The sequence below is a fragment of the uncultured Actinomyces sp. genome (genome assembly GCF_963542285.1).
In the GTDB taxonomy this organism is placed as follows: Bacteria; Actinomycetota; Actinomycetes; order Actinomycetales; family Actinomycetaceae; genus Pauljensenia.
The window spans coordinates 1-57671 of record NZ_CAUTWQ010000011.1 but is presented as its reverse complement, the minus strand read 5'-3'; the positions used below and the strand labels follow the sequence as shown (position 1 = coordinate 57671).

General features: G+C 55.8%; 45 protein-coding genes, 2 tRNA genes and 1 riboswitch (1 of these 48 running past the window's edge). Of the genes, 13 read left to right on the top strand and 34 right to left on the bottom strand.

Going from position 1 to position 57671, the window contains the following annotated elements; translation table 11 throughout:
* Positions 1-1465 carry the beginning of a prevent-host-death family protein gene (locus tag RW023_RS05950; protein WP_315580332.1) on the bottom strand. It extends 2609 nt beyond the left edge of the window, so 1465 of the gene's 4074 nt are visible here — the first part of the coding sequence; its start codon is at positions 1463-1465; its stop codon lies off the left edge, out of view.
* A 115-nt stretch (positions 1466-1580) separates the two neighbouring features.
* Between RW023_RS05950 and RW023_RS05945 the strand changes: the two genes are divergently transcribed.
* A complete protein-coding gene (locus RW023_RS05945) occupies positions 1581-3269 on the top strand; it encodes a formate--tetrahydrofolate ligase (RefSeq protein ID WP_315580331.1) in 1689 nt (562 codons plus the stop codon).
* A gap of 91 nt (positions 3270-3360) precedes the next feature.
* Here RW023_RS05945 and RW023_RS05940 read toward each other — a convergent pair whose 3' ends face one another.
* The 4 genes from RW023_RS05940 to RW023_RS05925 all read right to left on the bottom strand — a co-directional run bounded on the left by RW023_RS05940 (position 3361) and on the right by RW023_RS05925 (position 6599).
* Positions 3361-3612: a hypothetical protein gene (locus RW023_RS05940; protein WP_315580330.1), complete on the bottom strand. Its 252-nt coding sequence runs from the start codon at positions 3610-3612 to the stop codon at positions 3361-3363.
* Complete coding sequence (locus RW023_RS05935) at positions 3612-5642, bottom strand: ferrous iron transporter B (protein ID WP_315580329.1); 2031 nt, start codon at positions 5640-5642, stop codon at positions 3612-3614. Before RW023_RS05935 ends, RW023_RS05940 begins: the two co-directional genes overlap by 1 nt.
* Positions 5639-5863, bottom strand: a complete 225-nt coding sequence (locus RW023_RS05930) for a FeoA family protein (protein ID WP_081581514.1) — start codon at positions 5861-5863, stop codon at positions 5639-5641. The genes RW023_RS05935 and RW023_RS05930 overlap by 4 nt, the downstream gene beginning before the upstream one ends.
* Before the next feature lie 298 nt (positions 5864-6161).
* A complete protein-coding gene (locus tag RW023_RS05925; protein WP_315580328.1) occupies positions 6162-6599 on the bottom strand; it encodes an Ohr family peroxiredoxin in 438 nt (145 codons plus the stop codon).
* A 102-nt stretch (positions 6600-6701) separates the two neighbouring features.
* Between RW023_RS05925 and RW023_RS05920 the strand changes: the two genes are divergently transcribed.
* The 5 genes from RW023_RS05920 (at position 6702) to RW023_RS05900 (ending at position 16364) form a co-directional block, all read left to right on the top strand.
* Complete coding sequence (locus RW023_RS05920) at positions 6702-7670, top strand: DMT family transporter (RefSeq protein WP_315580327.1); 969 nt, start codon at positions 6702-6704, stop codon at positions 7668-7670.
* Complete coding sequence (locus tag RW023_RS05915) at positions 7671-9464, top strand: HSP90 family protein (RefSeq protein ID WP_315580326.1); 1794 nt, start codon at positions 7671-7673, stop codon at positions 9462-9464.
* A gap of 26 nt (positions 9465-9490) precedes the next feature.
* On the top strand, positions 9491-12526 hold the full coding sequence (locus tag RW023_RS05910) for a hypothetical protein (protein WP_315580325.1): 3036 nt from the start codon (positions 9491-9493) through the stop codon (positions 12524-12526).
* A 179-nt stretch (positions 12527-12705) separates the two neighbouring features.
* A complete protein-coding gene (locus RW023_RS05905; RefSeq protein ID WP_315580324.1) occupies positions 12706-14448 on the top strand; it encodes a pyruvate dehydrogenase in 1743 nt (580 codons plus the stop codon).
* Positions 14449-14795: 347 nt separating this feature from the next.
* The gene (locus RW023_RS05900; protein WP_315580323.1) at positions 14796-16364 is read left to right on the top strand and encodes a molybdopterin-dependent oxidoreductase; all 1569 of its coding nucleotides are present in this window, start codon (positions 14796-14798) and stop codon (positions 16362-16364) included.
* A 531-nt stretch (positions 16365-16895) separates the two neighbouring features.
* Here the strand turns inward: RW023_RS05900 and RW023_RS05895 are convergent.
* The 12 genes from RW023_RS05895 to RW023_RS05840 form a co-directional block, all read right to left on the bottom strand.
* Positions 16896-18206 carry an Ig-like domain-containing protein gene (locus RW023_RS05895; protein WP_315580322.1) on the bottom strand — a complete coding sequence of 437 codons (1311 nt, stop codon included), beginning with the start codon at positions 18204-18206 and terminating at the stop codon, positions 16896-16898.
* 408 nt (positions 18207-18614) lie between these two features.
* A complete protein-coding gene (locus tag RW023_RS05890; RefSeq protein ID WP_315580321.1) occupies positions 18615-19925 on the bottom strand; it encodes an Ig-like domain-containing protein in 1311 nt (436 codons plus the stop codon).
* 281 nt (positions 19926-20206) lie between these two features.
* Positions 20207-21445 carry an Ig-like domain-containing protein gene (locus tag RW023_RS05885; RefSeq protein WP_315580320.1) on the bottom strand — a complete coding sequence of 413 codons (1239 nt, stop codon included), beginning with the start codon at positions 21443-21445 and terminating at the stop codon, positions 20207-20209.
* 312 nt (positions 21446-21757) lie between these two features.
* A complete protein-coding gene (locus RW023_RS05880; protein WP_399499430.1) occupies positions 21758-23035 on the bottom strand; it encodes an MFS transporter in 1278 nt (425 codons plus the stop codon).
* Between the two features lie 138 nt (positions 23036-23173).
* Positions 23174-23246 (bottom strand) — tRNA-Arg (locus RW023_RS05875).
* A 110-nt stretch (positions 23247-23356) separates the two neighbouring features.
* A complete protein-coding gene (locus tag RW023_RS05870) occupies positions 23357-24286 on the bottom strand; it encodes a universal stress protein (protein WP_315580318.1) in 930 nt (309 codons plus the stop codon).
* A gap of 157 nt (positions 24287-24443) precedes the next feature.
* Positions 24444-25178, bottom strand: coding sequence for an NlpC/P60 family protein (locus RW023_RS05865; protein ID WP_315580317.1), 735 nt, complete (start codon positions 25176-25178; stop codon positions 24444-24446).
* 3 nt (positions 25179-25181) lie between these two features.
* Positions 25182-25314: riboswitch (cyclic di-AMP (ydaO/yuaA leader) on the bottom strand.
* 168 nt (positions 25315-25482) lie between these two features.
* Positions 25483-26172 (bottom strand): metal-dependent transcriptional regulator, encoded by a 690-nt coding sequence (locus RW023_RS05860; protein ID WP_315580316.1) that lies wholly within the window; start codon positions 26170-26172, stop codon positions 25483-25485.
* 131 nt (positions 26173-26303) lie between these two features.
* Positions 26304-27587, bottom strand: coding sequence for an MFS transporter (locus RW023_RS05855; RefSeq protein WP_315580315.1), 1284 nt, complete (start codon positions 27585-27587; stop codon positions 26304-26306).
* Between the two features lie 98 nt (positions 27588-27685).
* Entirely contained in the window at positions 27686-29131 is a 1446-nt protein-coding gene (locus RW023_RS05850; protein ID WP_315580314.1) for an NCS2 family permease, read from the bottom strand.
* 116 nt (positions 29132-29247) lie between these two features.
* Positions 29248-30009: a DUF3027 domain-containing protein gene (locus RW023_RS05845; protein ID WP_315580313.1), complete on the bottom strand. Its 762-nt coding sequence runs from the start codon at positions 30007-30009 to the stop codon at positions 29248-29250.
* Positions 30002-30376: a cold-shock protein gene (locus RW023_RS05840; protein WP_034251511.1), complete on the bottom strand. Its 375-nt coding sequence runs from the start codon at positions 30374-30376 to the stop codon at positions 30002-30004. The genes RW023_RS05845 and RW023_RS05840 overlap by 8 nt, the downstream gene beginning before the upstream one ends.
* A gap of 94 nt (positions 30377-30470) precedes the next feature.
* On the opposite strand from RW023_RS05840, the gene RW023_RS05835 reads away from it, so the two are divergent.
* Together RW023_RS05835 and RW023_RS05830 are read left to right on the top strand one after the other, a co-directional pair.
* Positions 30471-32534 (top strand): TPM domain-containing protein, encoded by a 2064-nt coding sequence (locus RW023_RS05835; RefSeq protein WP_315580342.1) that lies wholly within the window; start codon positions 30471-30473, stop codon positions 32532-32534.
* A gap of 51 nt (positions 32535-32585) precedes the next feature.
* Positions 32586-33302 carry a PspA/IM30 family protein gene (locus RW023_RS05830; RefSeq protein ID WP_315580312.1) on the top strand — a complete coding sequence of 239 codons (717 nt, stop codon included), beginning with the start codon at positions 32586-32588 and terminating at the stop codon, positions 33300-33302.
* Between the two features lie 50 nt (positions 33303-33352).
* Here the strand turns inward: RW023_RS05830 and RW023_RS05825 are convergent, their stop codons facing one another.
* From RW023_RS05825 to RW023_RS05815, 3 genes are all read right to left on the bottom strand, one after another.
* Positions 33353-33925 carry an NYN domain-containing protein gene (locus tag RW023_RS05825; protein ID WP_009408661.1) on the bottom strand — a complete coding sequence of 191 codons (573 nt, stop codon included), beginning with the start codon at positions 33923-33925 and terminating at the stop codon, positions 33353-33355.
* A 134-nt stretch (positions 33926-34059) separates the two neighbouring features.
* Positions 34060-35580, bottom strand: coding sequence for a glycerol kinase GlpK (gene glpK, locus RW023_RS05820; protein ID WP_315580311.1), 1521 nt, complete (start codon positions 35578-35580; stop codon positions 34060-34062).
* A 40-nt stretch (positions 35581-35620) separates the two neighbouring features.
* On the bottom strand, positions 35621-36427 hold the full coding sequence (locus RW023_RS05815) for an MIP/aquaporin family protein (RefSeq protein WP_315580310.1): 807 nt from the start codon (positions 36425-36427) through the stop codon (positions 35621-35623).
* 313 nt (positions 36428-36740) lie between these two features.
* On the opposite strand from RW023_RS05815, the gene RW023_RS05810 reads away from it, so the two are divergent.
* Entirely contained in the window at positions 36741-37667 is a 927-nt protein-coding gene (locus RW023_RS05810; protein WP_315580341.1) for a sugar-binding domain-containing protein, read from the top strand.
* A gap of 122 nt (positions 37668-37789) precedes the next feature.
* On the opposite strand, the gene RW023_RS05805 is transcribed toward RW023_RS05810, so the two are convergent.
* The 6 genes from RW023_RS05805 to RW023_RS05780 form a co-directional block, all read right to left on the bottom strand.
* The gene (locus RW023_RS05805; protein WP_315580309.1) at positions 37790-39388 is read right to left on the bottom strand and encodes a lysine--tRNA ligase; all 1599 of its coding nucleotides are present in this window, start codon (positions 39386-39388) and stop codon (positions 37790-37792) included.
* A gap of 61 nt (positions 39389-39449) precedes the next feature.
* A complete protein-coding gene (gene panD, locus RW023_RS05800; protein WP_315580308.1) occupies positions 39450-39884 on the bottom strand; it encodes an aspartate 1-decarboxylase in 435 nt (144 codons plus the stop codon).
* On the bottom strand, positions 39877-40818 hold the full coding sequence (gene panC / locus RW023_RS05795) for a pantoate--beta-alanine ligase (RefSeq protein ID WP_315580307.1): 942 nt from the start codon (positions 40816-40818) through the stop codon (positions 39877-39879). The genes panD and panC overlap by 8 nt, the downstream gene beginning before the upstream one ends.
* Positions 40819-40875: 57 nt before the next feature.
* Positions 40876-41823 (bottom strand): Rossmann-like and DUF2520 domain-containing protein, encoded by a 948-nt coding sequence (locus RW023_RS05790; protein WP_399499428.1) that lies wholly within the window; start codon positions 41821-41823, stop codon positions 40876-40878.
* 77 nt (positions 41824-41900) lie between these two features.
* Positions 41901-43547 carry a PH domain-containing protein gene (locus RW023_RS05785; protein ID WP_315580305.1) on the bottom strand — a complete coding sequence of 549 codons (1647 nt, stop codon included), beginning with the start codon at positions 43545-43547 and terminating at the stop codon, positions 41901-41903.
* A gap of 2 nt (positions 43548-43549) precedes the next feature.
* Entirely contained in the window at positions 43550-44059 is a 510-nt protein-coding gene (locus RW023_RS05780) for a PH domain-containing protein (RefSeq protein WP_315580304.1), read from the bottom strand.
* Positions 44060-44168: 109 nt separating this feature from the next.
* Between RW023_RS05780 and RW023_RS05775 the strand changes: the two genes are divergently transcribed.
* From RW023_RS05775 to RW023_RS05760, 4 genes are all read left to right on the top strand, one after another.
* Positions 44169-44879 carry a response regulator transcription factor gene (locus tag RW023_RS05775; protein WP_314501559.1) on the top strand — a complete coding sequence of 237 codons (711 nt, stop codon included), beginning with the start codon at positions 44169-44171 and terminating at the stop codon, positions 44877-44879.
* Between the two features lie 3 nt (positions 44880-44882).
* Complete coding sequence (locus tag RW023_RS05770; RefSeq protein WP_315580303.1) at positions 44883-46370, top strand: HAMP domain-containing sensor histidine kinase; 1488 nt, start codon at positions 44883-44885, stop codon at positions 46368-46370.
* A 233-nt stretch (positions 46371-46603) separates the two neighbouring features.
* Positions 46604-47941 (top strand): hypothetical protein, encoded by a 1338-nt coding sequence (locus tag RW023_RS05765; RefSeq protein WP_315580302.1) that lies wholly within the window; start codon positions 46604-46606, stop codon positions 47939-47941.
* Positions 47942-48080: 139 nt separating this feature from the next.
* Positions 48081-48371: a WXG100 family type VII secretion target gene (locus RW023_RS05760; RefSeq protein ID WP_178704980.1), complete on the top strand. Its 291-nt coding sequence runs from the start codon at positions 48081-48083 to the stop codon at positions 48369-48371.
* A 111-nt stretch (positions 48372-48482) separates the two neighbouring features.
* On the opposite strand, the gene groL is transcribed toward RW023_RS05760, so the two are convergent.
* The 8 genes from groL to RW023_RS05715 form a co-directional block, all read right to left on the bottom strand.
* The gene (gene groL, locus RW023_RS05755; protein WP_315580301.1) at positions 48483-50108 is read right to left on the bottom strand and encodes a chaperonin GroEL; all 1626 of its coding nucleotides are present in this window, start codon (positions 50106-50108) and stop codon (positions 48483-48485) included.
* A 206-nt stretch (positions 50109-50314) separates the two neighbouring features.
* Positions 50315-50386: transfer RNA gene (locus RW023_RS05750), tRNA-Asn, on the bottom strand.
* A 277-nt stretch (positions 50387-50663) separates the two neighbouring features.
* On the bottom strand, positions 50664-51047 hold the full coding sequence (rplL, locus tag RW023_RS05740; protein ID WP_019126974.1) for a 50S ribosomal protein L7/L12: 384 nt from the start codon (positions 51045-51047) through the stop codon (positions 50664-50666).
* An 86-nt stretch (positions 51048-51133) separates the two neighbouring features.
* On the bottom strand, positions 51134-51655 hold the full coding sequence (rplJ, locus tag RW023_RS05735; protein ID WP_009408642.1) for a 50S ribosomal protein L10: 522 nt from the start codon (positions 51653-51655) through the stop codon (positions 51134-51136).
* 259 nt (positions 51656-51914) lie between these two features.
* Positions 51915-53675 (bottom strand): ABC transporter ATP-binding protein, encoded by a 1761-nt coding sequence (locus RW023_RS05730; RefSeq protein WP_315580300.1) that lies wholly within the window; start codon positions 53673-53675, stop codon positions 51915-51917.
* A 1-nt stretch (position 53676) separates the two neighbouring features.
* Complete coding sequence (locus RW023_RS05725) at positions 53677-55494, bottom strand: ABC transporter ATP-binding protein (RefSeq protein WP_315580299.1); 1818 nt, start codon at positions 55492-55494, stop codon at positions 53677-53679.
* Entirely contained in the window at positions 55494-56948 is a 1455-nt protein-coding gene (locus RW023_RS05720) for an ABC transporter ATP-binding protein (protein ID WP_315580298.1), read from the bottom strand. Before RW023_RS05720 ends, RW023_RS05725 begins: the two co-directional genes overlap by 1 nt.
* The gene (locus tag RW023_RS05715) at positions 56945-57670 is read right to left on the bottom strand and encodes an energy-coupling factor transporter transmembrane component T (RefSeq protein ID WP_315580297.1); all 726 of its coding nucleotides are present in this window, start codon (positions 57668-57670) and stop codon (positions 56945-56947) included. The genes RW023_RS05720 and RW023_RS05715 overlap by 4 nt, the downstream gene beginning before the upstream one ends.
* Position 57671: the final 1 nt, after the last annotated feature.

Sequence of the window (57671 nt, the reverse complement as noted above, 5' to 3'; positions counted from 1 at the left end):
GCTCAAGAACATCAGGAACCTGCTCTTGAGAACCAATGACGATCCCCTTCCAGGGACCTACCTGTGCTTGGCGCGAGAAAACTCCTAGGGCCGAGGCCTCGTGAAGAAGTTCGCGGGCACGCACTCCCTGGTCGGAAGCGATCTCAAGGAGAATATCCTCGCCAAGGCGTACACGAGTTCGAGGAGCGGGCTTTGTTGCCGTCAGATCAGTCAGAACCTGAAGCGCATTGAAAGCACTCACACCGAAATTCTTAAAGGGACGGTGCAAATAGGTGGTGTAAGAAGACAAAGTTTGACGGATGGTCCGCAAACGCGCACGCATCTGCGCAACTTCGGCCGTATCTTCAACCAAGTTCGTGTCTTCAGCCGCGTGAAGAAGCTTCTCGCCCAGTAGTGCATCGGTCGCATTCGAGCCGTCAATACGTACCGCGGCATCATCGATACCGAGCTCACGAAGACGCCCGTAAACCGCAAGGGCGCGCGAGGGCGAACCTGCAATATGAACCAGTGTGCGTCCATTCGCGGCACTATCGGCAATAATCGCAGAGATAAGGGAAGCATCATCGGCACCAGAAGGCGTATCAACGATGAAGGAATGGCCCTCTGCAACGGCCTCAACAACATCTTGTTGACGCGGGGTCAGATCCCCTGCACCGCGTTCCTCATCGGGGTCACGGTCATTGGGATTGGACTGGGGAAGAGGAGCAGAAATCGCGCTTCTGGCCGCTGCATCCCCAGCAAGAGCGCGGATAATACGGTTCTTCATCAAGTGAGCGGGACGATCGAGTTCGCGAAGTAGAAGGGCAGCTGGGTGCTCAAAAATACCGATGGTCAGTTCTTCGCGCACATCGAAGTTGTCCAGAACCGAGGCAGCTTGACGCGCGTGGTCCAAGACAACCGAAGCCGAGAAACCGTGGGTCTGAGTGGACAGGTGCGCAACCTCGTCCATATCGATGCGGACATTCTTTTCCGCGAGTGCATCTTCGAATGCGGGGGACAGTTCCATCCCGTGACGCAAGGTGATAACAACATCATCACCTTCAACGGCAAGACGCAGCGGGCGAAGGAAAACGGGGGCGCTTTGCCTGGCATCACCACTGCCCCACTGCGCGTGACCGATGGCAATGTGCACAGGGGCAACACCGTGACGCATTGTCATTTCGTGGGCGAAAGAAATCAGGGAACGTGCGCGCTCAAGAGCACGCTTATGGGCCACACTTTCACGGATCAGGCTGGACAATTTCGTGGGTCGTCCGGCATAAAGCTGCGCCAATCCTCCCGGGTGTGCCTCAGAAACGGTCAGGCTTGGGAAAGAGTTCCCACCTTCCTGCGAAGTCAATAGGCGCAGTTGCGCACGCCATTCTTGGACAACATGGTCGCTGGGCGCGCTCGGCGTTTCGGGAACGGCATCTACCGGTTCCCGTGAGGAATCTTGCGTCGATCGAGAAAAGAAATTAACGGCCACAAAACCACCGTAATGGAAATGACTCCTTTGCCACGAGAGGGAACGCCGTAAGGCAAGATTTTCCCAGCACTCGGGCTACCGAGTCCGGCTGCCCGCAGTGACTTAAGCTATCCCCATGAGCACTGTTGCAACTGATTTTGCGTCCAAGCTGGGACCGCTGGTCGAATTGGCCGAACGCGCTGGTATTTCCAGTGAGCACCTTCTCCCCTACGGATTTGATCTGGCAAAGATTGATCTGGCAGCTGTCGACACTTCCGCTCCCCAACGAGCCCGCTACGTCGTTGTGACGGCAACTTCCCCCACACCTTTCGGCGAGGGAAAAACGACGACTGCTATCGGCCTCGTTCAGGGGTTGGCACTTGAAGGTGCTAGCGCCACTTTGACAATTCGCCAGCCCTCAATGGGCCCGACTTTCGGTGTCAAAGGCGGTGCGGCCGGCAATGGCAAGAGCCAGGTCCTTCCATTCGAGAAGATGAATCTGCACCTGACCGGCGATTTCCACGCGATCACAGCTGCACACAACCTGCTGTCCGCAATGATCGATAACCACCTGCATCAGGGAAATGAGCTCCACATCAAGGAACGCTCCATCACGTGGCCTCGTGTGCTGGACGTTAATGACCGCTCTTTGCGCCACGTCGTCACGGGTTTGGGGGGTGCAATTGATGGCGTGACTCGTCAGTCATCCTTTGATATCACCGCCGCCAGCGAGGTCATGGTCATCATGTCCCTGGCCACCTCTTACGCCGATCTCCGCGAGCGTTTGGGTCGTATTGTGATCGGTCAAAATGAGGCCGGCGAATATGTCACCGCCGAGGACCTCAAGGCTGCAGGAGCAATGGCCGCGCTCCTTCGCGATGCACTCTGTCCGAACCTTTTGCGCACAACTGAGGGCAGCCCGGTCCTGGTTCACACCGGCCCCTTCGGCAATATTGCAACGGGATGTTCCTCGGTGATCGCGGATCGCCTTGCTGGCCAGCACAGTGATTACGTGGTGACCGAGGCCGGTTTCGGCGCAGATATGGGCGCCGAGCGTTTCTTCGATATCAAGTGCCCCGTGGGCGGCTTGCGTCCCGATTGCGCGGTGGTCGTCACGACGGTTCGCGCACTCAAGTCCCACTCGGGTCATTACAAGCTTGCTCCGGGCAAACCTCTGCCCGATGCTATGACCGAGGAAAACGTCGAAGAGATTCGCACGGGTAGCGCAAACCTTCTCAAGCACATCGAGATTGTCCGCGGTTTTGGCCTGAACCCCGTGGTTGCGATCAATGTCTTCCCCACCGATCACGAGGCCGAGCTCGCTGAGATCGAGGCGATCTGCGCCGAGGCCGGGGTGCGCGTTGCGCGCTCCCTCGGTGTCGTTGAGGGCGGCGAAGGCGCGCGTGCCTTGGCGCGCGAAGTCCAAGCAGCCTGTGAAGAATCCGATCCTTCCGCAATCCACCCCCTCTATGAGGACGAGGATTCCTTGAAGGAAAAGATCGCGAAGGTTGCTGCGATGTACGGTGCTGCGGGTGTTGATTACGCCCCTGCAGCAGCTAAGCGCCTCAAGGAATATCAAGAGGCGGGTTATGGACGCCTGAAGGTCGTCGTTGCGAAGACTCCGATGTCACTGAGCGCCGATCCACAAGCAAAGGGCGCTCCTACCGGGTGGACGCTTCCCATCCGTGAAGTCCGTCTTGCGGCTGGGGCCGGCTACGTCTACGCAATTTCGGGAACGCTCTCAACGATGCCCGGTTTGTCGGCTCACCCCGCAGCAGAACGAATTGGACTGACCACTGACGGTGAAATCACCGGGGTGAAGTAAGCCTCACGCAGCTGCGCAAAAGGCTCCCTGTCGATCACTGCTTCATGCAGGTCAACAGGGAGCCTTCTTGATGATTGAGCTCAGGTGGGTACTAGATGACCAGAGGACATCCCGAACAGTGAAGCATCACCTCGGGTGCCTTATTCCCGTGGCATGCACCCAAGCCCGAAGCACACAGCGACTGCGCGCTGGTTGCTTGGCCTCGGCGCTGCATGTCCTCAATAACGACAGCGGCGAAGGCCTTCGACACCTGCGCCTGTGCTGCTGCAGCTTCCAGGGTGCACCCCCGCGCCAGCGCCTCTCTGAGACGCTGGACGGGAGACACAAACTGCGTAGAAGCCATCAGAAAAGTAACCGTCCGATCTGGAAGACGCCCACAGCCAGCAGCCAAGCGGTGCAGAGTTGGACTGCAACAGCGGCAGCCGTGAGCTTTCCGCCGATCTGGCGGACTTGTTCAGCGACCGTTGCCATGCACGGCGTGTAGGTCAGCACAAAGACCAAGAATGCAAAGGCGCCAATGGGTGCCGCATCTCCTGCAGACTTTTGGAAGGACTCAGTGACCAGCTGGGGCAGCGAACCAAGATCATCGCCACCGTCCTCGGCATCTCCACCTTCCGTTTCGGGATCCATGTTGTAGGAAGTGACGATCGACGAGATCACCGTTTCCTTCGCAACGAAGCCGGTCATGAGAGCACCGGTCATGTGCCATTCACCAAAACCAGCAGGCTTGAAGACAGGCTCAAGCACCTGGGCGGTACGTCCGTAGAGAGAATCTTCCATGGGCAGTTCGGAATCCGCGAAAGAGTAGTTCCCCGCCATGGGAATTGCACCCATGAGCCACACGACGAAGGTCATCGCCAAGATAATCTTGCCGGCGCCCTTCACGAAGGCCCATGCACGCAGCCATGTAGTCCGCACAATCACGAAAACACGCGGAACCTGGTACGCGGGAAGCACGAGGAATAGTGGAGAGTCCGTGGTCTTCTTCGTGAAGAAGGGCTTGAGAACAAGCGCACCCAAGATCACCATGATGAGCGAGAGAACATAGAGAGAGAAGATCACTGTTCCAGCGTTATCGGGGAAGAAGATCCTGGCGATCATCAGGTAGATGGTCAATCGCGCTGCACACGAGGTGTAGGGCGTAATGATGGTCGTGACGATTCGCTGGGCGGTGTTGGGAAGCGTACGCGTAGCCGCCAGTGACGGCAGATTGCAGCCAAATCCCATGATGAGCGGCAAGATCACGCGGCCATCTAGGCCGATCGCACGCATAACGCGGTCGCCAAGGAAGGCCGCGCGTGCCATGTAACCGGAGTCTTCCAGGATGGAAATCATCAAGAAGATGATGAACATCAGGGGAATGAAGGAAGAAACCACACCCAAACCGGTGCACAGACCACCAATGAGGAAGCTGTGAAGCCAACCGTCTTGAAGTCCACCGAGCGTGAGGAGGTAGGTAATTCCATTCGCTAGAGAGGGGAAGCCTTCATCCGTTGAGGAGAAGATGTGGTCGAAGAAGTCCTGGACCGGGCTGACCCATTCGCCTGCGATTTTGAAAAGGAACCACATGAGGACGAAGAAGATCGGGATTCCCAACCAGGGGTTGAGCAGGACTCGGTCGATCTTGTCAGAGGTCGAGAGTACAGGGTCGCCTTCGACTTTTCCGACTACTGCGGTTTCGACGCGATCAACCCAGGCGAAGAGCTCATCTGCTTGGGTCAGCCCGCCGCATCCGCAGGTGCAACTTCCATCAGCCGCGTTGACGGGAAGCCCCTTCGGACGCGTGTGGTGTTCGAGCGCGTGACGGACAATTCCTTCTAAAAGGTCGGGATTGTCGTAGTGGCGCGGGTCTACGGCAAGAACCGGGATTCCCAACTCATCGGCAAGTTTATCGACCGGGTATTTCTGGCCGTCCTTCTCAGAAACGTCAACCATGGTGGCGACCGCGACGACGGGGTGGCCAGCTTGTGCGACCTGTCCCAAGAGGTATAGCGAACGCGTCATCGCGCTGGCGTCCAAAAGGACAATAGCCAGATCAACTTTCCGCCCGGTCCTAGGGTCGGTGAATGAGCCCTCGGTACCAGAAAGAGTGTCACTCACAACTTGCTCGTCGGGAGAAGATGCGATCAAGGAATAAGTTCCGGGAAGATCAACAAGATTTGCCCCCAGTGCACGCCAAGTACCGCGCTTCATTTCAACCGTGGTGCCGGGAGCATTAACGACGTGCTGACGCGCACCGGTAATTGCGTTGAAAAGGGTCGATTTTCCAACGTTCGGATTTCCGACTAGGACGATCGTTGTTTCCCCACCACTTGAGGTCGGAGTGTCCAACACAGCGACGTCTGATTTAGGAGAGCAGTGTGGGCAGCTCATGCGATTTCCTCCACTTCGATTGCCCGAGCACTACGGCGGTCAACGGCAACGCGCGCACCGGCGATATTAACGACGAGGCCTCCGAAAGCGGCCTTGTTCACAATAAAGAATTCGCTTCCCGGGCGAACTCCGAGTTCATACAGACGGAGTCGGTGTTCTGGGGAAACCTCCATGTTTCCAAGGCGAGCCCGAGTCCGTAGTGGAAATTGTGATAGTTGCATATCACCAAGGTTAGGCAAGCATTATCCACGCAAGTGACACCTTCGTCCCTCATGTAGAAATTGCGCGCCTATTGCACACTTAAACTCTGCAGAAACGCTTCATAACCACTCCCTGAACTGCGCTTTTATCTTCTCCATCACAGCGGCTTTATGATCATCTCATCTAATTTCCTGCTTGCTTTCAGAAGGGATCGATGATGAGCACCGTCCAGGAAGTGAAGGACATTATCGAACGTGCAGAGAACATGCCGTGGGGGCAAGGACCATGTGCGCTTACCCCCACAAGCACGAAATAGTTTTAGGACAGATCCGTTACTGCCAGAACCGAAACGGGAACGTTCCCAGCGACCGCCTTCGAATAGGGGCAGAGCTGGTGAGTACGCTCAGCCAATGCCTGCGCCTGAGAAAGCTCAAGACCTGGAATCAGAACGCGGATATCAACAGCAATGCCGAAGGATTCGCCTTCGGGACCGATTCCGACGCTCACGGCGACCTTCGAATCGGAAACATCAACTCCCGCTTCCTTTGCGGCCAAACCCAGAGCTCCTTGGAAGCACGCACCATATCCCATAGCAAAGAGAGCTTCAGGATTTGCACCACCACCGGGTCCGCCAAGAGCCGGTGGCATACGCATATCTAGGGTGAGATCAGGATCAAAAGAGTGGGCCTGACCAGAACGGCCACCCGTCACCTCAGCGCGGGCGGTGTACACAATTTTCGATGGTGTATTGCTCATGCGGCCATTGTGTCGTTTTTGTCCGAATAGCGCACTATATTTAAGCCGTAGGAGGAAAAAGAATAGAGTGGAGCGCGTCGAGTACCACCGCCAAGGAAGACCATGAATACGCGCACTCGTGGATATCTCATGACGATCCTCGCCTCAATTGCCTGGGGCTTCTCGGGAGTCTGTAGTGAATTCCTGATGAAGGAATATGACGCGAACCCCTATTGGCTCACCGCTATGCGAATGCTCCTTGCTGCACCGACTACGATGGGCTTCCTTCTCTTTAAAGACCGAGGCTTCTCCGCCTTACACAGAAGCCTCCTGCGAAACCGGCGTTCCTACCTGCCGATGGTTATTTATTCGGTTTTCGGACTTGCAGGCAGTCAATTGACCTACGTGGTCGCGATCGGCTATTCCAATGCGGGAACGGCAACGGTTATTGAATTCCTCGGCCCCATCCTGATTGTCGTTTTCGTCTGTATCACCGCACGCCGTCTTCCGAAATACACCGAACTCTTTGCCATTGCTTTTGCCTTACTAGGAACCTTTGTTCTGGCAACCCACGGGAAGATTGACTCTCTGGCTATTTCTACCGACGCCTTGTACTGGGGTCTTGCCAGCGCGATCGGTTTCGCTCTCTACACGTTGATCCCCGTCAAACTCATCCGCCACTACGGCAGCGAACTGGTCGTTGCTTATGGCTTCATCATTGGCGGAATCATTTTAGGGCTTGTTGTTCGCGTCTGGTCCTACTCCATTAAGTGGGATTTCATGTCGGTGATGGCCATGGCCGGACTGGTCTTAATTGGCACGACCTTCGCATTCACGCTGTTCTTGCAAGGAGTCGGCGATATTGGTCCCATACGCGCAAGCCTCATTTCCTGCCTTCAGCCAATTTCCGCGACTTTCTTTTCTTTCCTTCTCGTTGGAACCCATTTCACGCTTGTCGATATCGCGGGCATGGCTTTAATTCTGGCAGGCGTTATTATTGTCAGTCTCAAGGATCTTATTTCCGCAAAGCGACTGGACCGTCGTTCTTCTAGCAGAACGAGCGATGAAAAGGCCACATCAGAGAGGAAGTGAATGTCAACATTCCAAGTGGACCTCAGGGGGATGGTTGACCTTCTGTCCCGAAATTTGTATTCCGGTCCGCGCGTATACATTCGCGAACTCCTCCAAAATGGCCTCGACGCTATTGAGGCCCGTAGCGCACTGGACCCTGACTGCCCGCGCCGCGTCACCATCACAATTGAGGGACGCACCCTGAAATGCCGCGATAGCGGAATCGGACTTACGGAAGAGGAAGCTGCGGGATTGCTCTCGACTATTGGCGCCTCATCAAAACGTGATGAATTGGGAATGGCTCGCAGTGACTTTCTGGGCCAGTTCGGGATCGGCATGCTCTCGTGCTTCATGATTTCCGACTCAATCACCGTTTACTCGCGTTCGGCTAAGTCCCCTAACTCCCCCACCGTAATCTGGGAAGGAAAGACGGAAGGCACCTACACCACACAGCCCCTCTCGGCCTCGGATCCCCACAACCTGGGTGAAGCCGGTACCGAAGTGGTTCTCGAGGCCCACCCCGGCGAGCCTTGGATCGATCCTGATACCGTTCGCGCCTTGGTCGATGAATTCGCTTCGCTACTTCCGATTTCGATTGAAGTGCGTTCCGACTCTGCTTCGACTTTCCACGGAAATGAAACACCGGTATGGGAACTGGAGCCTTCACAACAACAGCAGTGGTGCGACGAGCATCTTTCCTCCTCAGGGATGGACATTATCCCCATCGATGTTCCCGCCGCCGGAGTCAAAGGCATCGCGGTTGTTTCGCAGCGCCCGAATACGCTCTCCAGCTCCAACCACACGGTATATGCAAAGAAGATGCTGGTGTCGCGGACCTGCGAAGGAATCGTTCCACAGTGGGCGTATTTCGTTCGTTTCATTGGGAATGCAAATTACTTGCGCTTGACCGCTTCCCGCGAGCAGCTCAGCGATGACGAGCTCTTAGAAAATACTCGCGAGGCTATTGGTAGTGAGATTCGCGCCTGGCTCGAGGAGATGGCCGAACACTCACCTTCGCGTTTTAACGAGTTCATTTCCACCCATGCGATGGGGCTGCGCGCTGTCGCTATGCGTGACCCTTACATGCTTGACCTCACCGCGCGCTATGTTCCCATGGAAAGCACGGTCGGAGCCGCTCCCATACTGACGCTCCTCTCTTCTGAGGAGACAATCCGCTACACGCGCACCGTTGATCAGTACCGAGCCTTAGCCGATGTCGCCGCCTCACAATCCATAGTCCTGATGAATGCGGGCTATGCCTACGACGAAGAGCTCATCAATGCGCTGATGACGGATCCGCGTTACTCGACCATGGCGCAGAAACTCCAACTGGTCGACCCCTCGGAGCTGCTTGACGCCTTCGAAGAATGCAGTTTGTCGGAGCAGGCAGAGGCCATGGACCTGATGCTGCTCGCGGCCGAGGCGATTGACCCCTCTGATTGCGAAGTCGTACTGCGCCGCTTTACTCCAATCACTCTGCCGGCACTCTACCTGCCTGACCCAGACTTCGCGGAACGCCACGTTCAGCGTAATTCCCAGGCTCAGGCCTCGAAACTGTGGGCGGGAATCATGGGGGTTACCGATCCCTTCGCAAATTCCAAGCCGCCCAGACTGGTACTGAATCGTTCGAATTCATTGGTGACACGATTGATCGTGGCAAGCCGTTCCCCACAAACCGCCGTCAGTGTCCTGCGCGGGCTCTACGTCCAAAGCCTCTTGGCGGGACGCCAAACTTTGGGACCCAAAGAAAGGGCTTGGGCGGCACAGCTTCTCGGCTCACTACTCGATTCTGCACTCGGCACGACCGATAACTGACTCTCCAACGCTCGGAAGGATCTCCCATGCCAAACGCTGAAGACGTACGCGAACTCCTCGACTACACCTCCCAGCTTCCGTGGGGACCGGCGCGTAGTAGCCAAGTCGCACAGGCGGTTGTCTGGGCAGACGCACTCGAGGGCGAGGCTGAATTACAGATCGATGCCTACCTCGCTCTGACCTTGTCCTATCAGCAGGGCAACGAAGAATGGAAGGCTCTGGCTCCGGTCTCACTCCTTCTGAGCCGCTTTGAAAAGAACTCAGCGGACTTTACTCCCGAACAGACCGAAGAACTCGCGTGGCTTTTCAAAAGTGCGGTGGCCGCTGCAGGTCGAAACCCTGCGGTCTCAATTGACCAAATTGATGAACTGATCACCTCGCTTGCGACCTTCGTATCCGGCCAAGGCTTTTCCATGCATGCAGTTCACGGGGTGCGTGCCATGATCGGTTTGCGTACCGGGCGCCTAGACGAGGCACGTGAAGCACTGACCTTGTGGCGTTCTACGCCGAGCGATCAGATTAGCGATTGCGAAGGCTGCGACCCCATGAAGCAGATTAACGAGGCCGTCGCTCACAAGGATTGGGAACGAGCAGTTTCCACCGCGATGCCGCTTTTCGACGAGGAGGGTGCCTGCGGAGCTCAACCCCACGGAATCCGTGCCAAAGCAATGGTCCCGCTGTTAATGTCGGGGCGTCCCGAGGCCGCTTGGGAGGCGCATATTCGCTCCTACCGCCACCACCGCGGCGTTGCCAACAGCATCGATTACATCGGGTTGCATCTCGAATACCTCGTGCGCTCAGGACGTTGGCAACGCGCGTTAGAGATCCTGCGAGACTGTATCGGCATGACCTCTTCTCTTGAAAGTGCCTCACTTCTTGCCGGTTATCTTCCGGCTGCTGGGCTGACGGCCATCGAGGCCACACGACGCGGTCACGGCAATGAACCTTTTGGGGCCCTGTGTACCGGCCAGTCGCAGTGGTGCCAGGGACCACAGCTCGATGTCAATACTCCGCTTTCCGAGGCCGCCGAAAAGCTCTCGCAATGGGCATTGGATGTCGCCTCCCTCTTTGATCAGCGCAACGGAAACGACTACTACACCCGCTTAGTGCGTGAGATCCTTGAGGCTGGACCAGTCGACGAACAGGCAGAAACACGCGCGCAGGGCGAGTGGCAGTTGGAGCTGGTCGGTGAGCGCGAGACCATGCCCGAGCCTCTGTCAACTATCGAGGGTGAAGAGTTGCCCGCGCAGCGGGTATCATCCCGCAGTGCTCGCGCACAGGCCGAGACCATTGACCAGTCAAACCCCTATCCGCCCATCGACTATTCACTGCCTCCTTTACCGACCTCGATGCAAGAGGCTTTCGATCGCTACGCTGCACAGACAGATATCATCGGCTACAACGTTGAGACTAATCTTCTGACGGATTGGTGCCTTGTTAACACCTTGGATGTCGATGAGCTGCACTTTGACGAAAGCGATCCTCAAGCCGCTCTTTCCTTTGCAAGTTTTTCAAAAACTCTTCTGTCTTTGCGTAAAGAGCACGAGAAGTTTCAGTCTGTCTATGAACGAGTAGCGCCAGTTATTCATTCAATGACCGAAGATACTCCCCTAGTCACACCCGGTTTCTTCACGAGGATTTTCGGGCGGTCCCAAGCATCTATCGGTCGTAAGGACCTGAATACCACGCAGCTGGAATTACTCCGGTACTCCTGCGAGCTCGATCGCTACTCATGGCTCGGTGTGGACGCTCCGAGCGACCTTCAAAAGGACGCAGTGGCGCTTTGCGACACTTTCGTCTCTCAAATTGCCTCCATGACGTCAACGCTGAACCGAGGTGCAACGAAGGCCGAGGATATTGCAGCAATTATTGATTGCCTATGTACCTGTGGCGAAATCTTCCTTGATTCAGAGAAATCAGAGCGAGCGCTCAATGTCCTTGACACGATCGAATCTCTCAAACCCGCTTGCCTACACACCGGTACCAACGAAGCAGCATTCACGCGCACTCTTAGCCTTGAAGGCGCACAGCTTTACCTTGAAATTGGCGACTACCGCCGAGCTGCTCAGCTGGCTGACCAGGCTCTACGTTTAGAGACGCACTGCGACCCCTACACGGCTTTCTTTGCCCGATTGATTATCTGTACTGCCAGCATCAAAGCCTACGAATCAGCCGAGGCTGTCTCTCAAGCCCTGCGCCTGAGTGAAATTATCACGCGCACCCCGCTGCGTTCCTTGGGCTTGTCTGCCGCGACAATCATCTCGGATGCATTCGAAGGCGTACATCGCATCGAAGAAGCAATTGAGCTCCTTGAGCAAACCATTTCGCGGGCAGGCGACTCCTCCTTCGCGCGGCTTCTAACAGCGCTCATTCGTCTGACCCTGGCAAGCTACTACCTGTCCATCGATCAAGACGAAGAAGCCTACGAAACCGCAATGGAGGCCATTGACCCACTGGTCGCAAGCGGTAACCTGCGCGCTGCCTCGCGCGCGGGATCGCTGGCCAACGATGCCGCACAGCGACTGCACGATCGCACCAAGCTACTAACAGCAGTTGAGCAAGCTCTTGAGATCGCGAAAGCATTCAAGGCCCCTCACGATGTCATCGCTCTGACTCGAATGGCCGCAAAGGCTTATGTCGACACCCCAACGGGAAAGGTGTCGGAAGCCGATAAAGAACGCGCCCTTCAGGCTGTGGATACCGGGGCAACATGGCTTGATTCCATGACAGAGGAAATAGATCCTCAGGAGATGACCTTCCTCCGTGCCGGAATTACCTACATTAAGGGATGGGTGTACATGACATCCCATGATCACTATCCGGCAATTCCACTTCTTCAAGAAGCTTTCACTCTCCAAAAAGAGATCAAGGATGCCGAAAACTATGTCTTCCCGCTGGCTGCCCTCTCTCAGTGCTATTCCGAGCTTGGTGATACTGACGCGCTTCACAATCTGCTGATCGAAGTGAAGGAAACCATTAAGACCACTTCCCTTCACTCTGGAAAGCTCCGCACTCTTGCCCGCGAGATCGAGAAGGAACTCGGCGGCCAAGGCGAGGCATAAGCAGAAAACCTTAACGATTTAGGAAGCGCTGACAACCCGCAGCTTCGTTCTTTGCCTCACTCCCGCGAAGTACTAGGACTTTAGTCGTTGTACGCTGGTTTTGTTCGGAGCAGTTCGTGTTTATTTGGGCTGGACGCCCACACTTCACGGAATGCTCACACAAAGACCAAGGAGCGACTATGAACGTTGCAGAGCAGCTTGTCTCCCAACTGATCGACGCAGGTGTCCACCGCGTCTATGGCATTGTTGGAGACTCGCTCAACCCCGTTGTCGACGCAATCCGCAAGTCCGGAGGCAGCAAGAAGGGCGGAATCGATTGGGTTCATGTCCGCCATGAAGAGGCCGCTGCTTTCGCCGCAGCCGCTGAAGCACAACTGACCGGAAAGTTGGCAGTATGCGCAGGCTCATGCGGACCGGGCAACCTTCACTTAATCAACGGGCTGTACGATGCACAGCGCTCCGCTGCCCCCGTTCTGGCAATCGCCTCGCACATCCCCAGCGTCCAGATTGGTCAGATGTACTTCCAAGAGACGCACCCCGATCGCTTGTTTAATGAGTGCTCGGTTTACAACGAGATGATTTCCAGTGCCGAGCAGGCCCCGCGCGTCGTTAACGCTGCAATCCGTCACGCTGTTGAACTTTCTGGCGTTTCAGTCATCAGCCTTCCCGGTGATGTCTCTGACCTGAAGGCGACTTCTCCTTCACCGAAGTACGTGCCTTCCCGGCGCCCAGTACTGAGCCCAAATGAGGAAGATGTCCGCCAGCTCGCAGATGTTCTCAATCATGCAAAGAAGGTTGCAATCTTTGCTGGTGCCGGTGTGGAGGGAGCTCATGACGAGGTCATCGAGCTTGCCGACGTTTTGAAGGCCCCCATCGGCCACACCCTACGCGGCAAGGACTTCATCCAGTACGACAACCCCTTCGATGTGGGCATGACCGGCCTGCTGGGCTACGGCGCAGCAGCTGAGGGAATGAATGATGCCGATGTTCTGATCATGCTCGGCACCGACTTCCCCTACGATCAATTCCTGCCTGACACCTTTACTGTCCAAGTCGAAAACCATCCCGAAAAGCTGGGACGCCGTACCGATATTTCACTCCCGATCCACAGCGACGTTAAGCCCTTGATCGCTGCGCTCTTGCCGCTGCTCGATCGCGATCGTTCGGATGCTTTCCTTAAAGCCAAGGTGAAGAAGCACTCGAAGATCATGCACTCCCCCGTTGGCGCTTACACGCGCAATGCGGAGCACATGAAACCGATTCACCCTGAGTACGCTGCTCACATCCTCAATGAGGTTGCGTCAAAGGATGCAATCTTTACGGCTGACACGGGCATGTGCAACGTGTGGACCGCACGCTACATCGATCCGCTTGGCACCCGTCGCCTCATCGGTTCTTTCTTACACGGCTCGATGGCCAATGCGCTTCCTCACGCAATCGGTGCGCAGGTTGCTTTCCCGAACCGTCAGGTCATTTCCGTCTCTGGCGATGGTGGCCTTTCCATGCTCCTTGGCGAGCTGGTAACCGCGCGCATGTACGACCTGCCCATCAAGGTTGTTGTCTTCAACAACTCGACACTGGGCATGGTAAAACTCGAGATGCTGGTAAACGGCCTGCCCGATTACGGCACCGATGTCCACGACGTGAACTACGCGGAAGTCGCGAGCGCAATCGGTTTCCACGGTGAGCGCGTCACCGAGCCCAGTCGCCTGCGCGGCGCGCTCCAAGAGGCTTTTGCATACAACGGCCCCGCTTTAATCGAGGTCATGACCGATCCGAATGCGCTCTCACTTCCGCCTGAGATCCGTTCGGGACAGGTCATTGGTTTCGCGACCGCAATGAGCAAGATTGTCCTCAACCGCGGCGCTGGCGAAGCTGTCGCAATGGCAACTTCCAATATGCGTAACATTCCGCGCCTGTAAGTCTGAGGGAGCTTTCTTAGTTTCCTCATAGCGCTTCTTCTCTTTGACGAGGCCGTGGCTGGGTCGTGTGTACTTCTTTGCACGCTCCTGCTGCAGCCTCGTTAATTAGGACAAAGGTCCTACAATGCCTTCGACTGCATTGTTAATAGTTTCAACCAATAAACATGCTTCTCCGCAGCTAAAAAACTATCGCTTTCATTCTTCCTAAAATCGTTATTTTCTTGCATGGCCATGCGATTGTGACAAATCGAGATGGATTCGTAAATAAATTTGGTTATTTCCTTTTTTATGACAAACGCGTCCTAAACTGAAAGTGTCACCGTGTCAGCATCGACTAAGGAATCACCATGTCGCACTCATTTATTGCAGTCGCGAATATCGTGAATGGTGTTGATCTGGATACCTTCCCCGCGTGGCTTCGAATCACCCACTTCATCAACTTCATCATGATGGGGTTCCTCATTCGATCCGGCTGGGAAGTTCTAGCATCTCACCCGCGACTGTACTGGAATAACCACTGCACCCCCGGCTCTGAGTGGATCAAATTCACCAAGGACAAGGTTTCAACTGTCCCCGGCGAGTTCACCGCTCGCGACGATCAGCGCAGTCTTCACCCGCTGATCTCCCTTCCCGGACGAGGCGAAATTGGACTTGGACGCGCATGGCACGCCCTAGTTACCTCAATCTGGCTGCTCAACGGTTTTATCTACGTTGCTCTACTCTTTGGAACCGGCCAGTGGCGCCGCATCGTCCCGACGTCATGGTCAATTTTCCCCGAGGCCTGGGAAAGCGCCAAGATCTACATGGGCTTGCAGATCCCTTCAATCGAGCATTTCCAGCCCTATGACGCACTGCAGAAGCTCATGTACTTCACAGTTGTCTTCATCGTTGCGCCTTTGATGATCGCAACCGGACCGATCATGTCTCCAACCTTCGCAGGGCGCTTCCCTCGCTACGTCAAGCTCTTCCATAACCGTCAGACGGCGCGTTCCATCCACTTCCTTGGAATGGCGTTCTACTGCGTCTTTGTCGTCATTCACGTTGCGCTGGTATTCATTGTTCACCCGCAGTACAACATCGCACACATGATGTTGGGCGAAAACTACAACGACATTACTGCAGCACAATTCGCCCAGGCTGTGACAATGCTGATCCTTGGAATTGTTTTTGCAATCGCTCTATGGATTGGCGCATCCTACTGGTCGTTGGCTGACAAGCGCCGCGCACAGCGCCTAATCTGGGGAGCAACCCAGCCTATCCGTTCGCTCACCCTCGACAAGATGCACTCTCGTCAGGTCAAGACAGGCACGTTTACCGAAGATGATATTTCGCCTTTCCACTGGGTGAACACTCGTCCCCCGACACGCGAGCAATCCGAAGAGTGGGTTGACATGCGTGAACGCGGCTTCGAGGACTACCGCCTAGAGATTGGCGGTTTGGTCGAGGAAGAGAAGTCCTTCTCGATTGATGAGCTCAAGGCACTTGGCCACGTCACTAACATCACCATGCACACCTGCATGCAGGGATGGACCGGCATTGCAAAGTGGGAAGGCATCCGTTTGAAGGACGTCTTAGCTTTGGTGAAGCCTACCGAGGGCGCACGCTACGTTATGGTCACTTCCTACGGTCACGTGGGACATATGTACGACGGCGGTCCAACAACTCCGTACTACGAGTGCCTGGAGCCCTCCATGGTTGACGATGATGAATGCATCCTCGCATGGGCCATGAACGGTGAGCCCCTGCCCGACGTATATGGCGGCCCTCTGCGTCTGCGTGCTGATTCTCAGCACGGCTACAAGATGGTCAAGTGGGTTCACCGTATCGAATGGATTCACGACTACCACGATGTCGGCGATGGCCAGGGCGGTTCCCGTGAGGACTCCGGCCTGCAACACTTTGACGCACGCGCATAGAGCGCCGGGTGCTCATCCGGCTTATCCGGCCCACCCGTTCCTCTACTCCACACGAAGTCGGCAAAAGACACATGATACAAGCTGTGACATTCCCTGGCTTCGTGTGGAGCATTAGTGGCGGGAGAATGCGTCGAGGCACGCCCGAAACGCCTCCGTTCCAACATATGAAGATGCTGTCCAAGGGACCCAAAACACGCAAATCAGCACCCGCCCGTAATTGACACACGAAGTCAGCAAAAACACAGGCTATAACCTATGCTTTTCGTCGACTTCATGTGTCAATTACGAAGGCCAGTAGGGAACGAGGCCGCGGGCAACGCAAGCAGCAAGAAGCGGGAGCAACGTGGCAAAGACCCGACAGCACTTGAGACTCAAACATAGGTGGGTCCCATCCAAAAGGATGGGACCCACCTGATATATGTTTCGCGAGAGCCTATTCACCGAGCATACCGGCTCTGAAACTCGACGCCTCAGAAACTCGGCTACTTCAGAAGCTCGAACCTACGGCCGAACTCAAGGCACAAGCACCCCTCAGGCCTGCTGACGACGACGCATCAGCGCAGCGCCCAATGCCAGTCCAAGCACACCCAAACCGATTGCCGGAGCAGTCATAACGCCGGTATGCGCCAAGGGAGTCTTCGGCGAAGGAGTGGTACTGGTCTTCGGCGAAGGAGTGGTACTGGTCGAAGGGGAAGGAGTGGCCTCGGTCGTCGACACAGAGGGCGACGGGGTCACAGTCGTTGCCGGAGGAGTCGTCACCGACGGAGTAGGCGGAGTCGTCTTCAACTGTCCCTCAACGTTTCCCCAACCGACCGTTTCGATCTCGATGTTCTTAACAGCGGTTTGACCATTGATAACCGCAGTGTTCTTGAAGACGTTTCCGATCTTCAGTCCCTCAGGGGTGTTGAGCTCGGTGTAGTACTTGAGCTCGTAAATGGCATCATCGCTGGCCTTGGGGAACGAAGCGACAAAACCGTTAGCAGTTTCAGTCATTGTGAAGGTGCCACCATCGATGGAGCCTCCCACCCACACCAGCTGACTGGGACGCTGGTGGTAGGGGTCGTTGCGGTAGGCCTCGGTGGTATTCCATTTCAGCAAACGCGCCTGCTGGTTCTTCTTGCCATCGTTGAAGAGCTTATAGCCACCGTTAGCGGTATCGAAGGTGTCAGTCACGGTAATGACCGATCCTTGCACCGATTTGGCGGGAATGTGAATTTCCCAGGTGAAACGCTCGTTGTGACCTTCATGCAGCTGCCAACCGTACTTCCAGGGCTGCTTGGGGACCCAGCTGTACTTGTTAGAAACAACGTTGCCGTGATCGATCTTGGCCTCGATCGTGACCGAGTGACCAATTGTAAAGGTGAAGCGATCCGTCGTTGTGGTCATGGCCATGTCGGCACGGACGTGGATATCGCCCTTGGCATTGACGTGGGTCTTGACGTAATCGGTAAAAACACAGTTGACGATCTGTCCGGTGCCCGCGGGGACCGAGCACTTAAGCGCAACGCCGCCGCCATTCTTGTCAATGACATCGAAGTTTGCACTGCGTGTACGCAGTTCTCGAGGGAGTTGGATCGTCAGAGTGTCGCCTTCAGAGACATTCTTTCCCGTCGTATCAAAAGTGAGATCCGCTGAAAACTCATCCCAAATCATATTGGGCCCGTTGGGACTGGATTCATTTGTCATCGTTACGCTGGTGACAACGTTGTTGACTTCCACTGCCGAGGCCGCGGGGACAGTGGGTGCAAAAACGCTAAGCGCGCCGGCACCGAGCAAAGCGACTGTGAGGGCGCCAGCGAGAGGAACGCGACGCAACTGCGCGCGCGTAGCTTCGTTATTCATGACGTATGTGTCTTTCTGGAGGGATACCGCTTAAGCGGCTAAGCCCTTTCAGGCTAACACTTTCATCTTCAGCTTTGGTCAAGCGATTATTTCTCAAACAACAATACCAATTTCAGGAAATCCGCAGAATACCAACGATATACACATTCAACATCAGCCGATTCCCCGATACATTCCTGAATATTCTTCAAGAAGTCTCAGTTTCTGACAGATCGTAAGAAATTAATAACTTGAAGGAAACACCATCGCTTGAACTCTGAGTTTTCCAAGGACCGCGAACTGACCAACAGCACACATTCAGACAAATAGCCCCTGATCACCCGCAATTTTGGGTAAAGCAATGGGCCCCATCCACGAGGATGGGGCCCATGATCATACTTTCGTTCTACACGAAGGTGCCTACTCGCCTCATGCCGAGGCTTGCTCGCGGCGACGCATGAGCGCAGCGCCCAATGCCAGTCCAAGCGCACCCAAACCGATCATTGGAGCAGTCATAACACCGGTGTGGGCCAAGGGAGTCTTCGGCGAAGGAGTGGTGCTGGTCGTGGGGGAAGGTGTCGCCTCGGTTGTCGACTCAGAGGGCGAGGGTGTCACCGTGGTAGCCGGAGGAGTCGAGGTCGAGGGAGCGGGAGGAGTTGGGCGATTCTCACCCGAGAGACCGCCCCAGCCAACCGTATCAATCGCGATAATGCGCTCAGCGGTCATTCCATTGACATCGGCCTTGTTACTGAAGACATTTCCAGCCTTTGCATTCTCCGGAATATTCAGCACGGTGAAGTACTTGATCATGTAGTAGGCGTCGCTGTTCGAGTTCGGGAAAGAAGCAACGAATCCGGTCGAGGTCTCGGTCATGGTGAAGGTGCCTCCATTGACCGCTCCCCCAACGGGAATGCTCTCAACGTAGTTCTGATGACTCGGGTCAGCCTTGAAGTCATCAAGAGAGTTCCACTTGAGCAAGCTTGTGCGCTGCCATGCATTCGGATCCGTTGAGGGGTCATTGAACAGCTTGTAGCCGCCATGAGCAGTGTCGAAGGTGTCAGTCACCGAAATGGTATCCGAGTGAATGTTACGTTCTGGGATGTAGACCTCCCAGGTAAAACGTTCTTCGTGTCCCTCGTGCAGCTGCCAGCCATGCTTCCACGGAGTATCGGGAGCGTAGCCGTTCGTGTTCGGAACGACGTTACCGTTTTCAATGTCCGCAGCTAGGACGATGTCATGGCCGATCTTGAACTCAAAGCGCGTTGAAGTGGTCGCACGAACCACATCTGCGAGGACGTGAATGTCGCCCTTCATGTTGATGTGGTTATCTGCGTAGTCCGTAAACGCACAGCGCAGCGTCTGTCCCACGCCATTGGGGATGACACACTTCATTGCGACGCCACCGGTGTTCTTATCGGTGACATCAAAGTAGGCTTCGCGGGTGCGCAGCTCGCTGGGCAACTGGATGGTGATGGTATCCGTTTCGGCAACATCCACACCAGTCGTGTCGAAGCTGAAGTCCATCGTGAAGTTATCCCACACAAGGTTAGGGCCGTTCGGAGTCGAACGGTTCTTCATTACGACGTTCTTGACGACTTGGTTTACCTCGACGGGCACGTGATCCGCGCGAGATGGAGATGCGGTCATCACCATCATCGCACCAGCACCGGAGAGTGTACAGATCAGTGCACCTGCAATCGAGGCGCGGCGAAGACGCGCACCTGAAGCATTGAAAATCATGAAGCCACTTCTTTCTGGAGGGTTGTGACACGAGTGACCAAGCATTAGAAGACTATCACACCCACATTCAGCTTCAACTCAGGTTACACCGCGAATAACATCAGAAATTTTGGCCATTTTCTGCGGATTCTCAGAAATTTTTTCAGACAAATACCGATATATATATTGAGCTATGTCATAAAGAGCCGCCCGGCACTCCTCTAGCGCTATGTTACGTACAAAATGATTGACCGGTGTCTCCGTACGGAGACACCGGTCAATCAGACTAGCGAGAAATTAAGTTACTGTGCGCGTCGACGCGAAAGCATTGCGCCCAGCGTGCCAGCCAAGGCGCCGGCGAGAAGGACAATCGCAGCACTTGCATCCGTGTGGGCCAGGACCTTAGGAGCTTCAGTCGACGTTGAAACACTGGGTTCGGGCTCCGGCGTGGTAGTAGAGGGAGTCGGGGTCGGAGTCTTCTTCTTATCTGCATCGACATCGCCCCACCCGGCGGTGCTAATGACGATGCTCTTCTCGGTAACTTGGTCATTGACGACAGCAGTGTTCTTGAACGCACTGCCGACGCTTGCACTCGCAGGAACCTTCAGTTCTGTGTAGTACTTGAGCAAGTAGTAAGCATCGCCACCCGAGTTCGGGAAAGATGCGACAAAACCGTCAGCAGTCTCTGTCATGGTGAAGGTTCCACCATTGATCGAGCCACCGACATTGACCTTCTCAGCAAAATTCTCACGCTTCGGGTCATTCTGGAAATCTTCCAGCGAATTCCACTTCAGAAGACGCGTACGCTGCCATGCACCGTTCGGATCATTGAAAAGCTTGTAGCCACCGTTGGCGGGATCAAAAGTATCGGTCACGCTAATGGTGCTTGCATGGTTTTGGCGCTCAGGGATATAGACCTCCCATGTAAAGCGCTCATCATGCCCATTGTGAAGCTGCCAGCCATCCTTATAGGCCTTCACAGGAGCATGAGCATTAGACTTCGGAACAATCTTTCCATTGGGCATGGGCACAGGAAGCGTCACTGTGTGATTCACGGTGAAGTTCAAATTCTCACTTGAAGATTCAGCGGCTATATCACCAACCAAGTGAATCTGCCCCTTCGCATTTTCATGCGTCTTCATGTAGTCGGTGAAAACGCAGGTAAGTTCAGGCCCTTCACCAGAAGGAACCGAGCACCGAAGCGCTACGCCATCAGTCTGAGTATCAGTCACATCGAAAGAAGCCTGACGAGTTCTCAATTCCTTGGGAAGCTTAATAGTGAGCGTGCCATTTTCGGCTACAGTCTTACCGGTCGTATCGAAGGAGAAAACGGCACTGAAAGAGTCGAAGACGTTGTTGGGACCATTTGGATGCGAGGTGTTCTTGATCGACGCATCGGTAACCACATTGACATCCGCGGCCTGTGCGACGCCGTTCGAGGTCATCACACCGACAGAAGCTCCAGCACCAACTAGCGCACAAGCGAGTGCCGTAGCTCCCCAAGAATACACCGGGCGGACGCGTATCACTTCAGAGTTCATCACAAGTTATCTTTCATTGAGAACGTCGGACTGTATTGAGGCAACTTGAATGCCAACACAGCAACATTCAGCTAAAATTCATAGATTTCTCACACTTTCTACATTTTCTGGATATTGCAAGGAAAACTCCTAATTAAAGGGCATGAGACGAGTTTTATTCTTCCGAAATTCCCCTATGCAAATGAAGGCCAGATGAAAATTTCAGATCCTTATAGAAAAAGTGGCTGGTGCGAAATTACACACCAGCCACGCTTACGATCACCGACCACTCATTGCGCCCGACGGGCAATGAGTGCGGCCTCGGCAAATTGGTCACTTGCCGCAACCCCCAGCTTGGCTCGGATCCAAAGTCATATGAGAATCTTTAATCCGAGCCGCAGGAGTGAACGCCATCGCGACACCGGCAAGCACTGACAGAACAACGAAGATATACATTGCAACTTCGACACCCACAACAGACGCAAGAAGACCAGCAGCGACCGATCCCAGGGGCATCACTCCCCACACCGCGAAACGGAAGGTTGCATTCATACGCCCAAGCATCCACTTAGGGCAAATTTCCTGCCGCAAACTCATCTGCGTCACGTTGTAGATGGTAATGAAATAGGAGTAGACAATTCCCGCGCCAGCGATGACCCAGTCCGCAATCTCGGGCACATGAAGTGCCGCCGGCTGCAAGAGAAGGATCGCAACCCCAACTACGTAAGTGATCACGATGCAACGCCCGATCCCTAGGCGCCCAAGCCACAGGGAACGAGTCATCGCGCCAAAAATGCCGCCAATCGCTCCCGCACTCAGAAGTACCCCTAGTTGCGTCGCATTCATGCCCAGTGTTCGAAGCACCAAAATCGGCAAGAGAACTCGCAACCCTGAACCCGTAAAAGCAGCAAAGGAGATACACGAGAACAGGGGAAAAAGCAGAGGCTCGTGTCGAACGAAGCTCAACCCCTCGCGGATTTGCGCAAACAACGAAGCACTAGGGCGCTCGGGTTTAGGCTCAGGTGTTCGAATTCGCCAAATCGCCACCGTCGAAAACACGTACGTTGCTGCGGAAAATACGTAGGCAAGCGGAGGCGCAAAGACCCCCAAGAGCCAGCCACCTAAACCAGGGCCACCCGCAGCACCAACCTGGTACGAGGCCTCGAGCCGGCCATTCGCGGCTGCGATATACCGTGTGGATGCGATTGCCGGAACGTAGGACTGATAGGCAACATCGAAGAAGACTGTCGCAAGCCCTAAGAGCGCAGCAACGATCATCAGGTGCGTGAGCGTAAGCGTAAACCACTCATAGGCGATCGGAATCGAAATGAGTGCAAAAACCCGCGCAAGGTCTGAAACAATCATGACCCGGCGTTTACGCCAGCGATCAACCCACGCACCCGCGGGTAGGCCGATGAGAAGAAATGCGAGTGTCTGTAAACCGGTGAGGATGCCAACTTCAGACTCCGTGGCGTGCAATAGAGAGATAGCGATTGCCGAGGTTGCAAGAGTGGCTACTTGGAAACCAAACTCAGCTGCGGTCTGGCCGGCCCACAGGTGCATGAAAGCGGAATTGCGCGTGAGAGGATGATTCAGCAAGCGCCCAATCACCCTGTTCACTTCTTCCCCATCCTGCTTCGCGTTAAGTCTTCACTACCCCGATGACGCAAACGCGCGAATCTGGAAACTTCTCTCCGAATAGAAAAATACAAAAACGACTTGAAAACCAAGCCGTTTTTGTATCTTCTGTGCCCCCGAGACGATTCGAACGTCCGACACCCGCTTTAGGAGAGCGGTGCTCTATCCCCTGAGCTACGAGGGCGCACCCCCATAGGGTATCACCCACCTCTTCGTTTCTCAGACTCTCGAAAAAGAATGCATATACGTAAGCGGCGACACCCGAAGATGCCGCCGCTATTTAAAAACGCATGATCAGCGCCTACTCCACTCCTGCGAAGGATCAGGCGACACATCATGGTGAGCAGATGGAACCACCATTACCGGACAGGTCGAGTGCGCGATCACCGTCTGCGAAGTCGAACCCAATAAGATGCCGGCAAAGCCACCGCGACCTCGGGTGCCGACGACAACCAAATCGACGGCAGTCGAGAACTCGATGAGCAACGATGAGGGGGACCCATCCAAGGCATGACGAGCAACCTTGCGCTGGCGTCCATCCAAGGCTGCGTCAACAGCGTTATCAAGACCCTCCTTGACATCCTTGAGAAGCTTGTCGCGATCAATATTGGCTGGCAACCAAGCCATCATTGTCGTACCCGTTGCCATCGGCACTGCGGCAACTGCGGTCAGGCGAGCGTCCCACAGCTCAGCCTCGTCAACCGCACGCTTGAGCGCCGAGGTCGCACCTTCGGACCCATCGGAGCCAACGACAATACGCTCAATGGGAGTAAATGCCTTACCGGAAGTATGGCGAGGCACAATAACAACCGGGCAATGAGCATGGGCAGGAAGCGCGGAAGACACGGTGCCCAAGAGGCGGTCGGCGAAACCACCACCACCGCGCGAGCCAACAACAATCAAGTCGACTTCGCGCGACATGTCGATAAGAATGCCAGCGGGATCACCAGCCTCAACGAGGCCATGAACGTCAGGAGCTCCAACTTCCTTTGCGAGATCAACGCCTTGCTTGACGATCTGCGATGCTCCTTCTTTAAGAGCCGCATCGTCGAGAACCGCATATCCGCCATCCAGGGTTGCCGCAGCATACGATGCAACGGCATACGTACAAATAATATGGAGTCTGCATGAGCGAATCTTTGAACGCTCTGCGGCCCACTTAACTGCTGCGAAGCTCTCCTTTGAGCCATCGACGCCGACCAAAATCACTTCTGATGTCCCCATGACTACCTCCTCGTGATTACGTCACCACTATTTTGCCCTATTCGCACGTGAAATGTCAGTACTTCAGTGATTCCACAGCGAAAAACTGAATATCACGGAGCGCAGGCGGATACAGAAAAGGGGCCGCCGAAGCGACCCCTTCCCTATCACACAAAACTCAGTAGCGCACGAAGCTGTAGTTACCCCACAGCGGCTGGATCTTTGTCACAGAGCCGGGAGTCGTTGCTTCGATAACCATTCCGTTACCGGCGTAGATGCCCACGTGTCCGTAGGAGTGCCACACCAAGTCACCGGGACGAGCCTCGGAAGCCGAGACGAAGGTGCCTGCTGCACCCTGTGCACCGGAAGTACGGGGAATGGAAATACCAACTTGGGCGTAGACGTACTGGGTGAAGCCCGAGCAGTCAAAGCCCGCGGGGGTTGAACCACCGTAGACGTAAGGAATACCAGTGAGAGACATCGCAATTGAGACGATGTCAGAGCCCGAGGGGTTCACTGCTGCAGACGAAGTCGCCGAAGACGAAGTCGCCGAATCGCTCAGATCCGTACGAGTGTAATCACGCGAAGTAGTATTCGTCGTCGCAACAGCGGTCGGGGCTTCAGCTGAAGCAGAAACTTCATCACTAGCAGACCAGGCGATATCCGGGACCGAAACCGTCGTAGGCAGAACGGTCGCGGTGTTGTTCGAAGTATCGACTGCGGCATCATGGACGGTGGGGGCTGCAGTTGCAGTGCCACCGACGACAGCGGTCAGAGCGAGTCCAGCGGCCGACGCAGCAGCGGTGCCACGAAGCGGTGTCTTGAACGCGGTGAGCGTGTCAGCCAAGTCGAAAACAGGGGCCATCGGGCGGCGCGCCTTGCGGTGCCGCGGCGCGGGCTTACCAGTTGTCACAAGTAATCTCCTCTTTGACCTGCGAGGTGAGCTGTCGGGTTCGGGCGGGAGAGCCCGGCTTGGTTTCCCAAGCTTCACCCCAAGACCCAAAGGTCGTAAGTGGTTTCCCCGCGTTGAACCTTCGTCTTACCTATTTCTTCGCGGTTCAACCTCGGTTAACGAAGAACGGTCGGCCAGTGCGGCCATTTATGAGTCTACTGTACTGACCCTGAAATGTCACGTCAATGTAACGAAACGATGACGAACATATTACAGGTTTTCTTAAGGTTTTGCAGCTAACTTTCAGAATTGTTGGTCAGAGAACTTAATTAAGCGTGATGAAAAGGTGCGGAGCGAGCGTCAAAGGCAGTTGAACAGCCTGACCGGGTACCGATTCCTTCCCATCAGCGGTGTGCGTTACCTCAAGAACGACCTCACGAGGGTCAGCCTCGAAGTTAATTCGAGCCCCTGGACGCACTCCGCACCGAGCAAAGGCCGCCAACACTTCCGTCTCCGCCTGGATGGGTTCACCAATTCGGGTAACCGTCCCAGAAGTGGACTCCCCCATTCGCAATGCCAGTTCCATCGAAATACCGTCTGAGACCCCATCCGTTCGAGGAATCGGGTTTCCATAGGGATCGGTGGTCGGGTTATGAAGAATTTCCCCAAGACGCTTCTCGACTCGATCCGACATGACGTGCTCCCAGCGACACGCTTCCTCATGGGTGTGGGCCCAATCCAAACCGATGACATCAGTCAAAAGACGCTCAGCAAGGCGGTGCTTGCGAACAACTTCAATGGCGCGCTCACGTCCCAGAGCCGTTAGTTCCAGCCGCCGGTCCCCCATGACATGCACGAGGCCGTCACGTTCCATTCGTCCAATTGTTTGCGAAACCGTGGGGCCAGAGTGTCCCAATCGCTCGACAATTCGAGCACGAAGAGGCGTAACACCGTCTTCTTCAAGCTCAAAAATCGTCTTGAGATACATTTCGGTGGTATCGATCAGATCGCTCACGATTCCTCCATAGGTAGTTTCTGACCTCAGAGTACATATTTCCGCGCCATGGTGTTTATTAGCTTGGAAAACCGCGCGTCACGGGGAGTCAGATGGGCAACTTCGGCATCAATTGAGATAAGCCGATGTTTCTAATTCCCCGTATGGGGATCGTAATGAGCATTCGGGTTCTCGATTTCAACGGGGTGCGCACCCGCGCGAACATGCAGATGGATATCCCACCGTTTCATACACACCACTGCAGCAATAATCGTGACAATCAGGGTCGAGACTGAACCCACCCAAATCGAGGCACGAGCATCAATCACTTGACCGATCCACCCCACAAAGGGAGCACCGATAGGTGTCGACCCCATAACGACCATGCCGTATAGCGCCAAAATCCGTCCACGTACATCTTCTGCAGTCGTTGTTTGAACTGCAGCATTTGCAGAAGTGAGCATGGTGATCATGGCAAAACCCGTCGGAATGCACATAATCCCATAGATTTCATAAGTGGGTGCGAATGCCAGAATCGTTGATATAACGCCCAATGCAATAGTCGAGCCAACGACCAAACGAAGACGCGGACGCTTCCGACGCGCAGCAAAAAGTGCCCCAGAAAACGATCCGACCGCAATCAGTGCGCTCAACATACCGTACTGGCCTGCTCCCCTATGGAAAACCGTTGTCGCCATGACAGCCGTCGTGAGCTGCTGATTAAGAACCAAAGCCGACGCAAAACCGACTACGACAATGATCAGAATAAGATCGGGACGGCCTCGTAAATACACAAGCCCCTCACGCAGCTGCCCTTTCTTCCGAGGAACCGGCCGGCGAGGCACTAAATCTTTATGGCGAATTGATGTCGTGAACATCGCGGCAATCAGGAACATTCCCGAGTTCACAAAGAAGACCCAGGCCTCGCCCACCCAATCAATCATCAGGCCAGAAATCGCGGGGCCTACCAGACGGGCAAAATTAAAAGCAACGGAGTTGAGCGCTACAGCGTTCGTAATCGATGAAGCGGGGACAAGCTCGGAAACAAAAGCCTGGCGCGCAGGAGAGTCGAAAGCCGCGGCCACTCCCCCGCCAAAGGCTAAGGCATACACCAGCCACAGATGCGCATGCCCCGTAAAAACCATAATTCCCAAGAGCAGGCCAAAAACGCCGAAAGATACCTGGGTGACCTGGATGATTCCTTTGCGATCAAGACGGTCGACCACGACCCCCGCATAGGGACTCAAAAGAAGAATGGGGAGGAATTGAAGAGCCGTGACGATCCCGATTTGGAAAGAGGAATTCTGCGTCAATACGGTCAAAACAAGCCAGTCCTGAGCAACGCGCTGCATCCACTGGGCAGAAGCAGCCAACACATTGGCAACAAACCAATGCCGGAAACTCCGATACTCAAATGACTGAAAAGTTCGTGACACAAAAACCCCCACATCGCTCAAGACCACTTTTGAGGATACGCCCAAATACACGTGTAGGGGCCGACGCATGCCGGCCCCCACACAAGGTAGATAACGGGTCAGGCTCCCAAAGCAGCCTGAATCGGACCCAAGAGGAAGTAGACCACGAAGAGGATCGAGGTCAGCCACATCAGCGGGTGAATCTTACGAGCCTTGCCCAAGGTGATCTGAATGACCGTGTAGGCAATGAAGCCAACACCGATACCCACCGAGATCGAGTAGGCGAAAGGCATAAAGGCGATGGTCAAGAAGCCGGGGATTGCGTACTCCGGATCCTTCCAATCAACCTCAAGAACCTGAGCCATCATGAGGAAGCCAACGAAGACCAGTGCGGTCGAGGCGGCCTCGGTCGGGACAAGCTGAACCAGGGGCGAAAGGAAGGTGGACAGCAGGAAAAGGACACCGGTGACAACCGAGGCCAAACCAGTACGCGCACCCTCGCCAACACCGGAGGTCGACTCAATGTAGGAGGTGTTCGAAGAGACACCACCCAGACCACCTGCAGCAGCAGCCAAGGAGTCAATGAGCAGAATACGGCTGGAGTGAGGCGGGTTTCCGGCTTCGTCCAGAAGATCACCCTCAGCACCGACAGCAACCATCGTTCCCATGGTGTCGAAGAAGTCTGCAAGCATCAGCGAGAAGATCAGCAGAACAACCGAAACAACGCCGAGCTTTCCGAAGGCGCCAAAGAAATCGATCTGGAAAAGCGAGTTAAAGCTGGGGATCGAAATCGGAGAGCCGCTCAGTGCCGGAATGGTCTGTCCCCAACCGGTCGGAGAGTTCTCACTGCGTACGGGAAGGTGGACGAAGAGCTGGAGAATCGCAGCCAAAACCGTGGAAGTGATAAGGCCGATGAGCATTGCACCCTTGACCTTGCGCACGTACAAGATGATGGTCAGACCAAGGCCAACAACGAAGACCAAGGTCGGCCATCCCTGCAGGGAGCCATTGATACCAAGCTGAACCGGTGTTGAGCCTGCACGAATGATACCCGCGTTAATCAGGCCAACCAGGGTAACAAAAAGACCGATACCTACAGAGATAGCGGTCTTGATCTGGTACGGAACTGCGCGGAAGACCGCGTCTCGGAATCCTGTGAGAACCAGAACGGTAATGAGGATACCTTCCCAGAAGATGAGGCCCATGGCCTCTTGGAAGGTTAGTCCTGAACCAAGGACCAAGGTGAAGGCAACGATTGCATTGAGGCCAAGACCTGCGGCCAGCGCCAGCGGGTAGTTCGCAACGACACCCATGAGGATGGTCATGATGCCCGCGACAAGTGCGGTGCCTGCAGCAATTCCAGCGGGGGTAATGGAGCCGTCTTGAGGCAGAGCGGCCGAAAGAATCGATGGGTTAACAACAAGGATGTAGGCCATTGCGAAGAAGGTGACCACGCCACCTCGGACTTCGCGACCAATTGTTGATCCACGTTCAGTGATGTGGAAGAAAGTGTCAAGGGAATTCAGTGGCTTTGCGCTCGATGGCGCTTTTTCTTGTGTGCTCACTTCCCAAAGTTTCGCTGAAAAAACACTCAAAGTGAAGCGCTTATCATCCAGCGAGATGCACTTTGATTTCCCGGGTTGACCTGCTTATAGTTCTTATTTAGAACCAGTTTCGTTTTTCAGGACCCGATTCGCTCAGATTCAACAAGAAAATCGTTGATACGCGAGGGGCGGATCGGCCAATCCGTTCCGTTGTTCGGCACATCAGTTTCAGAGTGTGCACCGCAGGTGTGATCCAAACTCACGACACAGCCATCATCTTGCGCCCATTCATTTGCACAGACACCAAAGACTAGACGCATCGAACCGGACATCTTCATGAGGAAGCCGCAGGTCGAACAGGTCTGCTTGGGGCGACGACCACGTTTGGGACCGCGATCCGAGGCATACCAGCGCTTTGCAGCATCATCGTGACCTTTATCAGAAAGAACGCGAACGCGCCCCAATCCCAACTCACGATCCGTTGGCAAATCCGGGTCCTCACCGGTGTCCTCAAGCCCCGAAATCAGGCGATCATCGTCGTCACGGTAGGGCAGAACGTCCTCACGGCTCACATCGCCTGGCTGCAGTCGGTCCTCCCATGGGAGCCACTCGGGTGCCAAAAGCGCACCGGAACCGGGTACCAAATCAACTTCACACACCGTGATCTTCCGCGAGCGTGGAACGCGCGTCAAGGTGACCGACCAACGCCAGCCGACGTAACCGGCATCGTTACAGGCGAAGTAGTGAGTGCCAAGGCGGTCGGCATTCATCTCGAAAGAAAGATGCTCTCCGACAGAGACTTCTCCCCCGACTTCGATCGCGTTTTCACGCGCAAAATCCACCGCTTGGGCGAGCTGCTGATCCATTCGCCCACGCGCGGACGCAGTTTTCTCAGGCATCAAAATCCTCTGCAACGGCCCGCATGACCTTCGCAATCTTTGCCGCATTTTCCGGGTAGTGTCCGCGGCGCAAAGATTCAGAAGAGGCATCGAGCAGTTTAATTAAGTCTTCGACGACGGGCACCATGGTTTCGGGCTTGCGTCGTTGGGCACGCGCCACGGAGTGCGGCGTGGAAATAATACGAACCGACAGCGCCTGCGGCCCCTTGCGCCCATCGGCAACTCCGTATTCAACACGAGTCCCGGGACGAGGCGTCACTCCTTCAGGCAGCGCGGAAGAGTGCAGGAAAACCTGACCACCGTCTTCTCCCATAATGAAGCCAAAACCGCGCTCAGCATCAAAAAACTTCACCTTACCAGTGGGCATCCTGTGCACTCCTTCCTGTGTCATCGGCTAAGGACGTAGCCTCCATCATAGATGGCGCGTCAATCAAACGCTTCTTAGCCGTAAACTAGTGGCTATGTTTTACCACGCTTTCCGCTCTCGTTGTACGGCTTTTCTCGCCGCGCTCACTACGCTGCTTGTCGCGACGTGTCTACCGACCGGAATCGCGCGCGCCGATTCACCGGTGACCGTAACGACAAACCTGACGGATACAGCCTCGTTCCTGTCTGAAAACTCAGTCCAATCCATTAATACTGAACTGCGTGCCCTTCAAAGAAAAGGTCTGGATACCTACGTCGTTGTGGTCCCAGATTTTTCAGGAACAACCCCTCTGGAATGGTGCAATACAGTAGGTACCCAATCAGGCCTATCCAGTTCTTCGCTGGTCTTAGTCATTGCAACGCAAGAACGCCAGACGGCCACGTGCGGTAATTCAAACGAAAAAGGGATCGATGACGCGACGGTTGTGAGCGCATTCTCGGGATTAAAGGACGTGCTTGGCAAGGCAGATCCTCTGGACGAATCAACTTTGGCTACTGGCCTCAATCTTTTCGTTACCGAACTGGAAGCGGGAGTAGCAACTAAATCCACCACGACCTCGTCGACGGCAACAAATTCCAGCGCGACGACTTCTCACAGCTCCACGCACAACTCGAGCTCACTGGCCATCGCCATCGGCGCAATGGCTCCGTTCCTTCTGCTTCCCGCTATCATCCTCGTATTTCTGTTTATCGTTATGCGTTCTCAACGCAAGACACGCAAAAATGTCGTGCGGAATCAGGCTGAGGAACATACTCAGCAGACCTTGGATCTTGCACACCTTCTGCTGGACGCAGACGACATTGTTCGTTCAAGTGACGACGAAATCCAATTCGCCCAGGCTCAATTCGGCCCAGAGTCCGTCAAGTCCTACTCACAGGCGCTTGAAACGGCGCGAGCACTGGTCAATAAGGGTTTCACCATGCAGCGCGAAAACGAAGATGGAAGCCACCCACGATCTCCCTACGAATTCCAAGAGTTTGTTGGGAAACTCAACGCCGCAATGAACCAATTGGTTGCAGAGAAAAATGCTTTCACTCAGCGCCGTAACCAGGTTGCGAATATCGGCCAGCAAGCCCACGAATTGCTCGAGATGATTGCACAGACTCGCACTCAAGTGGCTCAGGCGGAGATGGACCTTCAGACCCTCCAGCTCGCCTATTCTCCCGAGGCCGTCGCCTCCCTGAAGGGACGTCCCGACCAGGCCCGCGCCCTCTTGGATCAGGCCGAAAGCAGCACAAACGAGGCCCTAGCGAACGAGAGTAACGGTCAGAACGCACTTCAGATCCTCGAAGTTGCACGTCGGGCTCTGGCGCTGGCGCGCCATCAGCTGGAAGCCATCACCCAAGCTCCTGATCAACTTTCACATTCTTCGGAACTTTTGACCGCTGCAATCGGTTCAATTACCTCGGATATTTCCGATGTGACTCGCCTTCATGCGGATCCAAGCGCATTCCAGCAGCTGGTTGCCTCCGCTCAAGAAGCAATTAACGCCGGCAATGCCGCGCAGAACGGGAAGGGTGATCCATTGGTCGCGCTTGAGTCTTTGCGCGTTGCGGAAGCTGCGCTTGACGAGGCCTTGGCCCCCTTACGTAGCGCAGAAGAACGCAGCCAGCGAGCTGAGTCAGGAATTGACGCACTTTTGGCTCAGGCTGATTCCGATGTCGCGCGTGCAAGCCAGCACGTGACAAGTCACGGCACGCTAGTTGGTTTTGACGCACGCTCAAATCTTTCTTTCGCACAGTCCTCACTTCAGAGTGCTCACTCCTATCATGACCAAGGCAATGACGAGACTGCTGCTAGTCAAGCGCGAAACGCAATTACCTACGCGCAGGCCGCAATCAATGCTCCCCTGAACACTCCGCAACACTCCACAACGGGTGACTCAATTGTCAATGGAATCGGAATGGGCAGCATGCTTGTATGGTCTGTCTTGAATGGAATGCTCTCTGGAGGAAGTTCACGTCGTCACGATTGGGACGGGGGCGGTTCCAGTTGGGGTGGTTCCAGCGGAGGAAACTTCGGCGGAGGCTTTAGTGGCGGCTTCGGCGGAGGCGGCTTCGGCGGTTCCAACGGATCAGGTCACACCGGTTCTTTCTGAAGTAGGATATAGTTCAACCATAATTTTTCCCGCTTCCCAAAGGAGGAAACAATGGCGGAAAAGCAAACCATTCTTGGACGTATTTCTCAGCTCGCAAAGGCAAACATCAATGCGATCCTCGACCGTGCCGAGGACCCTCAGAAGATGCTTGATCAGCTGATTCGTGACTACACGAACTCGATCGCAGAAGCTGAGACCGCAGTTGCACAGACCGTAGGCAACCTCCGCTTGGCCGAGAAGGACCACGATGAGGACGTCACAGTAGCTGCAGATTGGGGACGCAAGGCAGCCGCGGCCTCGGCAAAGGCAGAGGAAATGCGCGCAGCCGGCGACCAGGCCGGCGCACAGAAGTGGGACGATCTGGCTCGCGTCGCCATCGGCAAGCAGATCCAGTTCGAGGGCGAAGCAAAGAACGCTGAGCCACTGATCGCTTCTCAGCGCGAGGTCGTCGACAAGCTCAAGAACGGGCTGGTCCAGATGAAGGACAAACTCAGCGAGCTCAAGACGAAGCGTGATCAGCTGGTGGCACGCCAGAAGGCCGCCGAGGCACAGGCACAGGTTTCGGATGCAGTTGCCTCGATCAATGTTCTTGACCCCACGTCCGAGCTCTCGCGCTTCGAGGACAAGGTTCGTCGTACCGAGGCAATGGCCCAGGGCAAGGCTGAGGTTGCGACCTCCTCGCTGGACTCACAGTTCGCAGAGCTGGAGACCGATTCTTCGCAGGCTGAAATCGAAGCTCGTCTTGCGGCACTGAAGCAGCAGCACTGATTGACCGCATAAAAATGTGGGCCCTAGATCAGGGCCCACATTTTTATATGTCAGAGATAATCGAAAGGGTCGAAGTCGTCGATATCGATGATGTGAATACGTGGAAGCTGTACTTGGAATGCGTGCGCATCGTATTCAAGGTCGATGATTTCAAGGCCTAAATCTTCCAGTTCATGGAACTGGCTGGAGAGGAACTCCTTGAAACACATAATCCCTACGCGGTGTCCGTTTTCAAGCAGATCCTGAATTTGCGGCAGGAAATCGGCGTCGTGAGAAGCCAAAATAACTGAGCCCGATCCTTGCTCTGCAATGGCTTCGAGGGTGCGTTGAATACCGACATCGACGACCTTCATGTCGTCTGGACCAGCTAGGGGAAGAGCACGGTAACCCATTGCATGGAGCGCTTGAATAAAGCCCATGGGAAGGTAACCAGAGGTTCCATTGAGATAGAAAAGACCACGCACTTGCTGATGCCAGAGTTGTTCGGTCGCTTCACGAATTCGATCCCAGCGTGGACGCTCATCGGGAGTTGGGCGGCGATCCAGAACGGAAAGCCCAAGTGTGGCATCGATGTTTTCACCATCGATCAGGAGATATGTCGCTTCTGCGTCAGGGGGGTTCATAGTCCAATCCTATACTTTCGCGCATCGACACATGCGTGAATTAAGGGGAAATCCTCATCGCGAGGCGCCTGAGACACAAGAGGCCGGGAACGCAGATGCGGCCCCGGCCTCTTTGTTCTCTCAATACCTTGAGACTACTTCACGTCCTCGTCAACCCAGTCGAGAGTACGGGTGACAGCCTTCTTCCACAGACGGTAGGTGCGATCACGTTCTGCAGGAGCCATTGAAGGAGTCCAGCGCTTGCCTTCCTGCCAGTTGGCAACGACATCGTCGGTGCCCGACCAGAAGCCAACAGCGATGCCCGCAGCGTAAGCAGCACCTAGTGCGGTGGTCTCAATGACCTTCGGTCGAACAACATCAACGCCGCACAGGTCAGCCTGGAACTGCATGACCAGATCATCGTGCGTCATACCGCCGTCGACCTTGAGCTCCTTGAGAGGAACACCCGAGTCGGCATTCATTGCATCCAGGACTTCTGCGCTCTGGAAAGCGGTGGATTCCTCAACCGCGCGAGCAATGTGACCCTTGTTGACGTAACGGGTCAAGCCGACGATTGCGCCACGCGCATCGGAACGCCAGTACGGTGCGAAAAGACCGGAGAATGCGGGGACGAAGTAGACGCCACCGTTGTCTTCGACCGTACGTGCCAGTTCACCGATATCGGAGGACTTCACGATCATGCCCAGGTTGTCGCGCAGCCACTGAACCAGCGAGCCGGCAACAGCGATGGATCCTTCCAAAGCGTAAACGGGAGCCTGATCACCGATCTTGTAGGCAACCGTCGTGAGCAAACCATTGTTGGAGAACACGGGCTCGGTGCCGGTGTTCATCAGCATGAAGCAGCCGGTGCCGTAGGTGTTCTTCGCCATGCCCTTTTCGAAGCAAGCCTGGCCAAAGGTTGCAGCCTGCTGGTCACCAAGGATGCCCGAAATTGGCGTATCAATGAGCAGACCGTTCTTACGACCGTAACCGTAGATCTCCGAGGAGGACTTGATCTCAGGCAGCATCGACATGGGAATGCCGAAAATCTCGCAAACATCTTCGCGCCACTGAAGGGTGCGGATATCCATGAGCATGGTACGCGAGGCGTTGGTGACGTCAGTGTAGTGAACGCCGCCGTGCACGCCGCCCGTCAAGTTCCACAAAACCCAAGAGTCGGTGTTGCCGAAGTAGAGATCGCCGGCCTCGGCTCGCTCGCGTGCACCCTCCACGTTGTCGAGGATCCACTTAATCTTCGAACCGGAGAAGTAGGGAGACAGCCCAAGGCCACAAATCTGACGGAAGCGGTCGGGCCCCTCGTCACCTTCAAGTTCCTTGACGATGTCGGAGGTACGCATGTCCTGCCAGACAATCGCGTTGTAAACGGGCTCGCCGGTGTTCTTATCCCACACGACGGTGGTTTCACGCTGGTTGGTGATGCCGACGGCCGCCAGTTCGTGACGGTTAATTTCGGCCTTCTGCAGCGCATCAGCGACGACCTGACGCGTGGTATCCCAGATCTCGACCGGGTTGTGCTCAACCCAACCGGGGTTCGGGAAGATCTGGGTGAATTCCTTCTGCCCAACGGAGACAATCTCACCGGAGTGATTGAAGATGATTGCTCGGGTTGAAGTCGTCCCCTGGTCGATTGCCATGACGAATTCTTTAGTAGTCATGAGTTTCCTTTCGAAAATAGTGTCACGTCGTTGTATTTACTCAGACAAGGACGAGGAAGTAGAGGACAGTTCCCAACACAGCACCAACGATGGGGCCGACAACGGGAACCCACGAGTATGCCCAGTCAGAGCCACCCTTACCCTTGATCGGCAAAATCGCGTGAGCAATACGAGGGCCGAGGTCACGAGCGGGGTTGATTGCGTATCCGGTGGGGCCACCCAGGGAGTTGCCGATGACGACGATGATGAGAGCAACGCCAAGCGGGCCAATCGCAGTTTCGGTGTAGCCGGAGACAAAGACCCAGAGGATAAGGACAGCGGTGCCGATGGCCTCAGTGACGCAGTTCCAAGCGTAGGAACGAATCTCGGGGCCGGTCGAGAAGACACCGAGCTTCAGAGCAGGATCGCAATCCTCATCGAAGTGCTTCTTGAAGGTCAGCCAGCACAGGACAGCACCGACAAACGCACCGAGGAACTGGGCAATGATGTAGACGGCAACGTTCGAGCCAGTGACAAGAACAGCTGCGGGCTTATCTAGCGGAACGCCATTGAGAGTCGTGTGGGGATCAAAGAGGTAGGCGACAACCTTTGCAATGGTGACTGCGGGGTTCAGGTGTCCACCGCTACGGAAAGCAACATAAACACCTGCAAATACTGCAAGTCCCCATCCGAAGTTGATCATGAGCCAACCGCCACCCTTGCCCTTGGACTTGGGCAGCAGATTCGTGGCAACGACGCCGCCACCAAGGAGAAGAAGTACTGCAGTCCCAAGGAACTCAGACCAGAAGACCTCCGCCGTTGTCACCGGAATTGACGTGTCAAAGGCTGGGAGAATTGTTGCGAGCATATTTCCCTAACTTTCTCCGTCGCGTCTTCGCGACGGGGTCATTGGCGGGATTTCACCGCCATGCACGTACCACCAGACCACCCTCATTCGAAGATGCGTTGTGGATCACGTTTAGTATCTCATTTGTTGCCCTTCACCCCAAATGGATGAACGTATGTTCATGTATTTGGGTTAACCTGTGGACAAGTACACCATGTGGAAGCCACTTCGCCTATAGGCAAATTGGTGACTAAACAGCTACAAGTGCGTGCTCATGGATGGCATACTAGGAAATGTGACAATACGTGATGAACAGGCCCACGAAGCGGCCTCGATGTATTACCTGCAGGGGCAGACGATGGAGACCATCGCCCGCCACCTCGGTGTTTCACGTTCGTCTGTTTCACGCCTACTGACCTACGCTCGAAACTCCGGTCTGGTGCGCATCTCCGTTGCTGCGACCCCAGGAAACCGCGGTTCACTCTCGGGCCAAATTAACGAAATATTTGGAATTCGAACATCAGTCGTTCCCGTTCATGACATTCACACGGAAGTGAATCGGCTGCACAATGTTGCACGAGTAGCCGCTGAACGCCTTGTGGATATGCTCAAGCCCGGAGACACTCTTGGAATTGCATGGGGCAATACAACCTCTGAGGTCACCCGCTGCCTTCCCCGAGTGAATCTTCCAGGTTCAACAGTGGTGCAACTTAATGGCGCTGCAACTGCGACAGAATCGGGTGTCCCCTATGCGGATGCCATTATTTCTCGCGCAGCTACTGCTTTGGGTGCCCGAATGGTTCACTTCCCCGTCCCCGCTTTCTTTGACTTCGCAGAAACAAAGGAAGCGCTATGGCGTGAACGTTCGGTAACCTCGGTACTTGCGACGATTGATTCGGCAAATGTCGCGCTCTTTGGAATCGGCTCCCTTTCTGCTCGACTTCCATCGCGCGTCTATTCGGGAGGATTCTTGGATCCCGATGAAATTGCGCATGCACAAGAAGACGGCGTTGTTGGGGATGTCTGCACGGTCCTTCTGCGTGAAGATGGATCGACAGACATGGATCTGAACAAACGCGCGTCTGGGCCAAGCCCGGCAACGCTAAGGAAGATTCCCCGTCGCTTAGCCGTGGTGGCAGGTGCATCGAAGGCACTACCACTACTGGGAGCGCTCCACGCCGGTGTCATCACCGATCTTGTTTTGGATGATGGCGCTGCGCGTGAGCTCCTGGATTTGGTTCGCCACCGCACCCACGCCTAGTCCACACCTGTGACGTGTGAACCCTGCGCTTTCAGGTAGTATCCACCAGCGCTTAGGTGCACTCTCTACGTACAAAGGCGGCCGGCCTCGTCAAGTGACGAAAGCCGGCCGCCTTTACGTACTCAGCCTAGGCGCTTCACCAAGGGGAAGGGGATCGTTTCACGGATTCCCTGTCCAGTCAGCACCATCAGCAGGCGGTCGATACCCATGCCCATACCACCGCAGGGCGGGAAGCCCTGTTCCATGGCAATAAGGAAGTCCTCGTCCAGAACCATGGCTTCGGGATCACCATTGGCAGCGGCCAGAGCCTGCGCTTCAAAACGCTGACGTTGGACAACGGGATCAGCGAGCTCGGAGTATGCCGTTGCGGTCTCAAAACCACGAACATACAGGTCCCACTTCTCAGTCAGCCCCGGACGCGAACGGTGGTAACGGGTCAGCGGAGAGGTGTCCTCCGGGAAGTCGTAGACGAAGGTCGGTGCCCACAGCTTCGAGGCAACGAGCTCTTCGAAGATATCCTCGACGATCTTGCCGTTTACTGCGTAATCATCAACCTCAATACCGATCTGATCGGCGTACTTGAGCAGCTTTTCACGAGGCGTATCCACCGTGATCTCTTCACCCAAAGCCTCTGAGGTCGAGCCATACAGGTCGATGTGGTCCCAATCGCCCGAAAGGTCATACTCGGTGCCGTCAGCAAGAGTGACAATTTCCTGACCTTCGGGAAGATCAAAGGCATCGCGTGCAGCCTGCTGGATCAGGTTTCGGGTCAGAGCAGCCATTCCGTTGTAGTCGGAATAGGCTTCGTAGGCCTCCAGCGAGGTGAATTCGGGACTGTGAGAGGAATCCATACCTTCGTTGCGGAAGTTACGGTTCATCTCAAAGACGCGATCCACACCACCGACAACTGCGCGCTTGAGGTAGATCTCGGTAGCAATACGCAGGTAAAGGTCCATATCCAGCGCATTCATGTGCGTGATAAAGGGACGCGCCGAAGCGCCACCGTGGATGACCTGGAGCATCGGAGTCTCAAGCTCGATGTAATCACGGCGGAAGAAGTTCTCACGAATGGAACGGTTTACCGCAGCGCGAATACGGATCATATTGCGCGCGGCAGGACGGGTGATCAGGTCGAGCTCGCGGCGGCGGATTCGCTGGTCTTCCGAAAGAGTGACTTCTTCACCCTCGGCGGTCGTCCATGTCTTAGGCAAAGGACGCAGGGCCTTTGAGGCAATCGCCCACGAGGCGTCAGGAGCAGGAAGGGCCGTCGGGGCCGCATCGTAAGCTGCTTGGGCTTCCTCAGTCACTTCAGCCGGGGTAGCGAAGATCGACAGTTCACCACGTTTGGAGGAAATCACGCGACCGTGAACGTAAAGGAAGTCACCCAGGTCGACGTCGTTTTTGTACTGAGCCAGCGACTCTGCACCAACCGAGGCGGCAGAGAGCATCACCTGGATTTTGTTGCCCGCACCATCCATGAGGGTTGCGAAGCAGAGTTTTCCACCGTTACGCGCCAAAACCACGCGGCCAGAGAGAGCAACGATGTCATCGGTCTCTTCGCCGGCTTCCAGATGGCTGTACTTTTCACGGACCTTTGCAATGGTCGTGGTGAGTGGAAGCTTCACAGGGTAGGCAGGAATCCCCGCCTCCATGAGGCGTGCACGTTTGGCAGCGCGGATTTGTACTTGCTCAGGGGTATCGTCAACGGGCGAATCAGTCATGGCTTCAATGGTAGCGAAAGTCAGCAATTAGTCACGCCCATGCGTATGAGCGAATTGAAATTCAGACACCCGAACTTTTCAAGCCCAAGCTTCGTGCGCGGGGCGAAGACTCAGGGACCTGTCCCAGAGCGCTCCCCTCTTCAATAATTCGATTCTGCCCATCAACAAAAACGACACTGGGCGTTACAGAGCGAACCTGGGATTCGGGGACCTGGGCATAGGCCATGATGATCACCAAATCATCCAGGTTCACCAGATGCGCCGCGGCCCCATTGAGCTGAATGACACCGCTCCCCCGCTTGCCGGCGATTGTGTAGGTCGATAGGCGCGATCCGTTGTTCACATCAGCGATATCCACTTTTTGGCCGGGAACAATATTGGCCGCATCCAGGAGGTCTTCGTCAATGGTAATTGAGCCAACATAATGCAAATCGGCTCCAGTTACTCGTGCACGGTGAATCTTTCCGATCACCATGGTCCGAGTCATTTCACTCATGACGTGCGCCTCCGGCAACAGAAATAACGACATCCGCGTTATCGATCAAGCGAGTCGCTCCGACCCGCGCGGCAAGAAGAATTCGAGCGCGAAGGCTTCCGTGCGTTGCCGCAGCTTCCAGCACCTTCTCACGGCTTTCCTTGTCTACCTGCTCTGCGGCACTTCCTGTCCCCACAAGCAGGATGAAATCATCATCATCCACGATCGCAACGTAATCGGGTACGACTCCCTCTTCGGCCTCGAGAACAGAGGCTGCTGCACGCAAAACTTCGTCAAGAGGAACACCCAAAGCCGCTGCAGCGCGGGCCTCGTCAATCGCGCGCGACAGGGAACGGGCATGCACGCGTTCTTCCTCGCTGAGGTACTGATTCCGCGAAGACAGCGCAACACCATCGCTATCGCGAACAATCTCAACGGCCTGAATGCGCACTGGCATATCCAAGTCGCGAACGAAGGTGCGAATAACCGCCAGCTGTTGAGCGTCTTTTTGGCCAAAGAGCGCAACATCAGGACGGATCAGATTCATTGCCTTTGAGACGACCAGGGCGACGCCTGCAAAGTGCGTCGGGCGGGTTGCACCTTCAAGAATGTGAGCAACTGGGCCAGCATCGATACGGGTGGTTGCGGGAGTTGGGTAAGCATCAGTGACGGAAGGAGCCCATACAAGATCAGCGCCCACCGTTGACAGCGCCTCCATATCGGCGTCCAAGGTGCGCGGGTAGGCGTCGTAGTCCTCGCCGGGCGCAAACTGGGTGGGGTTCACGAAGATCGTGACAATGACATGATCGGCAAGCTCCTGTGCCTGCCGGACAAGCTCAAGGTGCCCTCGGTGGAGCGCTCCCATTGTCATGACCAGCGCGCGCGTCCCTTCAAGTTGGGATAGTGCTTGCGCAAGCTCTTCTCGGGTATGCGTCAACTGAGGCGTAGAGTTCATATGACTTATTTTCGCCCGAAAGGCCCTCGAAACGCCATTTCGTGGGGGTCTAACGGATCACTTTTCGCTCATTTCGCGCACGGCTGCGCGAATTTCCGAGGCCACCTGGGAGCTGATTCGTCCCTCGAATTCCAGTAGGTCGACGGTGTGCACAGTCATTGCCGCATAGGTCGAGCGCGCATCCCGGAGGCGGTGTCCCCATTGGCCCTCCCCCGCCAGATTTTCTTCCTTAGCTTTGGTTTCAAGAACACTCAGGTGCTCGCGAATTGTTCCTACATCCCCCCGCGGGATGGGGCCAGAGACACCGCGGTCTCCCGCTCGCAGCGCGCGATCGAGGGCAGCCTCGCACAGAGGACGCAAGAAAGTTCCCGGATCATCAATTCCAACGGTGGAGAGGATCTGCTTAGACTGCGTAACTACGGTGGCAAGGAAATTTGCACCGTGATTCAACGCAGCGTGGTAGACCCCGCGGTCTTCCTCCGCGATCTCAAAAGGCTCACCGCCCATTTCAACGACGAGCGCTTGGGCTATGGGCAAGGCGATTGCAGGAGCAGTCACCGCAAAGGGCGTCCCCACCAAACGTGGAACGTCAACAGAGGTCCCCGTGAAGGTCATCGCGGGATGAATTGCCAGAGGAATTGCCCCCATACCCGAAGCGGGACGCAGAATATCAATTCCGTGTGCCCCTGAAGTATGCACAACCAGTTGTGAGGGTTGCCAGGCGCCTAATTTAGCCAACCCCTTGACTAAGCCTTCCAGCTGATCATCGGGAACGGTCAGAACAACCATCTGACAACGAGAGACAATCTCTTCCACCGAAAGAATGGGAATCCCCGGTAATAGCGCGTCGGCACGCTCTCGCGATTCCTCTGAAGAGGCACTGACCCCAACAATCGTGTGTCCAACCGCGCGCAGGGCCGAGCCAATCACAGGGCCAACATGTCCCATGCCGATAATGCCGATATCAAGTCGACCGCCGCGCATATTCCGCCTTTGCTGTGGTATCTGATGGATGGCCCTGAGCGCCAAGCCACGTCTGAATCCGCGCCCCCTTGATCGGCGCTATCTTCGCAGCTTGGATATTAACTGTGCATCCCATTTTCTACGCGCAGCATCCATTTCTCAGGAGGCTCGCTGGCACGGTTGGCCTGCCCCTCGATGAGCAAGGTGTAAATATCTGCACCTGCTTGCGAGGCGTCTTGATGCTCCGCAATCATCTTGAATGCACCGGGAACCACATCCATGTGCAGACTTGCCACACCCAGTTTGCGTTCTAGGGGACCCGACTGCACCCGAACCGACTGCAGACGTGCAATCGGTGCCCAGAGGCTCTTCCAATTCAACCAACCATCGCGGATAACGAATGTGGTCCGCGTGATTGCTCGAGCGCGGCGATGATAGGCGAAGGGATCCAAGCAGCGCGCTCGAGGCGACATCTGCACAAAGCCCTGCCCACTTCCCTTTCCCGCGAGCGCAGCCTCAATAAAGGAAGGAACATCGTCGACACCCAGATCGTTGAAAACCATCCACAGTGCAAATTCAACGTCTTGGCGCGTACCTACGGGAATAAGGATGTGAGAGCTCTGCTGTTTGTTCGAATCGGTGTCTTTCGCGCCGTAGCCGGCTTGAAGAATGCTCACGCGGTACCAACCCAGAAAACGCCAAAAGAAGGGCTGCTGAACCTGAATCGCGTGAATACGCCTCGGCGGAATGGTCTGTGCGCGCGTGCTGAGCAAACCGCGTCGCACGCGGATACCATCTGGGGAAATCGCTAGGCGGAAGTTCGCCTCGGAGGCAAAACGATTCCACTGCACACCGACAATCGACACTGCCACCGAGACGAAACCGCTCAGTGAAGCAATGGCAACGACAATACCCTCTTGAAAAGCGGCAATGCCTCCTGCAACGAAGAATGCAATGAGAAGCAAAATGGCAACGATATTACCCAAAGACAGCATCTGCGATCCGAGCAGGCGTCCCATTGAGACCTGATAAAGCTCGCGCTCAGGTGCGACCGGGATTGAGGTAGGTGCATAGACCTCTCCGGTGTAGCTGTAGTTTCCAGGAGTTTGCGAGGCCATGGGCTGGGTTGGTGCGTTGGAATCTGCCGTTGCAGCTGGGGAAGCGCTCTGGGCGGGGGCGTACGGAGACTGAGGTGTCGCCCCCACCCCCGAGGCCTCGGGGGAGGTTTGCGCTTCTACCCTCAGCCCTGCAGCACGAGCGAGGATTTCACCGCGCAGAGCTTCAAGTTCAGAAACCTTGAGATAACCGATGGTGATGTTGGAGGAGGAGCCACCAGCAACTTCGACATCAAGCTTGCCCAAACCAAGAAGACGCGCAAGGACTGGCTGGGAGATATCAACGGCCTGAATACGATCCAAGCGCGCGTGGCGCTGCTGACGCTTTAGAATCCCTCGGCGTGACCACACTGCAGTTTCCGTGACTGCAAAGGCCAAGAACCACCACTGAAGAAAAACAAAAGCAACCAGGACCGCAACGACGATCAGCGCGCTCCCCACCAAATAAAAGAAACGCTCCGAAAGGAAAGGGAGAAGATACTCAGAGCGCGCCATTTCCTGGAATTCACTGAAATTGCGATAAGTAGCAAAGGCAAAACCTGCCACCAAGATTTGCCAGATCTCCAGAAGAGGCGTGATGGCGTGGACACGGCGCCACAGCGAGGGATCAACCCCTTGATCCGCTGCATACACGTGTTGAGAAGAACTCATGCTCACAGCCCTGCCATCTCAGCGCTTCCACGCTGGGCGAGTTGGTCGCGCAGACGAGCAGCATCCTCAGAGGGGATCCCCTGAACAAAGGCACGAGTAGAGACCGAGGCCGTATGAATGATCACCGTGGAAATACCGAAGAACCGAGAAACAGGGCCTTCTGAAATATCAACGTACTGAATGCGACCGTAAGGAACGATTGTCATCGAGCGGAAGAAAGCACCTCGACGGATGAGGAAATCATGCTCACCTTGTGCCCAAGCAAAATTACGTACTTGCCTGCCGATAATCCACATCATATACAGCCATCCGGCACTCAATCCGGCGATGATCCCAAAACCCCACTCTCGGGGAAAATCTGGTGCCGTCACCATGCCAACCGATACCGCAGCAACACCAATGACGAAGTAAAGGCTGATGTTCAGTCGTCGCACCACGGCAAGTGAGCGTTTAACCGGATTAAAAGTCACACCTTGGGGTTCAAAAAGGCTTTGAGAGCTGGATTGAGTCATGCTTGCATTATCTTCCTTTCAACATCTTTTTCATGCGGATTCTCAGAAAAACAATTTCACACAGCAGGCATTCAGGATACATTCAGATATCTCACTCAAAATATTGACTATGACGGAATTTGAAAACACTGGAGAAGCACGACTTCTTGTCGTTGACGATGAACCAAATATTCGCGATCTTCTGGCCTCATCTCTGCGCTTTGCAGGTTTTGATGTCATTACGGCAGAAGACGGAGCATCTGCTTACCACCAGGCACAGGAAGAACGCCCCGACCTAATCGTTCTGGACGTTATGCTCCCCGATATGGACGGCTTCACAGTGACTCGTCGCCTGCGCGATGCAGGTATCACCATCCCCGTACTTTTCCTCACAGCTCGCGATGATATGCGCGACAAGATCCAAGGACTGACGGTTGGCGGCGACGATTACGTCACCAAGCCCTTCGGCCTCGAGGAAGTCGTCGCACGTATTCGCGCCATCCTGCGACGCACGCTGGGCGAGAGCGGAGACGACGGCAAGCTGCGCGTCGCTGACCTTGTCATCGACGAAGACGCACACGAAGTCACTCGTGCTGGCGTGCCGATCGATCTGTCCCCCACCGAGTTCAAGCTTCTGCGCTACCTGATGATCAATCAGGGACGTGTCGTTTCCAAGATGCAGATCCTTGATCACGTGTGGGAATACGACTGGGACGGCGAGGTCGCAATCGTCGAATCCTACATTTCCTACCTGCGTCGCAAACTGGCCGTCGAAGGCGCCAGCGGCGAGCTCATTCACACCAAACGAGGCGTTGGATACATCCTTCGAGACGATAACTAAAAAATGTACCCACGCGGTGTAGTACGCAGATTCTGGTCGTCACGTTCGTTGACGGCCAGAATTGTTGCGCTCACTGCTCTTCTACTCTCCCTTGGGCTTTCCCTTTCAGCAACAGTGATGATCGGCCTCTTGCAACGTCACCTCATTGCCCAAGTTGACGACCAACTCTCATCAACGGTTCTCTCATTGGCTCCCAAGGCCATTGAAAACCCTCAAGAGCTGGCTCAAGAACCTAACCTGCCCACCCTCTACTACCTCAACATCCAGCGAGCGAACGAAGAAGACGTCACACTACTCTCGGCCTCGACACGCGAACACGCGGGTAAACCGCTGATCCCGGAACTTCTCAAGCCAGGGCAATCCGCGCAAACGGCTACCGGGTGGACTGAGCCCGTCACGGTGGAATCAACGAAGCAGGGATCCACATGGCGCGTGACCGTTGTCCCCATTACACGTAGTGGCGAAAGTACACCCACGGGCATGCTCACAGTCGCACTTCCGCTCAACGACGTAAAATTCACCATTCAAAATATGGCTGGATACGTTGCAACGACGGCAATTGCGATCATCGCCATCGGCACTGGCCTAGCGACGTACCTTGTCCGACGCGCGCTTCTTCCCCTGCGAGGGATCGAGACGACTGCTGGAAAGATCGCCGCCGGCGACCTCACCCAACGTGTTCCATTTGCTCCGCCTTCAACGGAAGTCGGTTCGCTTTCGAAGTCATTGAACTCCATGCTGAGCCAGCTGGAGCAGTCATTCGCAGCGCGCGAAGAATCTGAGCGCAAGATCCGTCGCTTCGTTTCCGACGCTTCGCATGAACTGCGCACTCCCCTAGCTGCGATTTCCGGTTACTGCGAGCTCTACTCAATGGGTGGCGTTCCAGCAGAGCGCACCGGCGAAGTTATGGGGCGTATTCGATCCGAATCAACTCGCATGGGTTCGTTGGTTGAGGACCTTTTGACCTTGGCTCGTTTGGACGAGGGCCGGCCGTTGGAAATCGTGGATGTCGACGTGATCGCGATGCTTCGCAATGCTCGCTTCGATCTTCAAGCCCTTGATCCCACTCGCAAGGTCAAGATTCTGGGGATCAACGACCAGCCCGTTCCTCAATCCGTATGGATTCAGGCCGACCGCGACCGTCTGCAACAGGTGCTCACGAATATCATCGGCAACATTGTGCGTTATACCCCGCGTTCAACGCCGGTAGAGATTGCGGTAGGTCAGAACCCGACTTCTGTTCTGATGGAATTTAGGGATCACGGACCTGGAATTGCGAAGGAAGACTATGAAAAGGTTTTCCAGCGCTTCTATCGAACAGAAAGCTCACGCGCCCGCTCACTGGGTGGCTCCGGATTGGGACTTTCCATTGTTTCCTCAATCATCTCAGCGCACGGCGGTCACGCAGAGCTCACAAAGACTGCGGGCGGTGGCCTCACCGTCAAGATCGATATGCCAATCGTGCAGTCCAAAGAACGCCTGAAGGCGTAAACTAAAGGAATTCGATCTTCACAGCTTCCTTCCCGCACCGATTGTCTTGCGAATCTCAACTACCGAAGCATTATTGTTTTTCGTTGATATTTACGCAGAAAACCGCTGGGAACTAAGTGATTACGCGCTGCATGGCCTCTGCGAATCCTTCGCTTAGAGGAAAGCCCCGTGCCAAGCGTTCAAAAAGTGGCTAGCATTGCCAAGTAACATTGTCAGACTAGGAGTGAGCGCGCATGGGTGCCGATGCACCTCAGTGGCTTTTTAGTTCCTTCGTGGACGCGATGCAAGAAATCGGGGCTTCTGCTCCGGTTCCTCTTTTGGAGGCTGAAGCTCGCGATTTGGTTTCGCGTTGGAATGCCAAGGGACGAATCCTTCACAATACCCGCCATCTCATCAAGACCTTGGCGCGTATCGACGAGATTGCTTCGACAGCACACGATCCTGATGTTCTGCGGGTTGCTCTGTGGTATCAAGGAGCGGTTCTTAACCGCAGTTTTGACGTTTTCCAACGCGGCACTAACAGCGATGAACAAGAATTCTCTGCGCTGTACCACGCACGTTCTCGCATGGAAGCACTGGGACTGAGCGAGGATGTTATTTCTCGCATTCAAGAGCTCATGATGGCGCTTTTCACGCACCGCGCGGACCCTTCTGACATGGATGCTCAAGTCCTCATTGATGCCGACTTAGGAATGCTGGCAGCTAGCCCCCAGGACTTTAAGCGCTTCCGTGAATCATTGCGCGAAGAATTTCCTGATTTGTGCGATACGGATTACGTACGTGCACGCCGCCTGGCAATTAAGAAGATTTTGGCGCGCGAGCAGATCTTTCATTCACCGCTTGCGCTTGCTTGGGAAGAAAGCGCTCGAGCTAATCTCGAGGCCGAAAGCGCCAAGCTCGCCCGAGTTCTTAAAGCATGCGCCCCCGATGCCGATCTCAATGAGCCCGAAGAAGATTTTGAGCCAGAGGAACACCATGAGACGCTCTCATCGGATACTCCTGCCTCTGGAACGATGGTTATCCGGCGCCGTCACCTCAACATTAAGAGTCATGCTGAGCCTTTCGACACCGTCGATACCCCGAGCGTTCCTGGTGAGTCTTTGCCTTCCGCGGTCGTAGAGCTTCCGAAGTCAACCCTTTCCGTTGATTCCGAAGCGTTTGCTACTGACGAGGCCGCTGGCTTACCTGTAACCCCCACTCCCCTTGGCACCAGTGGGACTGAGGCTGCAGTCTCCGTTCAGGCTCCTTCCAATGCCACATCTGATGGCGCGGAAGAGGCAGCGGAGAATAGTGCGCCCGCATCGCCAACGCTTCCTCCCGAGAACACTGAGACACCTGCTCTAGGAATTCCAAGCGGAGCGGCAGCAAACGGAGTGGCAGCCCCCGCATCCTCTGGCGCGGCGGTGCCTTCCGCTCAACAGGTTTCTCTTCCCAGTACCGTCCACACCCCTCTGCCGGGTGTTGCAGCAGAGAGCTCTTCGCGTAAACCTGCTGTTGATACTGACGACACTTCTTCTTTAGAGTCGGCATTGGATGACCTGGACATTCCGACTCCTCCCCCGCTGTCCTAAATCCTTAAACTTGAATCGTCGTATTCATCCACCGTGTCAGATTGAACCGTTTTCTCCACAGATTGTGTTATCTGCACGGTGACGTCAAATTACTCTTCCTAGGCTGTGAACACCTATTCACCCAGCCTAGGAGGGCACAATGACCGCATTTTCCGTTGACTCCGCACACATCGCATCCTGCGCCTCGCGGATTCAAATTACTTGCGACTCGATTCGAAACGAAGTCTCAGCGCTCATGAATGAGTTACTGGCGCTTAAAGATACCTGGCAAGGCGGCGCTTCGGCGCAATTCTCTGATTCTGTTGCCTCTTGGCAGCTCACCCAAGCTCAAGTTGAAAGCTCCCTGGACCAGATTTCAGGATCACTTTCGCATGCGGCTCAGGTCTACGCAGATGCTGAAGCACAAAGCATCGGACTCTTCGCTCACTAGGAAACTGCCTTATTCACATGCAGCTGCCTATTAAATGCCTGTGGGGGCGCGCATGTAGCGCGTCCCCACAGGGACATTCATAGGGAATGTTGTTTTCTAATCCCTTAAGGATCAGTACATTCCGCCCATTCCGCCGTCAGCAGGTGCTCCTGCCGGTGCCGGAGGCTCGGGCTTGTCGGCAACAACGGCCTCGGTGGTCAGGAACATACCTGCAATCGAGGCTGCGTTCTGCAGAGCAGAGCGGGTGACCTTGACCGGGTCGGAAATACCCTGGGTCATCAGGTCGCCGTACTCGCCGGTTGCAGCGTTCAAACCGAAGCCGGGCTCCATCTGAGCAACGCGGTCAGCAACAACGCCGCCTTCAAGGCCAGCGTTCTCAGCGATCTGCTTGAGCGGAGCGGAGACGGCCTCGCGAACGATGTTCACACCGGTTGCCTCATCGCCGCTGAAGTTCAGCGAGTCAAGAGCCTTGGAGGCTGCCTGAATCAGTGCAACACCGCCACCGGCAACCAAGCCCTCTTCAGAGGCTGCGCGAGCGTTACGGATCGCGTCCTCGATGCGGTGCTTACGTTCCTTGAGCTCAACCTCAGTTGCAGCACCGGACTTGATGACTGCCACACCACCGGAGAGCTTTGCCAGACGCTCCTGGAGCTTCTCGCGGTCGTAATCGGAATCGGTGGTCTCGATTTCCTTACGCAGCTGACGGATGCGTGCTTGGATGTCTTCCTTTGCGCCCAGACCGTCAACGATGGTGGTTTCATCCTTGGAGACGATGACCTTGCGTGCACGGCCGAGATCCTCAAGGGTGGCATTCTCAAGAGAGAGGCCAACGGTCTCGGAGATCACTTCACCGGCGGTGAGGATTGCAACGTCCTTCAGCATGGCCTTGCGGCGATCGCCGAAGCCGGGGGCCTTGATGGCAACCGACTTGAAGGTGCCACGGATGTTGTTGACAACCAGGGTTGCCAGGGCTTCGCCCTCAACGTCCTCGGCAATGATGAACAGCGGCTTACCGGTCTGCATGACCTTTTCCAGGACAGGCAGCAGTTCCTTGGCATTGGTGATCTTGGTGTCGACCAGGAGGACGTAGGGATCCTCGAGGACAGCTTCCTGGCGGTCTGCATCGTTAACGAAGTATGCAGAGAGGTAGCCGCGCTCGAAACGCATGCCTTCGGTGGTCTCAAGAGTGGTGTCGAAAGAGTTGGTCTCTTCAACGGTCACAACGCCTTCGGAGCCAACCTTCTCGAATGCCTGTGCAATGAGCTTGCCGATCTCGGGATCATTTGCAGAGATCGAGGCCGTGGCAGCAATCTGCTCGGTGGTCTCAACGGGCTTGGAGTCCTTGTGCAGCTGGGCAACGATTGCCTCAACGGCACCATCAATGCCGCGCTTCAGGGCGATGGGGTTCGAACCGGCTGCAACGTTACGCAGACCCTCACGGACCAGTGCCTGTGCCAGAACGGTAGCGGTCGTGGTGCCGTCACCTGCGACATCATCGGTCTTCTTGGCAACTTCCTTGACCAGTTCTGCACCGATGCGCTCGAAGGGATCTTCGAGGTCGATTTCCTTGGCAACGGAAACGCCGTCCTTGGTAATGGTGGGGGCGCCCCACTTCTTGTCGAGGACGACATTACGGCCCTTGGGGCCCAAGGTGACCTTAACGGTGTCGGCGAGAAGGTTCAGACCGCGCTCCATGCCGCGGCGTGCCTCCTCATCGAAGTGAATGAGCTTCGTCATGTTCTTCTATCCTTCCGCGATGCGGATTGGACCGATGCCCGCGACGGACGACTCAGGTGACTCCTAAGCCTCACCGGCCTTACTGCTTATCACTCGGCACTTCCGAGTGCTAAATCCAAGTCTGGCACTCTCAGCCCTAGAGTGCAAGATGGGCAGTTTGGAGTTCGCTGAAAAAGAAAACCCCGGTACCAAGTACCGGGGAGAAGCTCCCGCGACTGGATTCGAACCAGTAACCGTCCGATTAACAGTCGGATGCTCTGCCGTTGAGCTACGCGGGAAAGCGACAAAAAGAAATAGTAGCGATGAAGTGAGCTAAGAGCAAATCCGAGAGCATCCATGCGCTCATGGCCTGCCTCACATACCACTCACATCCATTCGGGATTGCCGATATCCACACCGCTATCGCGAGCCGCACACTCAATTGCAGACGCAAGCCATTGAGCAAAACCGTCGAGCTGCGAGTCGTAATGCAAGCGGAAACCCCGCCCTGCCGAAGCAGAACGGGGTTTCGCAGCCCATGACGGGCGAAAGTCTGAATGAATCAGACGGGGAAAGTCACTTAAGGGTGACCTTGCCGCCGGCCTCTTCGATCTCAGCCTTAGCCTTCTCGGCGTCTTCCTTCTTGGCGTTCTCGAAGATGGTCGAGGGGGCGCCGTCAACCAGGTCCTTGGCTTCCTTGAGGCCCAGGCCGGTCAGAGCCTTGACGGCCTTGACGACGGCGATCTTCTTGTCGCCTGCGGACTCGAGGACAACCTCGAACTCGTCCTTCTCTTCAGCTGCGGGAGCATCGCCTGCTGCGGGAGCAGCAACGGCAACGGCTGCGGGAGCAGCAGCGGTAACGTCGAAGGTCTCTTCGAAGAGCTTCACGAAATCGGAGAGCTCGATGAGGGACATTTCCTTGAAAGCTTCGATGAGCTCGTCGTTGGAGAGCTTAGCCATGATTGGCATCCTTTCGATTTTGGCCTGCTACGTGAGCAGATTGTGGATGTGATCGCAAAGGCGAGTGCCTTCGCGGGCCTGTCACGTCAGGCCGCTTCGCCCTGCTTTTCACGCAGAGCATCGATGGTGCGCACCGCCTTGGACGGAAGCGCGTTGAAGGCGTATGCCGCCTGAGAGATCTTCGCCTTGAGAGCGCCTGCAGCCTTGGCCAGCAGGACCTCGCGAGACTCGAGATCGGCAAGCTTCTTGACAGCCTCAGCGGAGAGCTGTGCGCCCTCCATAGCACCGGACTTCAGTACCAGCTGAGGATTCTCCTTGGCAAAATCACGCAGCGTCTTGGCAGCCTCAACGGGCTCACCGGTGACGAAAGCGATAGCGGTCGGGCCCTTCAGGTCAGCCTCGAGGAAATCGAGACCAACTTCGCGAGCCGCCAGGATCGCCAGCGTGTTCTTTGCCACGGCGTAGGTCGCATTGCCAGCCAGGCCGCGACGCAGCTGCTTGAGCTGGCCAACGGTCAGACCGCGGTACTCGGTCAGCAGGACAGCGTCGGCTGCGCGGAAACGCTCCACGAGCTCGGCAACTGCTGCTACCTTGTCGGACTTCGCCATGGTCCTCCTTTCAAAAATTCACCGCCGGACACACGAAAAAGCCCGGCACGCAGGAAAGCGGCCGGGCTCAAATGAAACCCACTTCTCAAGAAGTCACTCACCTGCGTCGGAAGCTTTCGCACTTGGAATCCACCGAGGTGGATGACCGACGGTCTTCGGCAACGAGTAGCTTAACACGCTTCGCAGTCGGGGTTCCAGCTTTGAACGTGTGTATCAGCACACCTCTAAGACGAAGAGACCAAGCTCCGGCCGACCCGCCTCAGACGAGGCGCCATCCCGCTGCCCGCGAACGAGCCTCCCAGAACCCTCGGTATTGCCCATCACTTTCCGCGAATAGCTGCGAATGGGTACCAATTTGCACAACACGCCCATTCTCGTTGAGGACGACTATCTGGTCAGCAGCCGTGATCGTATCAAGCTTGTGAGCAATAACGATGAGCGATGCATTACGTCGCAACGCATCCATCGCTGCGGTGACACGGTGTTCATTCTCGGGATCAAGGGCACTGGTAGCCTCATCGAAGAGGACGATAGGCGCGCCCTTAAGGAGCGCACGGGCAATCGATACGCGTTGGCGTTCACCGCCGGAGAGAGCCCGTCCTGCCTCACCGACACGAGTTTTCCACCCGAGTGGCAGGCGCGCGACAATTTCATCGACTCCGCTCAGACGCGCGGCTTCCTCCACCTCGGCGTTACTCGCTCCAGGGCGGCCGATACGAACATTCGCTTCAAGGGTATCGTCGAAAAGATAGACATCTTGGAAAACCAAAGAAAATTGTGCCATCAATTCTGCCGGATCACACTGGCGAACATCACGGCCTCCCACGCTCACCGTGCCACTATCCACGTCATAGAAACGTGCAATCAGACGGGCAATCGTCGTCTTCCCACAGCCTGAAGGACCGACAATAGCGGTCATCGTGCCCGGCTCAACTCGGAAGGATACGTCGCGCAAAACTGGGTGATCGGCCTCGTATGAGAAGGAGACACAATCGAGCGCTACGGACGAACTCGACGCGGAGTGGACGCTCAGGCTCGAATCATCCGATAGGACAGGAAGCTCGGGCGCGGAAAGGATTTCATGGGCGAGATCAAGGACCGGGCGGCGCGTTTCGAAAGCAGAGGCAAGCGCGCCGATATCAACAAGGATCTGCGTAAAGCGTAGAAGCAAGCCAATTGCGACAACTGCCTCCACAGGGCTGACGCTTCCACCGACCGCCAGCAATCCGATCGCGCAGATCAGTGAGACGACAACGAATTGCGCAGCCATACCATTGACAATTTGTCCCATCGTCTCTCTGATCAAAGAACGCCTAGCGGCCGCACCATACGACTTTTCAGCCTGTTGAAGCGGCTCATAGGATGCGGAACGCCCACAAGCGCGCAAGGCTCCCTGTTTCGTCGCGTATTCGACAATGCGGTGAGACAACTCTCGGGCAGGAGGTTCTTTCAACGCCGCCCCTGAGAGCAAGCAGCGACGCGCAACCCACACTCCCCCCGCAACGATCGGGACTGAGGCAAGGCACACCACTCCCAGAACTGGAGAAAAGACAGTGATTCCTGCCAGCATTGTCAGCGAAGTGACGATCGCTGCAATCAGAGGCGAGTACATATGGGCGAAGATCTCGCCGAGCATCATGAGCTCTCGAGAGACGAGGCGCGAGGTCTTCCCAGCAGTGTCCGCACGGAAAGCACCAAGAGGGAGAGAAGCGATCTTATTTCCGATCGCACGGTGCATATTCGTCAGGAAATCGAAGGCCACGACGTAGGAGCGCATGGCCAATACATACTCCAGGACGAACGAGGCCACAGCGCAGACCGCAAGCATAATCAGCCAGCCGTGCAGACTCATACCCCATGCCGCTTCCCCTGAAGTCAGAGCAATCGCAGCTGGAATGAAAGAAATCAGGGAGAAACCCCGAACGACACCGACGATGCAGGACAGGGACATCACTTGAGCGAAGCCGGCGCGACCTTCATCAGAGAGCGGCTCACGCAGGCGAGAGATCAGGCTGAACATCTCAGTGTCCTTTCACTGTTGCAGAGAGCTCGCGCATATACGGATGGTCCGCGAGTTCGTCGGGGGCGCCTCGCGCAATGAGACGTCCAGCCTCAAGGATGGCGATTTGGTCGACGCCAATAATCGAAGCAGCCCGGTGGGCGATCACCAAAACTGTTTTTCCTCGAACGAGGCGGGTGAGTGCGGCTTGGATCTCCGCCTCGGCTTCGGGGTCCGTAAAGGCTGTGGCCTCGTCGAGCACAAGGATGGGAGCGTCGACAAGGAGTGCGCGCGCAATGGCAATGCGCTGGGCTTGGCCACCCGAAGGATGGGCGTCCTCCCCAATAACTGAGTCGAGGCCTCGAGGCAGTGAGTGCAGATAGTCGTCAATGCGGGCAGCGGCAGCGGCTGTCCAGATCTCCTCATCACTAGCTCCTGGCTTACCTAGTGCTATGTTCTCGCGCAGGGATATATCAAGAAGCTGCGGATCTTGAAGGACAAAGGATACGTGTCTATAGAGGACGTCGGGAGCAATGGCTCGCACATCAACACCTCCGATACGCACACTTCCTCTATCTGGGTCAGCGAAACGCGCCACCAGTGTCGCCAGGGTGGATTTTCCAGAACCTGATGCCCCAACAAGAGCCGTTACTGTTCCTTGCGGGACTGTCAGAGTGACCTCATCAAGAGCAAGCGTCGAGCCGTAAGAGAAAGAAACCTTATCGATTTCAATATCAGCTCCCTGCGGCTCCTCACTCCCATCGGTCGGAAGCGGAGGTACAGAAAGCAGATCGACAATGCGCAAGGCGGCGGCTCCAGCGATCTGATAGGACCAAACCGTTGATCCAAGTACCTCGATTGCCGCGGGAATGACAAGGGCGATCAACGCACAGGTAATAACTTGCACAGGGCTCACGATGCCAGCAGTCGCCAGCGCCGAACCCCCAGCCATTGAAATCAGGAGGATCATGGACGGAGAGACCGCTGCCTGCCCCAGCGCGGAGCCCTTGAGCAAGGGGCCACACCACGCGACATAGAAGTTCGCGAAATCCTCGGCCGCACGAGCGAATCGTTCATGTGAGCGCCCAACAGTCCCAAACGCCTTGACGACGCTAATACCCGAAACAAACTCGACCATGGTCGCCGAGACACGCGTGAGGTACCGGTCCATCTCGGCGGTTTTCTCGCCCATATCCCGCATCATCCAGGCATTAATGAGGGCATAAATCGGCAAGGTGGCAATTGAGAGCAGACCCAAACGCCAATCAACGATAAATGAGTAGATCAGCAGGGACACAGGTGCGCTGACAGCGGCAGCAGATTCGACTGGAGCGTGAGCGATGACAGTGTGGACATCGTGGGTATCATCCTGAATTGCCTTGCGCACAGCCCCCGAATTCGTCGAGGTAAACCACGCGAGGGGCGCCCCAGCAAGCACCTTCACCATGCGCATGCGCACGATGTGACCGAAGCGCACATCCGCGAAATGGGTGACAGTAAGCGCAAGGAAGTAAATGCCATAGCGCGCACCAAATGCTCCAAGGAGCCACATGAGAAGGTGAATGACCTCACCACGGTCAGGTGAAACACCCAAGCGTGCCGCCGCCAAAAGCACCTCACCGAGCTGGACGAGAATGACATAGGGAGCGACCGCGAGCGCGCCGTAAAGCACTCCGAGTACCTGTGCGAGGGTCATAGATCCACGAATAGGAGCGGTCAGTTCTTTGAATGCCTTCTGTCCCGCCCTGTACGCCGCGCGGGAATCCTCGATTTTTACTTCAACACCAGATGGCAGCTGTTCGCTCTCGTCTGTTATCTGTTCCTGAGCGATAACAGTCATTATTGATCTCCTTCATTGGAACCAGCTTCGCGCATCGGCGTGAGTGTGATAAGTCGATCTGCGCACGCCGAAGCGAACTCGCCGTCGTGGGTGACAACGATGACGGTCGCCCCTTCGTCGGCAATTCGTCGCAACGTTGCGGTAATTGAGCCTAGGTGTCTGGCATCGACTCCCGAAGTTGGTTCGTCGAGGATGACAACGGGACGTCCAGTAGCTCGTGCCGCCGCGATGACGAGGCGTTGTTTCTGTCCTCCCGAGAGACTCAGGGGGTGGCGCTCTCCCAGGTTTGCAAGGTCGAAGTCAGCCAGGAGCTTTTCCCCGGCCTCGCCGCTCGCTTCGGATGCCCCAATTGTGAGTTCTCCGGCAAGGGTGTCGGAAAAGAGCTGCCGCCCAGTGTCCTGCATAACAAGCGCGCACGCGCCCCTTCGCTGACGACAACCCACCTCCTGTCCGTCCAAGGTGATCGTCCCGGAAGCGGGAGCGGCCAACCCACACAGCACACGGACAAGAGTCGTCTTACCAACGCCATTCACTCCCGCGATGCAGGTGATTTCTCCTGCGTAGAAATCAGCATCAAAACCGCTGAAAACGGGGGCTTTCCCATAGGCGAAGCCCAGGTTCCGGCAGGACAGTCGCGCTTCCTTACCAGGGGCTGCGACTCCTGCTTTACCCCGCGAGGGCACCCAGGCCTCGGGCGGTCCAGGGTCCACTAGGGTGCGCAAGCCGAAGGACTTCCTCTGGCCATCGCCCATCGAATAAAATTGGTCCCCGCTCCAACGATGCGTAATCGCGCCGTCCTCCATGAGAAGAACCTGGTCGGCCAGTCCTCTCAGAAAATGAAGACGGTGCTCGACAACGACGATAGTCATCCCCTGTTCTTTGAGGATCTCAAGTGCATGTCGCACGTCCGCGATGGCGTCGGGGTCTAAATTCGAGGTCGGTTCATCGGCGAGGAGGACCGGAGCGCCAGATGCCAACGCGCACGCAAGAGCTACCTTCTGAAGCTGTCCACCCGACAGGGTCGAGAGCTTTCGGTTCATCAGATGCGCGATCCCCATAAGCTCAGCGGCGCGCTCACTACTCTCGATCAGTTTCTCTCGATCGCGACCGTAGTTCTCCCCACAGAAGGCCAGCTCTTCGGCGACGGTGTCGCAGAAAAACTGGGTGCGAGGATTTTGGAAGACCGATGAGCATAGGTGGCCAACCTCGGTCAGAGGAACCTCGCTAAGGTCCCGCCCACTGATGCGCACTACCCCTTCCAGTTCCCCGGGAGTCATCTGCGGGACGAGGCCGGTGAGCGCCCGCATGAGAGTCGATTTGCCACAGCCTGAGGAGCCGCACACGAGGGTGAGGCTACCCGGCCGGGCGGATAGATCCACTCCGGTGAGGGCGTCGACGCGGTCCCCCGTCAGTTCACTGACGTAGGAGAAGGACAGAGATTCAACGTCAATCACGGCAAGACTCCCAAATAAGCGCAGAACTCTATGACGATGACGCCGGCGACGCACACGAGGGCAAGCACATCCCAAGAGGTGACCCGCAGCCGCGTGAGCGATGTAGGACGCGAGGGCCCACCCAAGCCTCGAATGACACTCGAGGCGGCCAAGTCATCGGCAACGCGCGCGATGGAGGATAGCAGGGGGACTAGGAAGCGCTCCGCGATCACGAGCGGGTGTCGCAGCACCCCGCGCACCCTGAGGTCGACGCCGCGCATCTCCATAGCCTCGCGGATAGCGACAGCCTCCGCGCCTACCGTCGGGATCACGCGGAAGGCCACCACAAGGGCATCGACAAACACCCGCGGAAGGTGAACCGATCGCAGCGCCGCTTTCATTTGACCGATTCGAGTCGTGCGATAAACGTAAAGGGCGAGGCCGAAACCCGCAGAGAAACGTGCGAACCAGTACATGATCGCGCTGCACGTGCCAACCGCCAGTACCACTCCCCGTGGTGCACCCATACCCTGCAGCCATGCAACAAGGAATGGCGAACCCAAACTGCACACGGCGCAGACAAAGCACCACGCGGCCACACGGGCAGCCGTCCCAGCACTAACCTCCCACGCAAGGGCTGCTACAGCGAGTACCTGCACCGCCAGAAGAGTGGATGTAGGGCTCGCTCGCATAACGAGTGCATTGAGGATGAGGAGGGCTAGAAGCTTTGTGCGCGGGTCCAGC

Bases quoted from the DNA above. Each gene is read 5' to 3' on its own strand.
- RW023_RS05900 (WP_315580323.1), top strand. From the start codon at position 14,796: ATGTCGCACTCATTTATTGCAGTCGCGAATATCGTGAATGGTGTTGAT.
- RW023_RS05785 (WP_315580305.1), bottom strand. From the start codon at position 43,547: ATGAGTTCTTCTCAACACGTGTATGCAGCGGATCAAGGGGTTGATCCC.
- RW023_RS05870 (WP_315580318.1), bottom strand. From the start codon at position 24,286: ATGGGGACATCAGAAGTGATTTTGGTCGGCGTCGATGGCTCAAAGGAG.
- RW023_RS05910 (WP_315580325.1), top strand. From the start codon at position 9,491: ATGCCAAACGCTGAAGACGTACGCGAACTCCTCGACTACACCTCCCAG.
- rplL (WP_019126974.1), bottom strand. From the start codon at position 51,047: ATGGCTAAGCTCTCCAACGACGAGCTCATCGAAGCTTTCAAGGAAATG.
- RW023_RS05780 (WP_315580304.1), bottom strand. From the start codon at position 44,059: ATGACTCAATCCAGCTCTCAAAGCCTTTTTGAACCCCAAGGTGTGACT.
- RW023_RS05845 (WP_315580313.1), bottom strand. From the start codon at position 30,009: ATGCCTGAGAAAACTGCGTCCGCGCGTGGGCGAATGGATCAGCAGCTC.
- panD (WP_315580308.1), bottom strand. From the start codon at position 39,884: ATGAGTGAAATGACTCGGACCATGGTGATCGGAAAGATTCACCGTGCA.
- groL (WP_315580301.1), bottom strand. From the start codon at position 50,108: ATGACGAAGCTCATTCACTTCGATGAGGAGGCACGCCGCGGCATGGAG.
- RW023_RS05725 (WP_315580299.1), bottom strand. From the start codon at position 55,494: ATGACTGTTATCGCTCAGGAACAGATAACAGACGAGAGCGAACAGCTG.
- RW023_RS05935 (WP_315580329.1), bottom strand. From the start codon at position 5,642: ATGAGCTGCCCACACTGCTCTCCTAAATCAGACGTCGCTGTGTTGGAC.
- RW023_RS05765 (WP_315580302.1), top strand. From the start codon at position 46,604: ATGGGTGCCGATGCACCTCAGTGGCTTTTTAGTTCCTTCGTGGACGCG.
- RW023_RS05895 (WP_315580322.1), bottom strand. From the start codon at position 18,206: ATGAATAACGAAGCTACGCGCGCGCAGTTGCGTCGCGTTCCTCTCGCT.
- RW023_RS05905 (WP_315580324.1), top strand. From the start codon at position 12,706: ATGAACGTTGCAGAGCAGCTTGTCTCCCAACTGATCGACGCAGGTGTC.
- RW023_RS05760 (WP_178704980.1), top strand. From the start codon at position 48,081: ATGACCGCATTTTCCGTTGACTCCGCACACATCGCATCCTGCGCCTCG.
- RW023_RS05940 (WP_315580330.1), bottom strand. From the start codon at position 3,612: ATGGCTTCTACGCAGTTTGTGTCTCCCGTCCAGCGTCTCAGAGAGGCG.
- glpK (WP_315580311.1), bottom strand. From the start codon at position 35,580: ATGACTACTAAAGAATTCGTCATGGCAATCGACCAGGGGACGACTTCA.
- RW023_RS05925 (WP_315580328.1), bottom strand. From the start codon at position 6,599: ATGAGCAATACACCATCGAAAATTGTGTACACCGCCCGCGCTGAGGTG.
- RW023_RS05835 (WP_315580342.1), top strand. From the start codon at position 30,471: ATGTTTTACCACGCTTTCCGCTCTCGTTGTACGGCTTTTCTCGCCGCG.
- RW023_RS05930 (WP_081581514.1), bottom strand. From the start codon at position 5,863: ATGCAACTATCACAATTTCCACTACGGACTCGGGCTCGCCTTGGAAAC.
- RW023_RS05885 (WP_315580320.1), bottom strand. From the start codon at position 21,445: ATGAACTCTGAAGTGATACGCGTCCGCCCGGTGTATTCTTGGGGAGCT.
- RW023_RS05770 (WP_315580303.1), top strand. From the start codon at position 44,883: ATGTACCCACGCGGTGTAGTACGCAGATTCTGGTCGTCACGTTCGTTG.
- RW023_RS05890 (WP_315580321.1), bottom strand. From the start codon at position 19,925: ATGATTTTCAATGCTTCAGGTGCGCGTCTTCGCCGCGCCTCGATTGCA.
- RW023_RS05805 (WP_315580309.1), bottom strand. From the start codon at position 39,388: ATGACTGATTCGCCCGTTGACGATACCCCTGAGCAAGTACAAATCCGC.
- RW023_RS05915 (WP_315580326.1), top strand. From the start codon at position 7,671: ATGTCAACATTCCAAGTGGACCTCAGGGGGATGGTTGACCTTCTGTCC.
- RW023_RS05840 (WP_034251511.1), bottom strand. From the start codon at position 30,376: ATGCCCACTGGTAAGGTGAAGTTTTTTGATGCTGAGCGCGGTTTTGGC.
- RW023_RS05920 (WP_315580327.1), top strand. From the start codon at position 6,702: ATGAATACGCGCACTCGTGGATATCTCATGACGATCCTCGCCTCAATT.
- rplJ (WP_009408642.1), bottom strand. From the start codon at position 51,655: ATGGCGAAGTCCGACAAGGTAGCAGCAGTTGCCGAGCTCGTGGAGCGT.
- RW023_RS05810 (WP_315580341.1), top strand. From the start codon at position 36,741: ATGTATTACCTGCAGGGGCAGACGATGGAGACCATCGCCCGCCACCTC.
- RW023_RS05815 (WP_315580310.1), bottom strand. From the start codon at position 36,427: ATGCTCGCAACAATTCTCCCAGCCTTTGACACGTCAATTCCGGTGACA.
- RW023_RS05945 (WP_315580331.1), top strand. From the start codon at position 1,581: ATGAGCACTGTTGCAACTGATTTTGCGTCCAAGCTGGGACCGCTGGTC.
- RW023_RS05775 (WP_314501559.1), top strand. From the start codon at position 44,169: ATGACGGAATTTGAAAACACTGGAGAAGCACGACTTCTTGTCGTTGAC.
- panC (WP_315580307.1), bottom strand. From the start codon at position 40,818: ATGAACTCTACGCCTCAGTTGACGCATACCCGAGAAGAGCTTGCGCAA.
- RW023_RS05830 (WP_315580312.1), top strand. From the start codon at position 32,586: ATGGCGGAAAAGCAAACCATTCTTGGACGTATTTCTCAGCTCGCAAAG.
- RW023_RS05825 (WP_009408661.1), bottom strand. From the start codon at position 33,925: ATGAACCCCCCTGACGCAGAAGCGACATATCTCCTGATCGATGGTGAA.
- RW023_RS05730 (WP_315580300.1), bottom strand. From the start codon at position 53,675: ATGTTCAGCCTGATCTCTCGCCTGCGTGAGCCGCTCTCTGATGAAGGT.